Raw genomic sequence first — 57,671 nt, 5'->3', positions numbered from 1 at the left:
ACTGGCCTTCCTGAACAAGGGCATCAAACTGACGCTTACAGACGAGCGTGAGAAAAATGAAGATGGCGAGTTCCTCTCAGAAACCTTTTTCTCAGAGGGGGGACTGCGCGAGTTCGTTAAATTTCTTGACGGCACCCGTGTGCCCATCATTCCTGAGCCCATTTATGTAGAGGGAATGCGCCAGGGAATTCCGGTCGAGCTGGCCCTGCAATACAACGACAGTTACAGTGAGAACGTGCATTCGTATGTAAACAATATCAATACGCATGAGGGAGGTACCCATATTGCCGGTTTTCGCCGCGGACTAACACGTACACTGAAAACATATGCCGATAAATCTGGTCTGCTGAAAAACCTGAAGATAGAGATTACCGGTGATGACTTCCGTGAAGGATTGACCGCAGTTGTCTCTGTAAAGGTTGCCGAACCCCAATTTGAAGGCCAGACCAAGACCAAACTGGGCAACTCTGAGGTAATGGGTGCTGTAGATGTGGCCGTTGGCGAAGCATTGGGCGCATACCTGGAAGAAAATCCGAAAGAAGCGAAAATGATCGTGCAGAAAGTGGTGCTGGCTGCAACAGCCCGCGCAGCTGCCCGCAAGGCCCGCGAAATGGTACAGCGCAAGAGCGTCATGGGTGGTTCAGGTTTGCCCGGAAAACTTGCCGACTGTTCTGACAGCGACCCGCAGAAATGCGAGATCTTCCTGGTAGAAGGGGACTCGGCCGGTGGAACAGCCAAACAAGGCCGCGACCGGAATGTGCAGGCCATTCTGCCGCTTAAGGGTAAGATCCTGAACGTGGAGAAAGCGATGGAACATAAGATCTATGAAAATGATGAGATCAAGAACATGTTCACTGCCCTCGGTGTCAGCATCGGAACGCCTGAAGATGATAAAGCGCTGAACCTCGAGAAACTTCGTTATCACAAGATCATCATCATGACGGATGCCGATATTGACGGATCGCACATCACCACGCTGATCCTTACGTTCTTCTTCCGGTATATGAAACAACTGATCGAAGCCGGTTATGTATACATCGCTTCACCGCCGCTTTACCTGGTTAAGAAAGGAAAGGAACAGGAGTACTGCTGGAATGACGACCAGCGCGATGCTGCCGTACAGCGCCTTAAAGGTGCCGGCAAAGAAGACAGCGTACATATTCAACGGTATAAAGGTCTGGGCGAGATGAATGCAGAACAGCTGTGGGAAACCACCCTCAACCCTGCTACCCGCACCCTGATGCAGGCAACCATTGAAAGCGCTGCCGAGTGCGACCATACCTTTTCCATGCTGATGGGCGATGAGGTTGCCCCGCGCAGGGAATTTATTGAACGCAATGCGAAATATGCCAAGATCGACGCGTAGTTTAGAATTAAAATATGCAAAAGCCGCCCCAATGGGCGGCTTTTTTTGTGACAGGGGAATGCTGAAATGGTAAACAGTCCCGCCTTGACGATTTCCCGCCAACCGCCTAAAGAAAGGCACCGGGCACTACATTTTTACCGCTTCAGATTTTTCTTTCAGGGATTTAAGCCCGTTTTCGAAATCTTTGCCAACCATGCCGTCCATCATGAGCGACATCCATTTATCGAAAGTGCCGCGATTTTCTCCCGACATGGTCCAGGTAACCCGGGTGGCCTTGCCGGCAGGCGACAGGTCAAACCGCGTGTCAGAGCTGCTCTCAAAGGGTTTGATAAACCTGAGGTCGATGTCTGTCATTTTGTTGGGCACGGTTTCGGTGATCTTCATCTCGCCGCTGCCGGTCTTGTCGCCCTGCCAGGCATAAATGTGTCCGGGCTGGGCCGGCGTTCCGGTTACGGTAACCTTCGCGGTCGGTTCCATTTTGGCCCAGGGATTCCATTGCCTGAACTCATTAAAATCCGAAATGTTCCGGTAAATCACACTGTCTGGCGCATTGATTTCGGTGCTGCGGCTCAGGCTGTAAGTGGCAGGCAGAAAAAGGCCGCCAACGAAGAAGATGATTGCCAGGACAATAATGATCCCCACAATAATTTTTAGCGCTTTCATAACGTTTGTTTTGGTTGGTTGAAGTTAACCAATCGTTATGAATATCAAAATACCTGCAGGCCACCGGCCTGCAGGTATGCTATTATTCGCTCAGGGTACTCGGTTCCACTACCGGCTGCGGCAGTCCGAGGTTGGCGATTTCGGTGTAAACAGAAGCGTCTACCTGGAAGCCCCATTTTTTAAAAAAGTTGGTCAGGTTACGGCCCGAAACAGTGCAGGACTTAAGCATAAAGTAGCGCATTTTCTGTGCGTCTGTCGATACAGCCGGTTGTTCAACGCGTGTAACTTTATGCAGGTTTTTATAGAAGTTTTCTCCGAATGCCAGGCGCAGTTGCTCAAACATGCAAAGACGTGTCCAAACATCGCCTGCCATCGAACTGCTGTTAAAATCTTTGGTCGTAGACGGGTTCGCAATCCATGTCAGTGCTGCCGCCCACTTGTTCTCGCGTTTAAGCCGGGAAGGGGTAACACCCATGGCGCGCTCGACCGCCAGACTATAGATATTTACGGTAACTTCGCCCAATGTGCTCCATTTCCAAGGCTGCTGCTGGTGCATATGGCCCAGTTCATGCCATGGTCCCCAGCCATCCTGGCCGCCGATCATCGAAGTGAAGGCTGCCGGCGCAGCAGCCGTAACGTAAGCCGTCCGGTAATAGGTGGCAACCATCCAGTAGTCCGGATTGTCGGTTTCAGTTAACAGCAAGCGGCTGTTCACATTCCGCTGGTGCTGTGGTGCAGATCCATCTAGGCCGCTGAACGCTTCCTGCACATTCATGGTCTGGTCAGCTTTTGCCAATACATAGTTGTTGTCCTGGGTTTGGGTAGACTGCGCACGGCTGCGCGAATAGACCTGGTACACCCTGTCGCCGATCAGGATTACATCAGGCACATTGCTGTACGTGGCGATCTGGCTGGCCCAACTGGTTGCGGTTGTCGCATTTTTAATGTAGATCGGAACGCGCTGATGGCCGCTGTTAAAGGTAATGCGCACCTTGCTGTTCGGCGTCTGGTTGGTGCCAAAACGGACCCAGATCAATCCGCCGTTGCTGTCTGCGGTAATCGTGTTTGTGCCGGTATTCAGGTTAATGACCTGCGGGTTCCATTTATTGGTATACCGGGAATAGGTGCCGATCAGAATCTGCGGCCGGCGTGTGCCGAGCAGCTGCTGCACGGTTATTTGCATGGAGGCGTTCGGCGCCAGGTAAAAACCAGTAGGATCAAAGTCGGTCCAATAGGCGCCGAGCTGAAGTCGTGTGTTCTCTGAGCCTGCGTCTTTCAGTTCGTTGAATTCCTGGATATTGGTGCCCACCGTGGTGTACAGGTTGGGATTTGCTGCGCTCGTCTGGGCGGGTTGGGTAACCTGCTTTTCTGCTGTTTCGGCCGGATTAGCCGCTTTTTTACACGAGGCAATGGTTTGGAAAGCTGTGCATAGAATAGCCAGCCTTAAAAGGGTGATTTTCATGGTTTGATTTAATAGGTAATGATTTGGTTAGAAAGGTCTGTTCGACCTTTGGTGCAACACACGGTTGCCATGCTGAACAGCAATATTACAGATGCATATAACCTCCTTCTTTTTTAGCCTTTCGGCCGTTTAACAATACGATAAAGAATGGTTATAATGCTTAAAACGAATGTAATAAATAAAATCTTAAAATGGTAAAAAACCTTTCCGTTTTTCAGCCGTTCGGTCCGGCTGCTGAAGGTGCCGTTTCAAGAAACAGGCGGAGTTTCGGGTAATTGATCACAGCCCTGTATCTGGTCAGGATATCGCCGCCAATCACGGCAACAATGGCCGGAAAGCCGAATTGGCTGTAGGTGTCTGTAACGGTCTGCAGGTCGAGCACAATGACGGGCAGGTCTGTGACCTTCAACCGGCCAATTCCCAGCAGCGGAACCGTAGCCGATGCGGTAGCGGCGGTGCTGAACAGGGTGGTGGCGCTGAGCTCTTCATGGTCGGTTGCGGGGCTCAGGTGGGCGGCGATGAAGGTACGGTCGAATACCGTACGCGATGCGCCGGTATCGAGTACGGCAAAATGTTTACGGCCCAAAACGAAAACTTCCACCAGCAGGTGGAAGCCATCGTCAAGGTTAAGAAGTTTCAGGGCTGCTGAAGTACGCATTGGTTATACGAGGCTCATCTCGGCCAATACGTTGTTCATGTTGCGCACCGCCTCTGCACTTTTGTTGAAAGCCGCCTGTTCTTTTTCATTCAGCGGGAAGTCGATGATGCGTTCCCAGCCGTCTTTGCCAATGATTACCGGCACACCCAGGCAGATATCTGACTGGCCATATTCGCCTTCGAGCGATACGCAGCATGTAAACAGCTTTTTCTCATCGCGCAGAATGGCTTCAACAAGGGCGGCTCCCGCTGCACCAGGGGCATACCAGGCAGAGGTGCCGATCAACCCGGTCAGGGTGGCCCCGCCAACCATGGTGTCTGCAGCTATTTTTTCAAGCGTTGCTTCGTCGAGCAGGTTGCTTACCGGCAGGCTTTGGTAAGTTGCAAAACGCGTAAGCGGGATCATGGTCGTGTCGCCATGACCACCGATCACGAAACCCTGCAAATCGTTCGGACTACAGTTCAGCGCCTGGCTGAGGTAGTATTTGAAGCGCGAACTGTCTAAGGTTCCGCCCATGCCTATAATGCGTTTCTTTGGCAGGCCAAGCGATTTGAGCGCCAGGTAAGTCATCGTATCCATCGGGTTGCTGATCACGATGAAGATCGCATCGGGCGAGTATTTCAGAATGTTTTCTGCAACGCCTTTAACAATGCCTGCATTGATGCCGATGAGCTCCTCGCGCGTCATACCGGGTTTACGCGGCAGACCGGAGGTAATCACCACAACGCTAGAGCCGGCGGTTTTGCTGTAATCGCCTGTAACACCGGTTATCTTGGTGTCGAAGCCCAGGAGTGTCGCTGTCTGCATCATATCTATCGACTTGCCTTCGGCGAAGCCTTCCTTGATGTCGAGCAATACGACTTCTTCTGCAAGTTCTTTTCTCGCAATGTTGTCAGCGCAAGTTGCGCCGACTGCCCCGGCTCCTACAACAGTTACTTTCATATCAGGTGGTTTAATGGTGATCGATCATATTTGATTCCTGCCTAAGGTAGAAATAAGGCTTTGCTTTAAAAAATGCTTTTTAAAACTTTATATGGCCTGTGGCCGTTTCCATACAAAAGCAGAATTTCTAACAATCCCTTCATGGAAAATGCACCTGTTGACCGCGCTGATGTAGTCGCCTTCGCCGGCAAATGGTACAACCTTTATTCGATTCCTTCTTTCCTCGACTCGCACTGGCGCCAGACGGTTCACACGCATGTTATCCATCCTGACGGGTACTATGTGGTGTTCACCACCTACCAGGTTGTGGGCCAGGACAAAAGAAAGTACATGCGCAGCAAACTCCGTGTTGTACGCGGCAGCAACAATGCCAGGCTGAAGTCTACCTTTTTTTGGCCGCTCAGCACTGACTATTGGATCATTGACCGCGATGACGACTACAGCTATGTTGTGATCGGACATCCACGGCAAAAATACCTTTCCATCATGTCGCGCAAGCCCGGCCTGGATGCTGATGTGCTGGAACAAATCTTAACACGCTGTGCCAGCAAAGGGTATGATACATCAAGGCTCGTAAATCAGGGGTTTTAACGCCGCCACCAGCTGGCAGGACCGTGAAAAGCACGCTGTTGATAATTAACTGACAAAGCCTGGCGGCGGATTGCGTACTTTTGAGGTACCGCAGTTTTTCTTCGCGGTTCTGTTGATAGCCTATGTACCTTATTTTCGATACCGAAACGACCGGCTTGCCGCGTAACTGGAATGCGCCCATAACCGATACAGACAACTGGCCGCGCTGTATTCAGCTGGCCTGGCAGCTGCATGATGAAATGGGCAGGCTGATCGAACACCAGGATTACCTGGTCAGGCCCGATGGTTTCAATATTCCCTACGATGCCGAGCGCATTCACGGCATATCTACCGAACTGGCCGAGACAGAGGGCTTGCCCCTTGCAGAGGTCCTGGAAAAATTTACCGCGGCGGTTCGTAAAGCACGGTTCCTGGTCGGGCAGAACCTTAATTTCGATATCAACATCATGGGCTGCGAGTTTTACCGCATGGGCGTAGACAACGCCATGCAGGATATGCCTGTGCTGGATACCTGTACCGAAACCACGGCAGAATTGCTCAAGCTTCCGGGTGGCCGGGGCGGACGTTTCAAACTGCCCAACCTGACCGAGCTGCATCAGTATCTTTTCGGCGAGCCGTTTGCCGAAGCGCATAACGCAACCGCCGATGTGGAGGCAACGACACGTTGCTTTCTTGAACTGATCAAAAAAGGAGTCTTCAAACCCGAAGAACTGCTGGTCGATACGAATTATATCCAGGCTTTCCGGGAGTACAACCCCGGTGTGATCAAGCCGATCGGGCTGAAGGCTGTCAATCTCAAGGCGGCTTCAGAGGCCCTGCGCCGCAAACAGGCTGCGGCTTCGGGCGGTCCGGTAACTACCGCACCCCTTGTCAGCGCCGAAGCGCTTCAGGATGCGGCTTTCGTGCACCTTCACAACCATACGCAATTTTCTGTATTGCAGTCTACCATCAGTGTGCCTGACCTGGTCAAAGCTGCAGCAACACAAAAAATGCCGGCCGTGGCCATGACCGATCACGCCAACATGATGGGCGCTTTCCATTTCGTGAGCCATGTGCTGAACCACAACAAGGCTGCAGAGGCCAAAAATAAAGAAGCCATTGAACGCGGCGAGCCCGCAAGCGAAGTTATTCTTAAGCCGATCGTAGGCTGCCAGTTTTATGTTTGCGACAACCACCTCGACAAAACCCGCAAAGATGATGGCTATCAGATCGTATTTCTGGCTAAAAACAAAAAAGGCTACCATAACCTGGCTAAAATGTCGTCCATCGCCTATACCAAGGGCTTCTATTATGTTCCGCGCATTGACCGGGATGTGGTAGAAACGTACAAAGACGACTTGATTGTTTTGTCAGGCAACTTATACGGAGAGGTCTCGAACAAGCTCCTCAACACCGGCGAAAAGCAGGCCGAAGAAGCATTGCTCTGGTGGAAATCGCAATTTGGCGACGACTTTTATGTCGAAATACAGCGCCACGGCCAGGAAGATGAAGACCGGGTCAACGCAGCGCTGGTTAACCTGGCCCGCAGGCACGGGGTGAAACTGGTCGCTACCAATAATACCTATTACCTGCAAAAGAAAGATGCCAATGCGCACGATATTTTGTTGTGTGTAAAAGACGGCGAAAAACAGGCTACACCGATTGGCCGCGGTCGTGGTTACCGCTACGGGCTGCCCAATCAGGAATATTATTTCAAGTCGGAAGCAGAGATGAAAAAGATCTTCGCCGATATTCCGGAAGCCATTCTCAACATTCAGGAGGTGATCGACAAGATCGAGATCTATAAACTTGCCCGTGAAGTACTGCTTCCAAAATTCGGCATTCCCGAAGAGTTCCTGGTTCCGGAAGATGAACATGACGGCGGAAAAAGGGGGGAGAACAAATACTTGCGGTACCTGACCTATGAAGGGGCGAAACGCCGCTATCCCGAAATTACACCGGCCATTGCCGAGCGGCTCGATTTCGAGCTGCAGACGATTGAAAAGACCGGCTATCCGGGCTACTTTCTCATTGTGCAAGATTTTATCGCCGAGGCGCGAAAACTCGATGTTTCAGTGGGGCCGGGCAGGGGCTCGGCAGCCGGATCGGCAGTGGCCTATTGTTTGGGTATTACAAACATCGACCCCATCAAATATGACCTCCTTTTCGAGAGGTTCCTGAACCCTGACCGGGTATCCATGCCCGATATTGATATTGACTTTGACGATGAGGGCCGTGGCCGGGTTATGGATTACGTGATCAGGAAATACGGGTCTAACCAGGTGGCGCAGATCATTACCTATGGTACGATGGCTGCGAAATCGTCTATCCGCGATACCGCGAGGGTGCTTGACCTGCCTTTGTTCGAAGCTGACAAAATCGCCAAGCTCATTCCAAACATGAAGCTGGCCAAGATCTTCAACCTGGAAGAAAAAGCACTTCGCGAGGCGCTGCGCCCCGATGAATACGAACGTGTGGTCGAACTGAAAGCCCTGGCCGGTTCAGGCAACCTGGGCGGCGAAACCATTCAGCAGGCCAAAGTGCTCGAGGGCTCGGTACGGAATACCGGTATTCACGCCTGTGGTGTGATCATTACACCGGATGATATTACCAATTTCGTCCCTGTATCTACTGCCAAAGATTCCGATCTGTTTGTAACACAATTCGACAACTCCGTTGTGGAAAGTGCCGGCCTGCTGAAGATGGACTTTTTGGGTCTGAAAACACTGACCCTGATCAAAGACACGGTAAAGCTTGTTAAAAAACGCTTCAACATTGATCTGGATCCCGACCACTTTCCTATAGATGACGTAAAAACCTACGAGCTCTTTCAGCGAGGCGAAACCATTGGTATTTTCCAGTACGAGTCGCCCGGTATGCAGAAGTACATGAAAGAGCTGAAGCCTACCGTTTTCGACGACCTTATTGCGATGAACGCCCTGTACCGGCCAGGACCTATGGAGTACATTCCAAGTTTCGTGCGCCGTAAAAACGGCGAAGAAGAGATCAGTTATGACCTGGACGCGTGTGAAGAATACCTGAAAGAAACGTACGGTATTACGGTTTACCAGGAACAGGTGATGCTCCTCTCGCAAAAATTGGCGGGCTTTACCAAAGGCGAAGCCGACGTTCTGCGAAAGGCCATGGGGAAGAAGCAGAAAGACGTGCTCGATAAGATGAAGCCGAAGTTCGTGTCGCAGGCCGCAGAGAAAGGTCATTCGCCGGCGGTGCTGGAAAAGATCTGGAAGGATTGGGAGGCGTTTGCATCATATGCATTCAACAAGTCGCACTCGACCTGTTATGCGTGGATTGCCTACCAGACAGCTTACCTGAAAGCACACTACCCGGCAGAATACATGGCTGCGGTACTGTCGAACAACATGAGCGACATTAAGCAGGTGGCTTTCTTCATGGAAGAGTGCAAGCAAATGGGGGTGAAGGTACTTGGCCCGGACGTGAATGAATCAGACATCAAGTTCTCGGTAAACCCGCAGGGCGAAGTTCGCTTCGGCCTTTCGGGTGTAAAGGGCGTGGGTGAAAAAGCGGTAGAAAGTATTATCGAGGAGCGGGCTGCAAAAGGTGCATACAGCTCAATTTATGACTTTGCAAAGCGCTCAAATACCCGGATCGTTAACAAAAAAGCTTACGAAAGTTTTGTGTACAGTGGTGCGTTCGATGCCTTTGGTTTTCACCGGGCGCAATATTTCCATCTGGGACCGAACGACAAGATGAACGGCATTGAGAAACTGATCAAGTATGCCAATGATTTTATAAATAATGAGAGTACCTCCCAGGCTTCGCTTTTTGGCGGGTCAAAGGCAGATATGATTTTGGAACCGCCTTTGCCGGTAACCAATGAATGGAGCCTGATTGACCGCCTCAAATACGAGAAAGACGCCATCGGTATCTTTTTGTCGGGCCACCCGCTGGACAATTACCGCCTGGAGCTCGATAGCTTTTGCACGCATACCGTCAGGCAACTGGTGGTAGCTAACAAAGTGAAAATGGGCGATACGAATGAAGAGGTGCTGGCTGAATTTGATAAGATCAGGAACCGCGAGCTTTGCGTAGGCGGACTGGTCGCTTCTGCTTCGCAACGGGTAACAAAAACAGGTAAGCCATTTGGTACATTCATGTTCGAAGATTACAATGACAGCGCGGAACTGGCACTTTTTGGAGAGGATTTTATAAAGTTTAAGTCCTTCCTGACCGAGGGTTATTTTCTGCAGATCAGGGGCCGGATGACTGAGCGTTTCGGGAAAGCCGGCGACTGGGAATTCAAGGTTACGTCGATGAACCTGCTGTCTGACCTGCGCGACAAATTGGCCAAATCAATTACCCTCCAGATATCTATAGACCGTCTTACCGAAGAGCTGATGCAGCAGGTTGAAGGACTGATCGCCGATAATACCAAAACGACCGAACAACAGAACTGTAAGCTCAATTTCGCTGTTTTTGACGTAGAAAAGGGCGTTAAGGTAGAGCTGCCCTCTAAGTCTTTGCGTGTAAATCCAAACAATGAGTTCCTGGAAAGGGTTAAGTTGTTAGCTGAGTATACATTGAACTAATGTCATATTGACACATTACTTTGGCTGGCATTACTATTGAATACTATATTTGAAATAAAAACAGTTAGATTATGGCTTTAGAAATAACAGATGCAAACTTCGAGGAAGTTGTATTAAAATCAGATAAACCGGTATTGGTAGATTTTTGGGCTGAATGGTGCGGACCGTGCCGCATGGTCGGACCGGTTGTTGAAGAGATTTCGAAGGAGTATGCCGGTAAAGCAATCGTGGGTAAAGTGAATGTAGACAACAATCCGCAAATATCTACTCAGTTTGGTATCAGGAATATCCCTGCATTGTTGTACTTCAAAGACGGGCAGGTTGTAGACAAACAGATTGGTGCAGTGCCTAAATCTATCCTGGCAGACAAACTAAACAAACAACTTGTTTAACCGATAGCATCCCTTCCACGTGGAAGGAAAAAATAGAGAACCCGGCAATCAGACATTGCCGGGTTTTTTGTTTCAGTCCTTTTTAATGCATGCTTTTTTTACCTTTAAATTATGGACCAATCCTGGCTGAACGAAGAAGACGCGCATTTTCCCAACCTGGAGCTGCTGGCTCGGCAGGTTGTTGAGGGTTTTATCACGGGGCTTCATAAAAGTCCCTTTCATGGTTTTTCTGTAGAGTTTGCAGAACATCGCCTGTACAACTCGGGAGATAACATCAGGAATGTTGACTGGAAACTTTACGCACGTACCGGCAAGCTTTTCAGCAAGCGGTATGAAGAAGAAACCAACCTGCGCTGCCAGTTTGTACTGGATGTTTCGTCATCCATGTACTTCCCCTCGGGCAGGCAGAACAAACTGCGCTTTGCCGTACAGGCCATTGCATCGCTGATTTATCTGCTAAAGCGGCAGCGTGACGCATTTGGCCTCAGCTGTTTCAGCGAACAACTCGGAATCCATACGCCCGCACGTTCAACCGTGCAGCATCAGAAGATGCTTTTAAACGAACTGGAGAAGCTACTGATCCAACCTGATCTGCCGAATAAAACGGAACTCGCCACATCCTTACACCAATTATCTGAATCTGTACACAAACGTTCGCTGGTCATTGTTTTCAGCGACTTGCTGAATACCTTGCGCGATGCATCCAGAAAGGAAGCGTTTTTCTCGGCGCTTCAGCATCTGAAGTTTAACCGGCATGAGGTTGTCATTTTTCATGTGATGCAGCATAAACAGGAAATTGAATTTGACTTCGAAAACCGGCCATATGAATTTACAGACCTGGAAACCGGGCAGCGAACGAAAGTGCATGCCGGCAAGGTCCGCGAGAATTACCAGGCGCAAATGTCCAGTTGGATGCAGGAACTGGAACTAAAATGTGCGCAATACCGGATTGATCTCGTTTCAGCAGATATTGACGCCGGTTATTACCCCGTATTGCAGGCCTATTTGATTAAACGGCAACGACTCCAATAAGCCCTATAGTTTTTTAATGTTAAGTTATCTTAATATTTTTTTTAAAAAGTTTTGCATTGTTCAATAATAAATTGGTTATGTTTGTTTTAACCAAACGAACATGTCAGTTATTATTGAAAAGAGCCGGCAACTGCGGCGTGATTTGATCACGCATCTGTACCATCATTCTGCTTTGTCATTAAATGAGCTAAGTAAACTCAGTAACAAAAGTTTGCCTCTGGTTACTGCTGCAATCAATGAACTGATCGCGGACGGTTACGTCATTGACCAGGGCCTGGCGCCTTCAAGTGGCGGCCGCCGGCCCCTGATGTTTTTGCTGAACCGTAAAAAAGCCCGCTATATTGTTGCAGTTGCTATTGATCAGATGCTGAGCCGTCTGGTAATTTTCGACCTGATGAATGGGGTGAAAGTGCCGGAGCAGACAGCAGAGATCAATCTGGCGGGTAATGATCAAAGCTTACAGGAGCTCTACCAATTTATTAAAACGGGGATTGAACATTCCGGTATGTTACCCGAAGAGATACTGGGCGTAGGGATTGGCATGCCGGGATTTGTCGATATTGATAAGGGAATCAATTATTCTTTTTTCCCTACAGAAGATGGGCAGGACCTGCGCTCTTACCTGGAAAACCGGTTAAACCTGCCGGTGATGATCGACAATGACTCATCGCTTATTGCACTTGCCGAATTCAAATTTGGCCAGGGGCGCAACGAAAGTGATGTGCTGGTGGTCAACATTGGCTGGGGAACAGGTCTTGGCATGATCCTGAACGGAAGTATTTTTCGCGGGTCGACCGGTTTTGCGGGAGAGTTCAGCCACATACCGCTGTCAAACAGTAACAACCTGTGTTCCTGCGGCAAGCGCGGCTGCCTGGAGGTAGAAAGCTCGCTCCTGGTTATGGTGCAGAACGCCAGAGACAAGATTGCCGAAGGGGCAGAATCAAAGCTCGCGCAGGTACTTGGCAACGGTCACAAATCTGACGGCGACCATTTGCTGGAGGCTGCCCTTGAAGGTGATCCACTGGCAGTTTCAATCTTGTCTGATGCTGCTTTTTTAATCGGCAAGGGCATTTCTACCCTTATTCATATCCTGAACCCTAAAAAAATCATCCTGAGCGGTCGCGGCGCAACGGCGGGAAAAATTTTTCTGCCACCGATTCAGCAGGCGATCAATGAGTTTTGTATACCAAGGCTCGCCGAGCAAACGCAAATTTCGGTGTCGACCATTGCCCGGAATGCAGAGCTGCTTGGTGCCGCTAACCTCGTCATTGAAAACTGTGAATTCAATTAAAACAACATACATAACATCAGGAGTAATTATCGCACACTAACTAAACAAATCAATTATGAGTAAACACTTACTAAAAATAATGGCGGTATGCATGGTCGCCTTATTTTGTAGCCTGAACTTGCTGGCGCAAGACAGCCGGACACTCACCGGAAAGGTGACCGACGGGGAGGGGCAGGCAATTCCCGCAGCAAATATTGCCGTAAAGGGCAGGGGTGTCGGCACGGGAACCGATGCAAACGGCAACTTCTCGGTGAAAGCCAGAACGGGGGATGTTTTGGTGATCAGTTACATTGGTTATACAACAAAAGAAGTAACCGTTGGCAGCAGCAACACCATTAACGTAACACTGGCTGCGGCGAGCAACGAACTGTCTGAAATCGTGGTAACAGCGCTTGGCATTAAACGGGAGAAAAAGTCTTTGGGTTATGCTGTCCAGGAAATTTCGGGTACCACGCTCACACAGGCACGCGAGCCTAACGTGACGAACGCCCTGACGGGTAAAGTTGCCGGCTTACAAATTACGCGTTCAAGTAATGGTCCGGCGGGATCTTCGCGGATTACCCTGCGTGGCAATAACTCGCTGACTGGCAATAACCAGCCACTGATTGTTGTTGACGGGGTTCCTGTAAATAACTTTATTGGCGCGACCAATAACGATTTCTGGAATCCAAGCCAGGATATGGGCAATGGGCTCTCAGACATCAATCCGGAAGATATTGCCACGATGTCGGTACTGAAAGGGCCTTCTGCTGCGGCACTGTACGGGACCCGCGCCGGTAATGGCGTGATCCTCATTACTACCAAATCGGGATCAGCTCAAAAGGGGCTGGGTATCACTGTATCCTCATCGCTGGGCATAGAAAACATCTTTACTACCCCGGAGCTTCAGAGCAGTTACGGGCAAGGTACAAACAACATCTTCGACAACCGCTCTACTCAGAGCTGGGGACCGAAAATTGAAGGCCAGACGGTACAAAACTGGGACGGACGAAATGTGCCCCTGAGTGCGTACGACAATATCGGCAACTTCCTGGGGCAGGGTATTTCTTCTAATCAGAGTATTTCCCTTTCACAAGGATTTAACAATACGACGGTTTATACGTCGGTTAATCGCCTCGATGACAAGAGTATGATCCCTGGTGTTAAATACAACCGCACTAACCTGATGGCACGGGCCACAAGTAAGTTCGGAAAGGAAGAAAGATGGTCGACAGACACAAAAGTGCAGTACAGCAACGCAAATGCGATCAACAGGCCGATTTCAGGTAACCGTACGGATAACCCGTTCTTTGTTACCTATCTTCATCCGCGTTCACTTGATATTACCGAGTTCAGCGGTGCGGTTAATCCGGCCACCAACAACATGTTCTGGTACGGTGAGCCCGGGCCAACCAACCCGTACTGGACCCAACGTTACAACACCAACCAGGATATTCGCGACCGTTTCATCATGAACGGCTCGATCAAGTACCAATTTACCGATTGGTTGAATGCCGAGGTCAAAGGTGGCGCAGACCTGTATACTACCAATACAGAGGCTAAACTTTATGGTGGCAGCCCCATCTCAGCTACAGGCCGGTATTCAATGGGGAAACAGACATTCACTGAGACCAATTTCAGTACGTTGATCTCCGCGAGCAAAGATAATCTGGTTGGTAAATTTGGAGGTGCGCTCACCCTGGGCGGTAACCTGATGAGCCAGAAAAATTCTGGTCTGAACAGCTCTTCAGGAGAATTGAACGCCCGCGACCTCTTTTCGCTGAACAATGGCAAAAATAATCCTACAGTGGAGCAGATATTCAACCAGCGCCGCATCAATTCGGTTTACGGTTCTGCTCAGGTAAATTACGACGGCTATCTGTTCGTAGACGCAACTTTTCGTAATGACTGGAGCTCAACCTTCAGCACAGAAAACCGGTCATTTTTCTATCCTTCGGTAAGTTTGTCGTATGTATTCACCGATATGTTTACCAAAATGGGAGCTGCGCTCCCAGAATGGTTGAGCTATGGTAAACTCCGGGCTTCTTATGCAAGCGTTGGTAATGACCTGAATCCTTATGAATTGTACAACACTTATGTAATTGGTAAAGATCCGAATGGTAATACAACTGCCGGAAGAAATTCAACCTTGTTTAATCCTCAGTTGAAGAACGAACTGATCAAGTCATTTGAGGCCGGCACCGAACTTCGCTTTTTCAAAAGTCGATTTGGTGTGGATTTTTCGTGGTATAAATCTGACGCCACAAATCAGCTGATCAATTTGCCAATGGATCCGTTAAGCGGCTATAGCTTCCGCAAGATCAATGCCGGTAACATTCGGAACCAGGGCTTTGAAATCATGGCCGATGCCCGGATCTTTAACGATCCCCAAGGATTCACCTGGAATCTGTCGGGAAATTTCTCACGTAACCGCAACACCATTGAAAGCCTGTATGGCGATGTCAAAACCTACCGCCTGGGTGGTTACGACAACTTGCGTATAGAGGCTGTAGTTGGCGGCAACTACGGTGAGATTTACGGTTCGCGGTTCCTGCGCGTGCAGGATGCAAACAGCCCGTATTTCGGACAACTGATCTTAAATGCACAGGGTTTACCGCAGGCAGATGCTGAAGCAGTGAAGCTGGGTGACCAGCAGGCCTTTGGCTTGATGGGCATCACAAACAGCTTTGCTTACAAAGGCATTTCGCTTTCTTTCCAGGTTGATGCACGTTTCGGCGGCGAAATCTTCTCAGGTACTAATGTGAGCCTGCAACGGGCAGGTACGGCAGCCCTGACTGCACCAGACGGTGTTCGCGAAAACTTCGTGGTGCCAGGTGTAATTCGCAATACATCCACTCAGCAATTCCAACCAAACACAACGCCAGTTTCGCAGCAATTGTACTGGACCCAGGTAACGAACGCAAGTGGTAACCTTGGTATCAATGAAGCCAACATTTATGATGCATCGAATATCCGGCTGCGCAACGTACAGCTGGGTTATGATCTTCCTGCGAAGTATTTGGGCAACTCCCCGGTACGCAGGGCGCGTGTTGGAGTGTCCTGTAACAATGTGTGGCTGATCAAGAGTCATATGAACGGAATTGACCCTGAATCAATCTTCAATACCGGAACTAACGCAACAGGATTTGAAAACGCCAGCGCGCCTACAAACCGCAGCTTCCTGTTCAACTTAACTTTAGGTTTTTAATCTTTAAAATATAAAAAGATGAGAAATATTTATACAAAGTCGGCGGTCGTCATGCTGGCTGCCTCACTTTTCGTTTCGTCGTGCAAGAAGTTCGATGATATCAATACCAATCCGCTGGCTGCCAGCGAAGAACAGGTTCAGGTTGAATATTTTATAAATAATTCAATCATCGGGGCGCAAATGAATCCCGACGTGGCAGAACGGTCGTTTATCCTATACTGGAAAACAGCGGCCCACCAGCACAGTGTAACCGGCTTTTCAGGTGGCACAGTGAGTGATGACTGGTCTTCAGCCTACTATAATCAGGTATCGGAATGGCTGAATAATGCCAATACAGCTATTCAGATCGCGGAAAAACAAATGGCCTCGGGCGACACCCGTACTTACCTTAAAAACCTGGTTCAGGTGGCAAGGATCTGGCGTGCGTACCTGATGTCAGAAATGTCAGACAATTTCGGACCGATTCCGGTAAATGGCTTCAATGGCGAAAACCCGTCATTTAACGATGTGAAATCGGTCTACTATTTCATCCTTGATGAATTAAAAGATGCCTCCGGGAAACTGGATGTAGCCATATCAAATCCGGCCGGCCTGGACAAGCAGGACCCAGCTTATGGTTACAACTACACCAAGTGGCGCAAGTTTGCCAATTCGTTACGGATGCGCTTTGCCATGCGCCTTTCGGAGGTTGATGCGGTTAAAGCTAAGGGTGAGTTTGAAGCTGCCGTTTCAAGCATTGCAAACGTGATTACCACAAAAGAAGACATGTTCCAGGTGAAAGAGAAAGACGGCTGGGACCCGCTTACCGGTGTCATGAGCCGCAGCTGGAATACCCAGTTGATCTCTGCGTCATTTAACAATGCCTGTCTGGGACTGGGTGGGATCAAATCGGCCGATCAGTTGGGCGCTTCCTTCCAAGGTGCGATCAAGCCGGCCGATTACATCGGCCTGAAGTTTGAAAACCACTTTTCAACCAAAACCAACGACCCTTCGGCTGGATACTGGCTCGACGGACTTCCGAATGCGATTGATCCGAGGGCTTACAAAGCGTTCATTATTCCTGGCGATGTGAACAATCCGGCATTTACAGACAACGGAAACGATTCTAAAAACACGGTAAGAAAGCTGGTCGATGCTTCTGGTGCACTGGTTAAGGAAATTGATGCCAAAAACACATGGAATGCACGTGCCGCCGGCGATTGGGGAGCTAAAGGAACCATGAACCAGGTTGTTACCTATGAAGGAACCATGCCACGCATGAGCAAACGGTTCAGGCAAAGCAGAAGTTACCGGATTTTCTTTGCACCCTGGGAAACTTACTTCCTGCTGGCCGAAGCTGCCGAGCGTGGTTGGACCGTACCTATAGGCGGTAAAGCTGCCTACGAAGCAGGTATTGCACTTAGTTTCAAGTTCTGGGATAAAGACTGGGATGATGCGGCTTCGGTTTATGAAAGCGGCAATATTTCAGGGTTCACCGCTGCTTACCTGACATCAACAAGCTATAACAGGTTGGGCACATCCGTAAACTGGGACCATACGACTGAACCTGCAGCAACCCGCACCATGACTTTCAAGAATGGTTATACAGGCGCAGAGGGAACAGTAGCAGTCGCCTATCCAAAAAACGACCTGTATAAGAATGGAACGGTTCGCAATGACCATATGACAAAGATCCTTACCCAAAAATTCATTGCTTCCTTTCCATGGCAGCCTCTTGAAGTGTGGAATGACCAGCGTCGTTTGGGTTTGCCTTTCTTTGAAAACCCGGTTATCGAAAACCCACTGCCTAACCTTCCTGCACTGACTACTGCGAACTATATGACAAGCAGCGTAAGTTTCTTCCCGCAGCGGTTAAAATACCCTTCCGGCTTATCCAATTCAAACGTTGCTGGTTATAACCAGGCGAAGACTGCGTTGGGCGCTGGTGGCGATGCACCTTTGACCCCGCTCTGGTGGGCTAAAAAGCAATAATGCCTTATTAGTAGATATAGATGACAAGGCCACCTGGAAAGGTGGCCTTTGTTTTTAGCCGGAGGTTAGTCCAGATGTTTGAGAATGATCTTGCAGGCTTCCTGAATTTCCTCTTCCGTAATGATCAGCGGCGGTGCAATGCGCATGGAGTTGCTGCAATGTAAAAACCAGTCGGTGATCAGGCCATCCGCTATACACGCGTCGATGATGCGTTTGTTAGTTTCAAAGCTGTCAAATTCGACTGCCAGCATCAAACCGATGCCGCGTACTTCCCTGATTGCGGGATGCTGCAGCAGCGATTTAAACAACTGCCCTTTCGCGAAAACGCCCGCTACCAGCCGCTCCTGCTGCAGGGTTTGTAGCGTAGCCAGACCGGCGGCACAGCAAACCGGGTGACCGCCAAACGTGGTCAGGTGGCCGAGTATAGGCCTTTCAGTAAAAACATCCATGATGGCAGACGAGGAAATGAACGCGCCGATCGGCATGCCGCCCCCGATACCTTTTGCCAGCAAAAGCACGTCCGGTATCACATCAAAATGTTCAAAGGCGAACATTTTTCCTGTTCTGCCAAAGCCGCACTGAATTTCATCAAAGATCAGCAGCGTACCGGTTTCGGTACACCGGCTGCGCAGCGCCTGCAACCAGACCTCGTCGGGCAAACGGACTCCTGCCTCGCCCTGAATGGTTTCGACGAAGACAGCAGCTGTTTTAGGGCTGATGCGTGCCAGGTCGTCCATGTGGTTGAAGCGAATGGAACCGGTACAGGGTAACAGCGGCCGGTATGCCCGCTTGAATTCTTCGTCGCCGATCAGGCTCAGCGCACCCTGGGTACTGCCATGATACGCATTTTTGCAGGCAAGAATTTCACCTCGGCCGGTATACCGCTTGGCCAGTTTCATGGCACCTTCGGTAGCCTCGGCGCCCGAGTTTACGAAATAGGTGCAGTTCAGGCTTTGCGGAAGTATGGCAGCGAGCGCTGCAGCAAACTCCACTTGCGGTGTCTGTACGAACTCACCATACACCATCAGGTGCATATAGGTTTCGGCCTGCTTTTGAACCGCGGTCACCACTGCCGGATGACAATGGCCGACATTACTGACGCCGATGCCGGCAATGAGATCCATGTATTTCCGGCCCGATGAATCGTGCAGGTACATGCCTGAGGCCTTCTGAAATTCAAGCAGCAGGGGGGTGCGGCTCGTCTGGGCGTTGTGTTGTAGAAAAAGCTGTCTTTGCGTAAGCATGCAGCAAAAGTAGGCTTTTTAGCCTGGATGCAGAAGCGCCTGCACAGCTCTAGTTGTTCATCTTGCCTTCGCGGAAGCGGGTGAGCAGCTCCCGCTTGAACGTTTCCTGTGCGCGGTAAAACTTGCCGATCACACGGATTGGCAAGTTGGCCTTCAGCCTGGCATAGTACTTTTTTTCGAGGTTCAGTTCCCGCTGTTTAAGGGCAAACTCGCTGGTAATGAGCGACTGGATCTGTGCGTCACTCAGTTCATCAATGTCCGCAATTTTGCGAAAACTGATCATTTTCTGGAAACGCTCTTTACGCAGGGTTTCCTGCTCCTTTTGCCATTCATTGTATATAGGCCAGAATACCTTAGCATCTTCGGGCGAAAGGTCAAGTTTCTGTGTCAGGTAAGCAACTTTGAAAGATTCTATTTCCGCTCCCCGTTTGCCGCCTGGCCCCTGGGCAAAAAGCAAAACAGGGAAGAAAAGCGCTGCGAAGAAGATAAATGGTTTCATGTACTGTTATTTATAAAGCAGATATCAATTCGTTCTGCGAATAATGATTCAAAATATAACTCTCCACCTCATCCTGGCTCGGTGTTGCGTGAAGTGCCTCTGCCTCGCTCATCTGTACATGTTCTACAATGACCTGCTCGTCAATATCATATAAGTATTGATCGGCCAGTGGCGTAGTGGTGTGCACCATTGGGGCCTTTTCGCTGTGTTTTACCGGCGGTTCCTGGCTATAAAACATTGCAAGTCCCGCCAGAAGGACAACCGATGCTGCCGCGGCATATTTAGCGACCAAAGGCCACAACCTGCGTACCGGTGCTGACGGGCGGGTAGCTGCAAAGATGCGTGGACTGAGCGTCTCAAAATAACCTGGCGGTGTCGAGAAGGCCTGCTGCGCGGGAGCCTGAGTCTCCCTGATCAGCACACGTGCGCTGATCTGCTGCTGCAGGTGGTCGAAATAAGCCGGGGGTACATTAAAACCTGCTCCTGTACCAGAGGCTTCATCAATTTTCAGGCAGGCATTCAATTGCGCACTGAGTGCTTCAAAGTAACCTGCAGGTACTTCGAAGGGCGTGGCATTGCCCGTTTTCATCAGCTCTTTAGCCGTTTCCATCCATTCGCGATCTTCTATTTCTTCAAGCATGATACTTCATTGATGCAATTGCCGGCAAAAGGTTTAAAAGGTGATGTCGTCATTTAACAAAAAAGCTTCGATTTTCTTGACCGCAATGTGGAAAGAAGCCTTCAGCGCACCAACCGAGGTGCCCAGAACCTGCGAGATTTCCTCGTATTTCATTTCCTCGAAATATTTCATGTTAAAGATAAGCCGCTGTTTGTCTGGCAGGGTTAGCAGGGCTTTTTGCAGCTTAAGCTGGGCCTTGTCTCCGTTAAAATAAGAAGCTGCGGTCAGGTGCTCGGCCAGTTCGACCGAATTGTCTTCTATCGAGATGTTGTTTCGCTGTTTTTTTTTATTGAGAAACGTGATCGATTCGTTGCTCGCAATGCGGTAGATCCAGGTGTACAGCTGCGCATCGTTTCTGAATCCGGACAGGTTCTTCCAGACTTTTATAAAGACTTCCTGAACCAGGTCATCTGCGTCATCGTGGTCAATGACGATCCGGCGAATGTGCCAGTAAATTTTTTGCTGGTATTTTTGTAAAAGCAGGTTGAAGGCTTCATTTCGTGTTTGCGGCTGCGCAAACTTCTGCAGAATCTCCGCGTCTTCAACCTGCTTCATGCGATGTTATTTTCGTTCCAGTACGCGCTGTACTGCTTTTACGATGTCTTTGTCGGTCAGGCCATATTTCTCCATCAGCTGGTCGGGGGTGCCGCTTTCGCCAAAAGAATCGTTTACAGCAACAAACTCTTGTGGGGTGGGTTGGGTGGTAGCCAGGAGGCGTGCTACGCTTTCGCCCAGGCCGCCGTATTTGTTATGTTCTTCAGCAGTGACCACGCAGCCGGTCTTCTGAACCGATTTTAAAATGGCATCTTCATCAAGCGGTTTGATCGTGTGGATGTTGATGATCTCAGCATCAATACCCATTTCGGCCAGTTGTTCGCCCGCTTCAATTGCTTCCCAGACCAGGTGGCCGGTTGCAATGATGGTTACGTCTTTGCCTTCGTTGACCATCCAGGCCTTGCCGATCTCGAAGTTCTGATCAGGATCGGTGAATACCGGAACAGTCGGGCGGCCAAAACGCAGGTAGACAGGTCCTTCATAATCGGCAATTGCAAGTGTGGCGGCTTTTGTCTGGTTATAATCGCAGGGATTGATAACCACCATACCCGGCAGCATTTTCATGAGGCCGATGTCTTCCAGGATCTGATGCGTAGCACCATCTTCGCCCAGTGTCAGGCCAGCATGCGATGCGCAAATCTTTACGTTTTTATTTGAATAAGCTACAGATTGCCTGATCTGGTCATAAACCCTGCCGGTAGAAAAATTGGCAAAGGTGCCGGTATAAGGAATTTTCCCGCCAATGGTCATACCTGCGGCAATACCGATCATGTTAGCTTCTGCAATGCCTACCTGCGTAAACCGCTCCGGAAAATCTTTAATGAAAGCATCCATTTTGAGCGAGCCGACCAGGTCTGCACACAGTGCAACCACGTTTTCGTTCTTCTTACCTGCTTCATGCAGCCCGGCGCCAAAGCCGGAACGTGTATCTTTTTTCTCTGTATATGTGTATTTCTTCATGTCTGTAAGCTGAAGCCCGTGTTGTTGATTGAACAGGACTAGTAATCTCCCAAGGTTTCTTTTAGCTGGTCTAACGCAAGTTTCAACTGCTCATCGTTCGGTGCAACGCCATGCCACTTGTGCGAACCCATCATGAAATCAACACCGTAGCCCATTTGGGTACTCATGAGGTTCATGATTGGTCTTCCTTTGCCCGTGAGGGAAACGGCATATTGCAGTGTTTTCACGATCTCAGCCATGTCGTTCCCATTAGAAACGATCACATGCCAGCCAAACGCCTCAAACTTAGCCTGCAGACTTTCAAGCGAAAGTACTTTCTCTGTCGGGCCATCGATCTGCTGCCCGTTGTAATCAACCGTGCAGATCAGGTTATCGACTTTATTGAAAGGCGCAAACATGGCGGCCTCCCAGTTCTGACCTTCCTGAAGTTCACCGTCGCCGTGTAAGGTGAAAACAAGCGCTTTGTCATCATTCAGTTTTTTTGCAAGTGCCGCACCGATGGCTACCGACATGCCCTGACCAAGAGATCCTGAGGCAATGCGTATACCGGGAAGGTGTTCGTGGGTAGTAGGGTGGCCCTGCAGGCGACTGTCGAGCTTTCTGAAGGTAGCCAGTTCAGCAGCTTCGAAATAACCGGCCCGGGCAAGTGTACTGTACCATACAGGCGAAATGTGCCCGTTTGAGAGGAAAAAGAGGTCTTCGCCCTTCCCATCCATCGTGAAATCGGCAGCATGGTGCATCACTTCGAAATAGAGTGCAGTAAAAAAATCCGCACAGCCTAAAGAACCCCCGGGATGGCCGGATTGGCAGCCATGAACCATTCTGACAATATCTCTGCGTATCTGGGAGGCGATTTCTTCAAGCTCTTCTGTGGTATGTTTCATTTAAGTTTTTTTGGATTGTTTTCAGGAAAAAACAAATATAGTGTTTTAAAGGATTCTGAGGCAGCCAATTGCTATTTGGCTTCGAGCAGGTCCAGCACCTGGGCAGTAGCACTATCATTTTTTACCTTTCGGATGATATGAAGGATCCTGCCATCAGGGCCGATGATGAAAGTGGTCCGGTTCGTTCCCATGTAGGTCTTGCCATACATGTTTTTTTCGCCCCATACGCCGTAGCTGTTTACGATCGCCTGGTCGGTATCGACGATCAGGGGGAAAGGCAGGCTGTGTTTGGTGGCAAACTTCCGGTGCGATTTTTCGTCGTCAACGCTTACACCAACCACGGCAATTCCCTTTCCAAGCAGCGCCTGGTAATTGTCGCGGAAGTTACAGGCTTCTGCGGTGCAGCCGGGTGTGTCGTCTTTCGGATAGAAATAAAGTACGAGGGTTTTACCTGAATAATCGGCCAGGCTAACTGGCTTTCCGTCCTGGTCCTTGCCGCTGAATGCGGGGGCCTGCTGGCCTTCTTTAAGTTCACTCATGTTTGTATTTTTTATATCGTATTCAAATTCTACCTGGTAAAGCCTACCCGGTACCTGCGTACATTGTCTTTCATATCGGTTACAGCCAATTCAAGCGTATGTTTGCCCGGCGCTATATTTTCATCGAACCGGTACCAGAGCGAAGCGGTTTTTGCATCAAACTCGAAAAGCACCCATTTGCCGTCAATGTAACCGTTAAAGCTTTTAATGCCGGCCAGGTTGTCGCTGATGCGAAAACTGATCCGTGCCAGGCCGGCCATGTTCTTGCCTTCGGCAATATTAAGCGGAACAATGCGCGGAGCAACCGTATCGACGGCGATATAGAAACCGCCGAAACTTCTCGGGCTTGTTCTAACAAACCCATTTTCGAATATGCCGCCTTGCGATGCGCCACCTGTGCTGACAATAAGTGCTTTATCGCGCAGCGCATAAAGACTGCTGTCGGCCCGGATAGCCAGGTCAAAGCCGCTATGTAGGGGTGTAAGCCTGTTATGGACCTGGTGTATGGCAGAATAGGCACCTTTAGCCGGCTTGGGCAGGGTTTTATAAACAAAAGTAATATCGTCGTAAAGCGAGCCGCGGGGAATGCTGATGCGCACATCGCCGGTGTTCAGTTCATTTTTGGTATTCCACCTGAACTGCTGCCCCACAACTTCGGGCGGTTCCTCTACGAAATTTTTGGCCCCCGCCTGTACGCTGAATTCCAGCCTGGTCTGGTTGCCTTTTGCATCGGTTATCTCATACCTTACGCGGTGCAGACGGCCGTCGTCAAATACAATGCGTCCGTTGTTGACAACATTGCTGTATATTTTAAGCGGATTTCCCGGATCTATGAAACTTTTCTGGATGCTGCGGCGCTGGTTCAGAAAAACCGGGTAATCGATGTGGGAATTGATCCCCTTGCTGTTGGCGAAACTGAAGCGTTCCAGTGCAGAAGTATACACCGGTACATTGTCAACAAACAACTGTATCGAGTAAACACCATTGGTGCCCGAAGCGCCATTGTGTTTGTCGGTGGTGATGATGCCAAAGCCCACTTCGCCGCTTAACCGGATGGTGTTTACCTGGTGCAGCCGGTAGCTGCCTCCACCACCGCTTAACTGAAAGTACTGACGCGGGGTTGACTCGTTAAAAGGTTTTCCATTCAGCCTGTACACATACATTGCAGAAAGTACCGGGGGAATGTTGTCGGGAATATCAATGCCGAACAACTGCGGATTAATGGTCTCTTCAGTCCGGCTATCGCGCACTTCAAAGTGCAGGTGCGGTCCCCCAGAACCACCGGTATTGCCAGAATAGGCGATCACCTCTCCTTTTCTGACAGGCAAAAGGTCGGCCTTCGGGAACTCGTCGAGCTCATAACTCTTCTTGCTGTATTGCAGTGTTTTTACTTCACGGGCTATTTTGGGCGCGAATCGCTGCAGGTGCCCGTAAACAGTCGTAAAGCCATTGGGGTGTACCAGGTAAAGCGCCAGGCCAAAACCGCTGTTCTGTACCCTGAGGCGCGAGACGTAGCCATCTGCCACGGCATAAACGGGATAACCTTCACGTTGATTGGTGCGAAAATCGGCACCTGAATGAAAGTGGTTGGCCCGCAGTTCACCGAACGAGCCGGCAAGTGCAGGCGGACTGATGTCGAGGGGCATCCGGAAATCCGTTAAAGGATATTTGTTGTTGCTGAACACCTGCTGCGCGTACACCTTGAAGGGAGACTGGGTGAGCAGGGCAATAAGGAGAATACTGCTGAAAATATACTTCATTAAATTTGACTTGTTATTTAATAACGAAGTTCAGGAGTTCCTGGTTTTGAAGCCTGGCTTTTAACTGGTCCCCGGCCTGTACGCGGCCTACGCCGGCTGGTGTTCCGGTAAAGATCAGGTCGCCTTTTTTCAGGGTAATGTATTTCGAAACGAAGGCGATGATCTGCTCAAATGAAAACAGCAGGAGACTGGTATCGCCGCGTTGCCGGATATCGCCATTCACTTCCAGTTCAAACTGCAGCTGATAAAGATTAGCAAAGTCTGTTTTGGGAATAAACCGGCTAACCGGGGCAGAATTGTCAAAAGCTTTAGCCAGCTCCCAGGGCAAGCCTTTCTCCTTGTGCCTGCTTTGCAGGTCGCGGGCGGTAAAGTCAATGCCCAGCCCGATCTCATCATAATAGGATGCCGCGAATTTTTCGGCGATGTGTTTTCCTTCTTTACAGACTTTCAGCACGACCTCCAGTTCATAATGAATATCATCAGAAAACTCAGGCAGGTAGAAGGGCCGGTTGTCCTTTAAGACAGCCGTGTCAGGTTTAAGAAAAATAACCGGAACAGTTGGGATCGGGTTGTTCAGTTCGCGCGCATGTTCGGCATAATTGCGGCCTATGGCAATGATCTTCATGGATATATGAGGATTTTAAGTGGTCAAAGGATTTGAAATGCCCGTAAATTAGTGCTTTTAACCGACTTCTGGCTCTCCTGAAAGTAAAATCACCACCCTGAGCAATGCCGTCAGGCGGCGGGGCCGCAGACATACCGGATGTGAAAAGGCGACACGACCCGTACCCGAACGGCATCTTTGCCCGGCGCAGGGGACCGGCCATTGGCTACTGATGCGCCAATGACGTGCCTGGTAACTTACTAAGTGAACGGTATGGGTGTAGGGCGACAGCAACCAACGGGCGCTGCAGAAAGGCGGCCTGACTACAGTACAGAGATTCGTTTTACGACATTGTCAGTGCCTGCAACGATGCGCAGAAAATAAATGCCTGGGTTTAAGCGACTGGGAATGGTATAATTTTTTGTCTGTTCACCCGACGATACCCGTTCATTAGACAGGGTAACGATTTCGTTGCCGAGTACGTCCATGATCTTGACAGAGACAATGCTTTCTTTTTCGAGCCGGTAAACAAGGTTAACCTGTGCATCGACCGGATTGGGTGAAACCTTGATCACGGTAAGCAGTTTATCCTGTTTTTGGTTTTGCGTTTTAGAGGGCAGGGATCCGGTACCGAAAGAAATGCTGTTGCCTGTAAATGATTTGTAAGGGGTAATATTTGCCTTGATTTCAGGTGCTTTGACCGCTTTTTTTCCTTTGTTCCGGAGGGCAACCCGGATGCTGTCCTGTTGCGCGTAACCGCTGAACGACATAGCAAACACCAGGAGGAGTATTCCCGGCATAGCAATAGGGAGCGCTATTTTAAAGAGTCGTCTCATTATAGGTTCGTGCCATAAAAGTATAAATAAAAACAAAGAAATTAAAGTTTTTGTTCAAAGCCTGAATATTTAACACAATTTAACATGCGCCGTGACGTTGCAGGACCCCGCATGAAGGGCTACGCAATTGTCAGACAATTGTTTGTGGAAGTAATTAATTAGGCTAATTTTGTCGCGTCATATCAACGAAACGTGTCGAGTCACAAAAATTTAAACACACTCACCGCCGCCGGCCTCCTCATCAGTTTAGGAATTGTTTACGGCGACATCGGAACATCTCCGCTCTATACCCTGAAGGCCATCTTCAACAGCGTTAAAGGAAACGGGGGAGACATCACGCCTGATGTGGTTTTGGGCTCTCTTTCCTGTATTATTTGGACGCTTACACTGCAAACTACGATCAAATATGTTGTCGTAACGCTGCGTGCCGACAATAAAGGTGAAGGCGGCATCTTTTCTCTCTACTCACTTGTGCGGAAAAAAGCACGCTGGCTGGTCATTCCGGCCATCGTGGGTGGCTGCGCCATGCTTGCCGACGGAATCATTACGCCCAGTATCACGGTGACTTCTGCCGTAGAGGGGTTGCAGGTCAAGTTTCCGCAGGTTCAGGTCATCCCGATTGTGCTGGCCATCATTGTGCTGCTGTTCGTTATTCAGCAATTCGGTACCAACCTGGTCGGCAAGCTTTTTGGGCCGATCATGTTTCTCTGGTTTTCGGTGCTCGGTGTCCTGGGTGGCATTTTTGTGCTCCAGGACCTCAGTATTCTGAAGGCCCTGAGCCCTTATTATGCAGTACACCTGCTGGTTACCAACCCAATGGCGCTCGTTATCCTGGGCGGCGTTTTTTTATGTACAACGGGTGCCGAAGCGTTGTATTCAGACCTGGGCCACTGCGGCCGTAAAAATATTCGCATCAGCTGGATTTTTGTAAAAGCGACGCTGATCATCAATTACCTCGGGCAGGGCGTTTGGATGATGCACCACTCGGGCAATTATGACAAGGTAAACCCCTTCTTTGAGATCGTACCCGATAATTATGTGGTTGCCATTGTTATCCTGGCTACCATGGCTGCGGTCATCGCGAGCCAGGCCATGATTACCGGGTCGTTCACGCTTATTTCAGAAGCGGTCAGGCTCAACCTCTGGCCCAAGATCAAGATCAATTACCCGAGCGATCAGAAAGGACAGCTTTATGTGCCGTCCATTAACTGGCTGCTCTTTATAGGCTGTGTCATCATCGTGCTTACCCTGCGCGAGTCTGAAAAAATGGAAGGGGCGTATGGCCTGGCCATCAACCTGACTTTTCTCATGACCACGGTCCTGGTGGCCACCTACATGCGCCGGAAAAAGATACCAGTCTACATCATTGCCATTTTCGTTGTTGTTTACGGTGTCATTGAACTTACGTTCCTGGTTGGAAACGTGGCCAAATTCCTGCATGGCGGCTGGGTTACCGTGCTGATCGGCTCGCTGCTTTTCAGTGTCATGTGGACCTGGTATGCAGCCAGGAAAATCAAGAATCGCTTTGTAAAGTATGTGGAGATCGAAGACTATTTCCCCATCATCAGCGAGCTAAGCGAAGATATCAGCGTACCAAAATATTCTTCCCAGCTCGTTTACCTGACCAGCGCAAACTTTAAAACAGAGATCGAGTCAAAGATTATTTATTCAATTATCCAAAAGGAGCCAAAGCGGGCCGATATCTACTGGCTGGTTCACGTCGATGTGATGGACGAGCCCTATACAACCGACTATAAGGTCGAGTTCCTGATACCGGGCAAACTGATCCGTATTGACTTCAGGCTGGGCTTCAGGATTGAGCAACGTGTTAACCTTTTGTACCGCAAGGTGGTGGAGGAACTGGTTAAAAATGGTGAGGTCGACATTACCAGCCAATACACGTCGCTGAACCGGCACAAAATTGCAGGCGATTTCCGCTTTGTGTTACTTGAAAAACACCTGTCTAAATTTAATAAACTCGGTTTCTACGAGCGGTCTATTATGGATTATTACTTCGTGCTGAAACGCCTGAGTCTTTCTGAGGAACGCAGTTTCGGGTTGGACAGCAGTTACGTGGATGTGGAGAAGGTGCCGCTAATCTTTGTTACGCCAGATGATATTGAACTGAACCGGCTCCCGGTCTGACCGCTGTAAAACAATAAAGGCTCCGGGGGATGGAGCCTTTGTTTGTAAAACAAACTATAGGGATAACTAGGAGGGAACAACTTGTGGGGGCCTTTAAGACCCGTTCCGGAACCATACCCACGTTATCTATCTTTTTCCCGGAAGACTATATGTAAATATAACCTATTAATTTTGAAGGGCAAAAGTTTTTTTTAATTCTTTTGACTGTGTTAAAACAAAATTAAGGCTCCCGGTGTAGCGATTTTCAGGTTATGCCTCAGTTTGGCGCAGTTTGCTGTGACGGTATCCGTACATGAAGTAAATAACCAGGCCAATAACCAGCCAGATGCCGAAGCCGATCCAGTTTGATATACCCAGCTCGCACATCATATACAGGCAGCTGATCAGTCCCAGTACGGGAATCAGCGAGAGTTTGTGCGTAACACAGAAAACGGCAATGACCACAGAGATTGCCAAAAAGATCCACATGGGTATTTTATGCTTGAACAGTGCCCATCCTGATTCGTATTTTTTATCCTGAGTTATTTTGCTCTGGTTAATAAAGGCTGCATAGCGGTCGGCTTTCAGGTCTGTCAGGTACGCCACGGCATCGATATTGCCTTTGGGCAGGATAACCGGCGCCATAAACGTGCTGATCTCCCTGCGCACGGTAGCCAGTTCGACAGAGTCAAGCGAGGTTACAAAGGTAACGGGCTCATTCAATTTTGCTTCATTCGTTACGAAGGCAAGCGTTTCCTGCTTGTACCGCGTAAAGGCAAGGACAAGTAAGGCGGCAAATGCCAGCGGAATAATGTACCGGCTGTTCAGGTAAGGGATTCTAAACCTGCCCCGTTTTACGTCGGGCCGGTTCTGCAGCACCAGCACGCCAGCGCAGACCAGCACGAAGGCGAACAGCGTGCCGATAGAGCACAGATCGGTAACTATGGTCAGATTCATGAAAAGTGAGGGAACTGCCACCACAAAACCGACCACGATGGTGGCAAAAGAAGGCGTTTTGTGTACCGGGTGAATGCGTGAAAAAGCTTTGGGCAGCAGGCCGTCGCGGCTCATGCTCATCCAGATGCGGGGCTGGCCCAGCTGGAAAACCAGCAATACGCTGGCCATGGCAAAAATGGCACTGACGGCAATAATACCGCTCATGAGCTTCAGGTCTATTTTATCGAACACGTAAGCAAGCGGGTCGCCTACGGCCAGGCTTTTGTAATTGACAATTCCTGTCAGCACGAGCGCAATGGCAACATACAATACCGTACAGATAATGATGGCCCACATCATGCCCCTGGGCAGATCGCGCTGCGGGTCACGGCACTCTTCGGCAGTAGTCGAGATGGCGTCAAAACCAATGTATGCAAAGAAAACGGCAGAAACGCCTTTTAGTATGCCCGAGACCCCGTTTGGGGCAAAAGGATTCCAGTTGTTGGTATCCACATAAAAAATGCCGACCGAGATGACCAGCAGGATCACCGCCAGTTTAACAACGACCATGGCGTTGCTTGCATTTCTTGACTCTTTCATGCCGCGGTATACGAGCCAGGTAATGAAAATAATGATGCCCAATGCGGGAAGGTCTGCCACGAAATGAAAACTGCCAATGGTCGGCGCGGTATTCCAGGCATTACTGGCTACCGCAGTCGCCTCGTCCAGATTGAGGGCATTTGTTCCCGCTTTCTGAAGAGCCTCGGCCCGCAGGTGACCATTGTAGGCAGACAGGTAGTCCATGGTCATCCAGTCGGGCAAATGGATGCCTTTGATGTCCAGGGCCGGTATATTGATCGATGACAGGAGACCTGTAAAGTAGTCAGACCAGGAAATGGCGACTGTGATGTTCCCGACTGCATACTCCATGATCAGCGACCACCCGATAATCCAGGCCACAAGTTCGCCGAAGGCCACGTAAGAGTAGGTATAAGCACTTCCCGAAACGGGAACCATAGAGGCAAATTCAGCATACGCAAAAGCGGCGAAACTACAGGCTATTGCCGTAAAGATGAAAAGAAAAATGACTGCCGGACCGCCATCGGCGCTGGCCTTGCCTATGGTGCTGAAAATTCCGGCGCCGATAATGGCCGCAATGCCGAAGGCTGTCAGGTCACGTACGCCAAGCGTTTTACGGAGGCTATGGTCGTGTTCGCCATAACCCCGCTGCGCATCTAGCAAAATCTTTTCGATCGTTTTTTTTCTGAATAGTTTTTTGAACATATGCGCCCAATAAGTTTGTCGCCAAACTTAATTATAATTTAATAAATGTAAGCCTGCGCCCTGACTAACCCAGTTTATCCAGCTCTTCTTTCACAAACGCTGCAAGTTTTTGCACATAAGCTGCACTGAAATCGAACCTGATCCCTGCTGTTTCATAAATCTCGTTCATTGGGCGCGTGTACCCGAGCGAAAGCGCCGCAAGGTATTGTTCAAGTGCCCGTTCGGGGGCTTCTTTGTAATTTTTCCACACAGCAATGGCACCAAGCTGGGCAATTCCGTACTCAATATAATAAAACGGGACCTCAAACAGATGCAGCTGTTTCTGCCAGGCGTTGCCGAACGCAGCTTCCAGGCCGGTCCAGTCGGCGAAAGCTGCACCAAAACGGCTGTAAATCTGTTTGAAGGCTTCGTCACGGTCGGCGGGGTTGTGGTCTGGGTTGGTGTAGATCCAATGTTGAAACTGGTCAATAACAGCTACCCAGGGCAGGGTTTTCAGTACATCGATAAGCTGTTCCCGGCGCGCACGCAGCAGGTCTTCTTCTTTGTCGAAGTAAACATGCCAGCTATCCATAGAAAGCAGTTCCATGCTCATCGAGGCCAGTTCAGCCACTTCAGACGGGCAATGTTTAAAATCGTTCAGCTCCAGGTTTGCGGTCAGAAAGGTGTGCACAGCGTGGCCGCCTTCGTGCACCATGGTGGTCAGATCCCTGAACGAGTTGGCAGCATTCATGAAAATGAACGGAGCGCCTGTTTCTGCCAGAGGATAATTGTACCCGCCGGGCGCTTTGCCTTTCCTGCTTTCCACGTCGAACAGGTTGTTGGCCTTCATTGCAGCCAGTTTTTCGCCAAGTCGTTCATCGATGTTATTGAAGCAGGCAATACTTTTGTCGATCAGTTCGCTGCCGTTCTGGAAGGGTTTGAGCGCAGGTTTACCGCTGGTGCTGACATCCATATCCCAGGGCCGGAGCGGGGATAGACCCAGCGCCTGGCTGCGCTGCCCGGCCAGTTCCTGTAAAATCGGTACGATCTCTTTTTCTATGGCTTCGTGAAAATCGTAACAGTCTTTTGGGGTGTAGTCAAACCGGCCAAGCGCCTGAAACATGTAGTCACGGTAGTTTTCAAAGCCGGCATTCAGGGCCACCTGGTGGCGCAGGCTAACCAATTCATCAAACAGCAGGTTCAGCTCGTCTTTGTCTGTCATGCGCCGCTGCTGAATGGTTTCCCAGGCCAGCTGCCGCAGCTCGCGGTCCTGGTCTTTGAGAAAATTGGCGGCCTGTTCCAGGGTATATTCTTTGCCCCTGATCTCAACGCTCATGGCCCCTGTAATGGACTGGTATTTCTGCTGCGTAACCTGCAGTTTGGTAAACAGCGGGATGTTTTCTTCACGGTACAACTCGAGCGCTTTCCTGATGCCGCGCAGGTAGACAAAATACTTGTCCTGATCAAGCTCCTGTAAATATGGACTCTCAGTAAATTTGATATTTAACTGGTTGCCCAGGGGCGCGATTTTTGGCTCAATTTCGGTTGCGAAATACTGGAAATCCTGCACCAATTGTTCATTGGCTGTGTCGCAGGTCATCCTGATGTACCGCCAGGCAAAATCCTCTTCCAGTACCGCTTCGAGTTCGCTGCGGTTTTTCAGCCAGGTTTCGAGCGCTTCGGCATTGTCTACCGGACGCTCCAGAAGTTCGTTGAAAAGCGGCTCCAGGTTCTCCCATTTGATTTCAAGATCGGCGGGTACCCAGGTGCGGGGTTTTTTATGGATGCTCAGTGTGTTCATGTCAGGTATTGGGATAAGTTCTGATGAGTGTATCGATAAGGAAACAGGCGGCGAAAATTACCGAAGCCACGCCGTTCGTGGTGGCAAATGCCCGGTTAACTTTACTGATGTCGCCGGGTTTAACAAGCAGGTGCTGGTAGATCAACATGGCGCAGAAAAAAAGAAGACCGACGTAATATACAGGACCAAAGGTGCTGAAGAACAAAGGCGCGATTACACAGGCAGCCGACAGAACATGCAGCCAAACCGACACCTGTAGCGCCCGCCGCCGGCCCAGCAACGAGGGGATGGAATGTAGTTTTTCCTGTTTATCAAAGTCTTCGTCCTGCAGCGCATAAATGATATCAAAGCCCGCGGTCCAGAACAATACGGTAAACGAGTAGAGCAGTGGAACAAGATCAAAGTGACCGGTTACGGCAATGTATGCGCCGATCGGAGCAAGCGCCAGCCCCAGCCCGAGCACCAGGTGACAAAGTGCCGTGAAACGTTTTGTGTAGCTGTAAAACAAGACCACAAACAGCGCCACAGGCGAGAGGTAAAAGCACAGCGGATTGATGAACCAGGTTGCGGCCATGAATAAACCGCAGTTGATCACCACGAACAGCAGAGCCTCTCTGGCAGAAATGCGACCTGCAGGAATGTCGCGGTCGGCCGTACGCGGGTTGCGTGCGTCAATATCGCGGTCCAGGTAGCGGTTAAACGCCATGGCCGAATTTCTGGCAAAGACCATACACAGAACCACCAGCAACAATTTGAGCCAGGAAAATGGTGCATCAGCGCTGCTCACTCCCAGGAAAAAGCCGATCAGCGCAAATGGCATGGCAAATATAGAGTGGGCGAAGAGCACAAGTGAGAAGTATTTTTTCATTAAATCAGGTCTTCTGCGATTAAAAACTTACAAAAGTATCAGGAAAGCTTGGGTAACACAAAATCTTTGTTTACCTCTTCAATAAAGCCAAGCAGTTCTTCGCGCCCCTCACCTTTTTCGGCAGAGGTAACGAATACCGGAGGTATTTCCTCGAACCAGGCTGAAAGCGACTTTCGGAATTTGGCTACATTCTGGTCGGTTTTGCCGGCGCCCTGTTTGTCGGCCTTGGTAAACACAATGGCAAAGGGCAGGCCGCATTCGCCGAGCCAGTAACAGAAATCAAGATCGATCTGCTGCGGCTCGTGCCGACTGTCTATAAGTACCATTACGCACTGCAGGCTTTCCCGTTTTGTCAGGTAATTGCGAATAAATTTCTCCCATGCTTCCCGGCTTGACTTCGAAACCTTTGCGTAACCATAACCCGGAAGGTCGACGATGTACCAGCTTTCGTTGATCAGGAAATGGTTGATCAGTTGCGTTTTGCCCGGGCGCTGCGAGGTTTTCGCCAGTCCGTGCTGGTTAACGAGGCGGTTGATAAGCGAAGACTTACCTACGTTTGAGCGCCCGATGAACGCATATTCTGGCTTGTCTGGCGCGGGCAGCGCCGAGACCTTGGTGTTGCTGCAAACAAATACGGCCGTTTTAATGATCATGCAGCAAAGGTAGGCAAAAGTTAGGTGTTCGCATTCAGCGAAAGACGCCCAGACCCGTCGGGACCGAATCTGCTACTGCAATGTTGCCCGACGGGCGAGATGCCGGGTGCTACTAAGCTTCGAATTCACTATCTTTGCTGCCCAGCATGAGTCAGCAGATTACACCATACCAGACAGGAAGTACCAGCAAGAAAGAGCAGGTAGCCGATATGTTTAACAACATCTCAGGAACATATGATTTTCTAAACCATTTTCTTTCGCTGGGTATCGACATCATCTGGCGAAAAAAAGCGATCCGCGAGCTGCAGGCGCTGAAACCCAGGCTTATGCTCGACGTTGCCACCGGCACGGGCGACTTTGCGCTCGAGGCAATCCGCATACTCAGACCCGAAAAGATCATAGGCGTCGATATTTCTGAAGGGATGCTCGAGGTAGCGCGCAAAAAGATTGCAGAGAAGAACCTTTCTTCGGTATTTTCTGTGCAGCTTGGCGATTCTGAGGGGCTCCATTTTGAAGACAACCACTTCGATGCGATTACAGTGGCGTACGGTGTGCGTAATTTTGAGAACCTGGAACGGGGGCTTGCAGACATGTATCGGGTATTGAAACCGGGAGGCAAAATTGTCATTCTCGAATTTTCGAACCCTTCGGCATTCCCGGTCAAACAGCTATACAATTTTTATTTCAGGCGGGTTACGCCATTTTTCGGCCGCATGTTTTCAAAAGATGAACGTGCCTATTCTTACCTGCCCGAGTCGGTAGCCGCATTTCCTGACGGCACGCGGTTTACGGCCCTGATGGACAAGGTCGGTTTTGCGCAGAGTACACAACGCCCTTTAACCTTTGGTATCAGTTCAATTTATACCGGCATCAAATGAAACACATCGCAGTCCTGCTTTTGTTGATCTCCTGCAGCACGCTGGTCAGCGCACAGAAGTGGGGCGGAGGCGTCGATGAAGAGCCGGTACACTTCGGCTTCAATTTTCAGTACCTCAGCTCTGAATATAAGGTGCTGAAAAAAGCCGACTGGCGAAACCCCTATTATGACCGGGGCCTGAACGACAACATTACAGACTCGCTGAACGCGGTTTACGGCCGTTCTTCGCCAGGCTTCGGTATCGGGTTCGTAGTCAATTACCGCCTGGGCAGCAGGTTTGATGTACGCATGACGCCTTCACTCGTTTTCAATGACCGCTTGCTGAACTACGTTTATAAGGAGCCGGCCGTTAACAATACGAACTTTTCCAGCCTGCAGCAGCGGGTCCAGGCTACGGTTGTCGACTTGCCCGTTGGCATCAAACTTAAGTCTGACAAGGTGGGCAATTTTCGTGCGTATGTGTTGGGTGGCTTAAAATATTCGGTGGACATTACACCCGGTAAAAAGACAAACGACGAGGACAAGGCGCCGATCAATAAGTTGCTTAAAAACCAGCGCAGTTATCTTTCTTATGAGGCAGGCATCGGGTTTGATATCTACTTCGAGTATTTCAAAATGTCGCCTGAACTGAAGCTTTCTTACAGCATGAACGATGTGCTGAAGCACGAAGATCATCCATACGCGAACCCCATAGACCGGCTTACGCTGCGACATTTCACATTCAGTTTGTATTTCGAATAGCCCTGCCGAAGTAAAAAATTTTACATTTGCGGTGTAAAAAAACTAACTCATGCCTCAAATTGCCCTGATCACCGGTGCAACGTCCGGAATTGGCGAAGCCTGTGCCCATCAGTTCGCCAGCCAAGGATACCGGTTAATACTCCTGGCCCGCCGGGAAGAGCGGCTCCAGCAGATAGCCCGCGACCTTACTGAACAATACGGAGTTGCCACCAACATCCTGGTTGCAGACGTACGCCTGAAAGACCAGGTAGAAGAAGCGCTGGCTACCCTAAGCGGCGCAGACAGGGAGATCGATGTGCTTGTGAACAATGCCGGCCTGAGCCAGGGCCTGGATCCGATAGACAAGGGGAATACCGACGATTGGGACACGATGATCGATACCAACGTCAAAGGGCTTCTCTATGTAAGCCGTGTCGTTTCAGGCTGGATGGTAAACCGCGGAAAGGGCCATGTCATCAACATCGGTTCTATTGCCGCCAAAGAAGTTTACCCGAACGGGAATGTATATTGCGCTACGAAACACGCGGTCGACGCGCTGAGCAAGGGCATGCGCATCGACCTGCTGCCGCATGGCATTAAAGTTACGGCAATCCACCCCGGCATGGTCGAAACGGAGTTTTCCCTGGTGCGTTTTAAGGGCGATGCCGGTCGCGCCAAAAAAGTATACGAGGGGCTGGAACCGCTTGTAGCGCCTGATATTGCAGATGCGGTGTGGTATGCTGCCAGCCGCCCCGCCCATGTGAACATCAATGACCTGGTGATCATGCCTTCAGCCCAGGCCACCGGAACCATCGTGAACAGAAAGTAAGTGACAGCGGCCCTGCCGCAAAACAATAATTAACCCCGCGGCGTTTTTTTAAGCGCTGCCTATAAAGCCATTACCATGATTTCAGAAAACATAGACCAGGAGATCAAAAAAGCCATGCTCGCAAAAAACGATGCAGAACTGCGCGGGCTTCGTGCCATCAAGGCCGCATTGCTGCTGGCCAGGACCGAAAAAGGGGCTTCAGAACAGCCGGACGAAGATGCCGAACTGAAGATTCTTCAGCGTTTAATCAAGCAGCGCCGTGAATCTGCTGATATTTATCGCCAACAGGGCCGCGAAGATCTGTTTACCGTTGAAGAAGAGGAAATTGAAGTCATCAGCCGGTTTTTACCAAAACAGCTTGATGCCGCAGAAGTAGAGGCGGTGATCGCCTCGGTCATCCTGCAAAGCGGGGCGTCGTCTATGAAAGATATGGGGCGCGTTATGGGGCTGGCAAACAAGGAACTTGCCGGTAAAGCCGACGGAAAACTGATTGCCGAACTTGTCAAAAAGCAACTCTCTTAGTCAGTTGTTCTTTTTTTGTTTTCGGTATGTAATCTGCCTTTAATTACTTTCAAAGGCCATTTTTGTTTGCCGATTGAAAATTATTTGTTATTTTGCCCTTATATCAACATTACTCTGCTAACTTAGTAGCAGCTTACTCTAGCACCCATATATGAAATACGAAGTAATTGAAGCAGACGGTTTTAGATACATAGAAGCGGGAGCGGGCGAGACCCTTTTGTTACTTCATGGCCTGATGGGCGAATTGAGCAACTGGGAGTCGACAATCGATTATTTCAAAGGCCGATATCATGTAATTGTTCCGATCCTGCCGCTGTATGAATTGCCGATTCTGACGCTGGGTGTTAAAAGCATATCCAAATACGTTCACCGTTTCATTAAATATAAAAAGTTGGGGCAGGTTGTGCTGGTGGGCAATTCGCTTGGCGGCCATGTTGGTCTTGTCTTTACCGTGGCACACCAGGAAAAAGTAAAGGCCCTGGTCTTGACCGGCAGCTCCGGCCTGTACGAAAATTCTTTTGGCGGTTCTTTTCCGCGGCGCGAGAGTTATGATTACATCCGTGAAAAAGTCGAGTTTACCTTTCATGATCCGGCCATTGCAACAAAAGAACTCGTAGACGAGGTGTTCAAGACCATCAACGACCGTTCGCGGGTTTTGCGCATTTTGACCATTGCCAAATCGGCCATCAGGCATAATATGGCAAAAGAGCTGCCCAAAATTACCATTCCCGTATCGCTGATCTGGGGCAGGAACGATCGTGTAACGCCGCCCGATGTGGCCGAAGAATTTCATGAACTGCTGCCCAACTCAGAGTTGAACTGGATTGATGAATGCGGACATGCGCCCATGATGGAGCATCCTGAACAGTTCAATGTCTTGCTTGAGAAGTTTTTAGCGCGTATATTGCTTAAATAAAATGATTGCCTCAGAGATCATATCAGATGCCATCCCGCCGCTGAAGACTTCAGACACGGCGCAGAAGGCGCTTGACCGGATGACTGATTTTAAGGTGAGCCACATGCCTGTGGTGAACAGCGAGCAGTTTCTGGGCCTGGTTTCTGAAGATGATTTGTTTGAAGTGCAGGACCTGGATGTGCCGATCGGCGGACTGTCACTTTCGCTCATCAATCCGTTCGTTTATGAAGACGCGCATATTTATGATGTGGTGCGCATGTTTCACCAGCGCAGGCTGTCGGTGGTGCCGGTACTTGACATGCAAAAAAACTACCTGGGTGTGGTGTCTGTACATGCGGTGCTCGAATATGTATCACAGACGTATGCGGTCAGCGAGCCGGGCGGCATCATTGTGCTCAGCATCGGCAACCGCAACAATTCTCTTTCACACATGGCGCAGATCGTCGAGGCAGACAATGCCCAGATTCTCTCGTCTTATGTACAGGCATTCCCTGATTCAACGCGACTCGAAGTCACGCTGAAGATCAATAAAACGGAATTGACCACCATCGTTGCCTCATTTGAGCGGTACAATTATGAGGTGGTCAGCGTGCACAACAACAGCGATAACGAGAACGGCAGCCGCGACCGTTACGACTCGCTAATGAATTACCTCAATGTCTAGCTTTTAAGCCGAAAATCCTATTTTTGCTCGTCCGATTGCAGCTTAGTCCGTTCTCAACACCAGGCAGGGCCATGATCGATTTAATACATAATCTACAAACAGGCCAGGAATGACGATTGCCATATACGGAAGAGATTTTAACGAGAGCGTGCTCGCTTATGTACAGGAAGTCCTTGACGCACTGAATGAATTCGGGGTTAAACCGTTTATCTATACGAAATTTCACGCTTTTTTAGTTGGCAAGATCAGCTTTCCGGAAGGTACGGGCACTTTTCAGAACCACACCGAACTCAGGGACTGCGCAGAGGTCCTGCTCAGCCTGGGGGGCGACGGTACGCTGCTCGATACGCTTTCGCTGGTTCGCGACTCCGGTATCCCGGTTATCGGCATCAACTTTGGTCGGTTGGGTTTTCTGGCCAGTATTAACAAAACTGAGATCCGCAATGCCATCGGCGCGCTGGTCAACCGGCAGTACAGCATTGACCAGCGGGGACTGCTCTTACTTGAGTCGAAAGAACACCTTTTTGGCGACGAGAACTTTGCGCTGAACGATATTACCATTCACCGGCGGGACAATTCGGCCATGATGATCATTCATGCTTTCATGAACGAAGAGTTTGTCAATTCTTACTGGGCCGACGGACTGATCATTGCCACGCCCACCGGCTCAACCGCTTACTCGTTAAGCTGCGGTGGTCCGATCATTCACCCGAGTTCAGAAAGTATGGTCATTACGCCGATTGCACCTCATAACCTGAATGTGCGTCCGCTGATCCTGCCAGACCACTTCAACCTTTCTTTCGAGGTTGAACTGCGCAGCGCAAAGTTCCTGGTGTCGTGCGACTCGCGCACGGTCACTGTAGACCGGTCTGTCAAAGTGGGCATCAGCAAGGCCGGCTTTCACCTGAACCTGGTCAGGCTTAACAATGAAACCTACCTGTCTACGTTAAGGAACAAAATGCTTTGGGGAATTGATACGCGCAATTATTAGTATGACCGGCACCAGATCTGTTTTCGTTTTGCTTGTCCTCTGCCTTTTTCCAGGCGGGGTTGTCTGTGCGCAGCAGCCCTTTCCCGACACTGTATGGGAACTGGGACTCAGCGGCGGCGCTGCCGGATACATGGGCGACCTTAATCCCTCGAATCCCTTCCGAATCAGCGGGCCATCGGCAGCTGTGTACGGCAAGATCCATTTCGATGCACACTTCGGTCTGCGCGGGCAATACAGTTACGGCTCGATCAGCGCCAGGGATTCGCGGTCTTCGAATGCGCAGATCCGAAAACGTAATTTGAGTTTTAAATCACCGCTTCACGAAGCGGCGCTCCTGCTTGACTTCAATTTCATGGATTATTTCTCTGGTGGCGGGCGACAGTTCATGACTCCGTACCTTTTTGCCGGTGTGGCTGCGACAGCCTTTGAACCATCAGCCAAATACCAGGGAAGCACGTACCGCCTTGCAGAATACCGTACCGAAGGTCAGGATGTCCCTTATAATCGCATTGTTGTTTCAATTCCCTACGGCGCCGGGTTCAGGTACAATTTCAGGGGAAACTGGAGTGTGTTTTCAGAGATAGGCTACCGGACCAGCACCAGCGATTACCTGGATGATGTGAGCGGAACCTATACCCGTTTTCCGGATCAGGTGGCACCATTGCGCAGGGCCCTGGCCGACAGGTCGGCAGAGCTGGCAGGAGGCACCTGGAACGCTGCAGGCAGCCAGCGCGGCGATTTTAGAAAAAGAGATACATATATGTTTGTTGGTATTGGCATATCTTTTACCTTTGTGCCTCAAAATTGCTATCGCTTTTAAGCTGATTTTGATATAGATAGATGGGATTTAAAGAACAGATTAACCAGTCAAACGTACCACAGCACATCGCGATCATCATGGATGGAAACGGGCGTTGGGCTAAAAACCAGGGCAAGTTCAGGGCATTTGGCCACGAGAGCGGCGTATTGTCTGTTAAAGACATTGTTGAAGGCTGCGTAGAGGTCGGAGTAAAATACCTGACTTTGTATACTTTTTCGACCGAGAACTGGAACCGTCCGGCAGAGGAAGTGCAGGCCCTGATGGAGCTGCTTGTTTCTACCATCAGCAATGAAACACCTACCCTGAATAAAAATAACGTTCGCCTGAACGCAATCGGCGATATTGCCTCGCTTCCGCAGAAATGTATCGACGACCTGGAGGCAGCGCGTGCCGAAACAGCCGGTAATGATGCCTGTACCCTGAACCTGGCCCTGAGTTACAGCTCCAAATGGGAAATCCTTGAAGCGGTTAAACGGATCGCCACGCGCGTCAAAGAAGGTTCGCTTGAACTTGATGAGATCAATGACGGCTTTTTTTCGTCCTGCCTGGACACAGCAGGCATGCCGGATCCCGAACTCATGATCAGGACCGGCGGAGAACACCGCATCAGCAATTTCCTGCTGTGGCAAATGGCTTACACCGAACTTTATTTTACCGATATGCTGTGGCCAGACTTCAGAAAAAATGACCTGTTCGAGGCCATCGTTGACTACCAGAAACGCGAACGAAGGTTTGGAAAAATCAGTGAACAATTGAACTAATTTTTCTTTTAACACTTTTTAACAAGCCTTTAAGTTAACTTAGCAGCACTTTTTAAGATTAGAATAACAGTGCCCCGACCGGTGAGTATACCAGACAAACATCATCACGCAAGCTGCCAGTCGCCTAAAAAAAGAATGTATTCTTAATGAAAAAAATATATCAACTCGTATTTTTCCTGCTGATCAGTTCATCGGCCTTTGCCCAGTTCCCGAAACCGAATCCTGCGCCACCATCTTTGAAGATCAATGGCTCGGAGCTGGATTATTTCAGCCCAAAAGAATACATCATCGGCGGCACAACTGTTTCCGGTACGCAGTACCTGGATAAAGAGGTGCTGATCACGCTTTCCAAACTGAACAAAGGCGACCGCATTGTGCTGCCAGGCGAAGCCACGGCAAATGCCATCAAGAACCTCTGGGCACAAGGACTTTTTGATGATGTTCAGCTCAATATTGACCGCATTACCGGCGATTCAGTTTTTTTTGATATAGCTGTGGTCGAGCGGCCACGTCTGAGCTCGATCGAGCTGAAAGGTCTGAGAAAATCAGAACGTACGGCGATCAGCGAGAAACTGAACGAATCAGGAAAGATCATCAACGATAACCTGTACAATACCACCCGCAGAACGATCACGAATTACCTGCTTGAAAAAGGATTTTTCTTTACCAAAGTCGAATTCAAGACACGGAAAGATTCTGCGCAAGATAACTCGCAGATCCTAGAAGCCTGGGTGGATAAGGGAAACCGTGTAAAAGTACACGAGATCGTGTTTACAGGTAACAAAGACTTCAGTTCTGCTAAACTTAAAAAGTACCTGAAAAAAACCAAGCAACAAGCTTTTTACAAAGTTTTTGGTTCAGGTAAATTCAGCAAGGAAAAGTACCAGGAAGATAAACTGAAGATGATTGCTAAAATGCACGCCAAAGGATACCGCGATGCCGAAATCCTGAAAGACAGCGTGTACAAATACAATGACAAATCAGTAGGTATTAAGATAGACCTGCATGAAGGGCCGAAATACTATTTCGGCAACATCACCTTCGTGGGCAATGCGAAGTACCCGACTAAGTTCCTTCAGCAGGTGCTTGCCATTAAAAAGGGCGAGGTGTTCAGCGAGGAAAAACTGGAGAAGAAGCTGAACAATGACCCCAACAACGGCGACATCAACAGCCTGTACACTGATGATGGGTACCTGACATTTAATGCAGAGCCAGTGCAGACCAAGGTATACGGCGATACCGTAGATCTGGAAATCAGGCTGGTTGAGGGGCAGCAGTTCACCAATAACCGGATTATCCTGAAAGGTAACACCATTACCAACGACCGCGTGGTGATGCGCCAGATCAGGACCAAGCCAGGCGAGAAATTCAAGAAAAATGACCTGATCCGTACGGTACGTGAAATCGATGCGCTGGGTAACTTTGATGAGGCCAAAACCTCGCCGCTACCAAAACCGAACCCGGCAGATGGAACAGTCGATATCGAATACACGGTTGAAGAAAAACCATCTGACCAGATCGAGCTTTCAGGCGGTTTCGGGGCCGGGAGGATTATCGGTACGCTCGGCTTGACGTTCAATAACTTCTCGCTTCGCAACCTGTTTAACATCAATGCCTACAAGCCGCTGCCGAAGGGCGATGGCCAGAAACTGAGTATCCGCGGTCAGACAAACGGTAAATTTTACCAGTCTTACAGTTTCTCCTTCTCTGAACCCTGGTTGGGCGGTGACAAGCCTGTAAGTTTCGGTATCAGCGGCTTTACTTCGTTGTCTAACTATAGCTACGGATTAAATACCAGCGCAGATGCGCAGCAGCGCATTCGCCTGAACGGTATTACGGTAAGCATTGGTAAAGTGCTGAACTGGCCGGATAACTTTTTCCAGATCACGCATGCACTCAACCTGCAGCAGTTTATCCTGAACAATTACCCTGGCTACAAATTCAGCACGGGAACTTCTTATAACCTGAACTTACAGGAGGTACTGAGCCGCGACTCGCGCGATTCGCCGATCTTCCCCAAGTCGGGTAGTTACCTGCGTTTTACGTTGCAGCTGACGCCGCCGTATTCATTGATGAACAAAGTGAATTACGCAACGGCATCAGATAAGGAGCGTTACAAATTCTCTGAATACCACAAATGGAAATTTGAGGCGCAATGGTTCCAGCGCGTGGTTGGCAACCTGGTTATCAAAGCGCAGGCGCAGTTTGGTTTCCTCGGCCAGTACAACAGTGCAGTCGGGCAGTCTCCGTTTGAGCGTTTCAAACTTGGTGGCGACGGAATGATGGGCTTTGACTTCCTGCAGGGCTCTGAGATCATTGCCATGCGCGGTTACGCAAACAATGCGGTTATTCCGCTTGGCGCGAACGTTGCGCAGGCACAGCAGTCGGGCAGCCCGATCTTTAATAAGTACGTGCTCGAACTCCGCTACCCGGTTATCGATACAGAGCAAGCCAAGGCGTTTATTGTAGCCTTTGCTGAAGGCGGTAATACCTGGGACCGGTTCCGCGACTTTAATCCGTTCAATGTCAGAAGATCTGCAGGTGTTGGTGCTAAAATATTTTTACCGATATTTGGCTTACTGGGAATTGATTATGGTTACGGCTTCGACAAGATCCCGGGCATCTCAGCTGCGAACAATTACGGAAGGCAGGGTTTCACCTTCAGTATCGCACAGCAGCTGGGTGGTTTTTAACACTTAACACAAATGAAAATGAAAAGATATCTTTTAGGCTTATTCCTGCTCGTGCTGGCGCATACGGCGTCTGCGCAGCGCTTTGCCTATGTAGATACGGAATATATTCTTGGCCATATGCCTGAATACAAATCGGCGCTGAGCCAGATGGAAACCGTGTCTAAAGAGTGGCAGAAACAGGTGGATGCAAATTTTTCAGAGATCGACAAAATGTACAAGGCCTACCAGGCCGACCAGGTGCTTTTGACAGATGAGATGCGCAAACGCCGTGAAAATGAAATTATAGAAAAAGAAAAACAGGCGAAGGAATACCAGCGCCTCAAGTTCGGCCCGGAGGGCGACCTTTTCCAGCTTCGCAGCAAACTGCTGAAACCCGTTCAGGAAAAAGTGTCTACCACCGTCCGCACGCTGGCCAGGGCGAAAAATCTTGACTTCGTTTTCGACAAGGGAAACGATGCAACCATGATCTATGCCAGCAGCAGTTTTGACATCAGCAATGAGGTGATCACGAAACTGGGATATAAACCCGGACAAAGACAATAAACTATAAACAACGTAACTAGAAAACAATTAAGTAAAATAAAAGTGATGAGAAAGTTGATTAACGTATTTTTTGTAGCAGGAGGATTGGTGCTTGCAGGCAACGTGGCTAGCGCTCAACAAAAAATCGCGCATTTGAATTCTGAGGAGATCTTTGCAACGCTTCCGGAAGCCAAAACAGCTCAAACCACCCTTGAAACATTGGGTAAACAGAAGCAGGACGAGATCACCAAAATGACCACAGAGTTTCAAACTAAACTCAAAGCTGCTCAGGACAAAGAAAGAACGCTTAGCGAGGCAAATAAAGAAGCCGTAACCAAAGAGTTGCAGGCAGCCAATGTTGAATTGCAGGAGCTTCAGAAACGCATTACCGACGCCAACCAGAAGGCTGACCAGGAACTGCGCCAGAAACAGGCAGACCTGCTGAACCCCATGCGTGTTAAAATTGACAACGCCATCAAGGCAGTAGCCAGGGAAAAAGGATTGTCTTATGTTTTTGATACATCAGACCAGGGTGCAGGCAACAATGTCGTGTTCTGGGATGGTGGTGATGACATTACCGGAGCGGTGAAAACCAAACTGGGCATTTCTCCAAACGCAAAACCTGTAGCAGCAGCGCCTGCGGCAACAAAAAAATAGTAAGAACTGATGTTCAATATAAAAAGGCGGAAGTAGTTCCGCCTTTTTTTTGTCTGAAAAATGAAGGGACCCATCGGGATATTTGATTCAGGTTATGGCGGTCTGACTGTTTTTAAGTCGATCGCCGCCAGGCTGCCAGGCTACAGTTACCTGTACTTCGGCGACAATGGCCGCGCACCCTATGGTGACCGATCGTTTGAAACGGTATACCTCTACACCTGGGAATGCGTACAGTGGATGTTTGCCCAGGGCTGCCCCCTGGTTATCCTTGCCTGCAACACCGCCTCTGCGAAAGCGCTGCGCAGCATTCAGCAGAACGAGCTTCAGACATATTATCCGGAAAACAGGGTGCTCGGCGTGATCAGGCCAACGGCCGAAACAATTGGCAACTTTACCCAGACTGGCAGCGTTGGCGTGCTGGGGACGCGGGGTACGGTGCGCTCGGCATCTTATCCCATAGAGATTGCCAAATTTTTCCCCGATGTGGCGGTAAGCCAACAGAGCTGCCCGCTATGGGTGCCGCTTATTGAGAACAACGAACACGAGTCTGCAGGAGCGGATTATTTCGTTAAAAAATACCTGGACGAACTGCTGGACGGCCGTCCCGAAATTGATACGTTGCTGCTGGCCTGCACGCATTACCCGCTGCTGATTCCAAAAATAGACCAGTACCTGCCCGCCGGAATCAGGCTCGTCTCGCAGGGTGCCATCGTTGCCTCTAGCCTGGAAGACTACCTGCTGCGACACCCTGAAATTGCCAGCCGCATTGACTGCAGCATGCAGCAGCAGTTTTTCACCACCGGCGATGCACCTTCATTCGAAGAGCATGCCTCTGCATTCTTCGGCCAGGCTATTCACGCCATCGCCGTAAACGGTTTCAAAAAGTAATTTTCCGGGCAAACTTTACATTATTCTGTTGGCTGAACGCCTGTAAAAACCCTACATTTGCGCCTTGAAACTTCTTTCATGAGCGATCAGATCAAACACGAATGCGGAATTGCTTTCATCCGCCTGTTAAAACCTCTCTCATTCTACCGCGAAAAATACGGCACAGCACTTTACGGATTGAACAAACTGTATCTTCTGATGGAGAAACAGCACAACCGCGGCCAGGACGGAGCAGGGATAGCAACCATTAAGCTGGATGTAAAGCCGGGAAACCGTTACATCAGCAGGTACCGTTCTATGGCTTCGAACGCCGTGGCCGATATTTTTGAATATGTGCAGAACAAATTTGTAGATATCCAGAACAACACGCCCGAGCTGATGCAGGACACCGAGTGGCTGAAAAATAATGTCAGCTTTATCGGCGAAGTGCTTATGGGACACCTGCGTTACGGTACGCATGGTAAAAACAGCATTGAGAACTGTCACCCTTTCCTGCGCCAGAACAATTGGATGACGCGAAACCTCGTCATTGCCGGGAACTTCAACATGACCAATGTAGATGAACTGCTCGAGCAGCTTTATGAACTGGGGCAGCATCCAAAAGAAAAAGCAGATACAGTTACCGTGCTGGAAAAGATCGGTCATTTTCTTGACGATGAAAACCAGGACCTGTTTGACCAGTATAAGCAGGAGGGTTTGAGTAATGTAGACATTACGCATAAAATATCCGACAACCTGAATATCGGCAATATTTTACGGCGTTCGGCAAAAACCTGGGATGGGGGGTATACGATCTGCGGAATCGTTGGTAATGGCGATGCCTTCATTATGCGCGACCCCGCGGGTATTCGCCCGGCCTATTATTACGCCGATGACGAGATCGTTGTGGCAGCATCGGAGCGTCCGGCGCTGCAGACTGCGTTTAACATCCAGTATAAAAACGTACGTGAAATACAGCCAGGCCATGCGCTTATTGTCAAAAAAGACGGGTCTGTTGCCGAAGAGATGTTTCGCGAGCCGACAGAAAAACTGTCCTGCTCATTCGAGCGCATTTATTTCTCGCGCGGCAGCGACGCAGAAATTTACCGGGAGCGTAAACACCTGGGCAAATTGCTTGTAGATGAGATCCTGAAAACTGTCAAACACGACATTGACAACACTGTATTTTCTTTTATACCCAATACCGCTGAAGTTGCATTTTTCGGAATGGTCGAAGGGGTACACCAATACATCAGGGACCTGCAGAAAAAACATCTGCTTGAAAATAAGGACCAGCTGAATGATGAGCAGTTAGACAGACTCCTGTCGCTCAGTCCGCGGGTGGAAAAACTGGCCATTAAAGACGTGAAACTGCGCACGTTCATTACCCAGGATGCAGACCGGCAGGACATGGTGGCCCACGTATATGACTCAACGTATGGCATTATCCGCAACCATGTCGATACGCTGGTGGCCATAGACGATTCAATTGTTCGTGGAACCACACTGAAACAGAGCATCATTAAGATCATGGACCGATTGCATCCGAAAAAGATTATCATCGTATCATCGGCGCCGCAGATCCGTTACCCCGATTGTTACGGCATAGATATGTCGCGTATGGGACAGTTTGTGGCATTCGAGGCAGCGATTCAATTGCTCCGGGAACGAGGCATGGAACAGGTCATTGAAGATGTTTACGATAAATGTAAAGCATCGGTGCTGTTGCCCAAGGAAGAGATCGTGAATCATGTTAAAGATATCTACCGGCCGTTCAGCCGTGAAGAGATCTCGGCACAGATTGCGAAAATCATCACCCCGAAAGATACCGTAGCAGAAGTAGAAGTGATTTATCAATCGCTCGAAAGCCTCCATGTTGCGTGTCCTAATCACCGCGGCGACTGGTATTTCTCGGGCAATTACCCAACGCCGGGTGGCAATAAAGTGGTGAACAAAGCTTTCATCAACTGGCGTGAGGGGATTAACCAGCGTGCCTACTAGCTATACCGGCTTCTAAAACGAACAGGACCTGTTGCAAAGCAACAGGTTTTTTTTTGCTAGTCTTCGGTTTCGATGCGGGTATGTCTGCGGGTGTCAGCCATGTTGAGGTACACCAAAAGCGAAATAAAAATACAGGCGGTAATGTACCAGAAAAAATAATGCTCATTACCAGCGTGTTTGAAATACAGGGCCAGGTACTCGGCAGATCCGCCAAAAATGGCGACCGTGAGCGCATATGGCAGACCCACACCCAGGGCACGGATCCTGGCAGGAAAAAGTTCAGCTTTGACGACTGCGTTGATGCTCGTGTAGCCGCTCACAATAACCAGTGCGATCATGAGCATACAGAAGGCCTCCAGTTGTGACGTGGCGCGGCTTAATCCCGTAAGCAATGGGACGGTGAACAGGGTGCCGGCTACACCAAAGCCGATAAGCAGGGGCTTGCGCCCGATGCGGTCTGAAAGAGCGCCGAAGACCGGCTGCAGCAGTGCAAAAGCCAGGAGGCTGATAAATGACAAAAGCGTCGCATCGCCCTTGGTCATGCCAACCGTATTGACCAAAAATTTTTGCATATAGGTCGTGTAGGTATAAAAGGCGAGCGTACCGCCCAGCGTGAGACCGACCACAGTCAGCACCTCGCGCGGGTGCCCCAGCAGGGCTTTCATGCTGCCGCGTTGTGACGGGTTGTATTCGGCTGAGGCTTGGAAAGCACGTGTTTCATCAAGCAGGCTGCGCAACCGGAGGGCGACGAGCGAAAGCACCGCGCCGATGAAAAAGGGAATCCGCCAGCCCCATTCCTGCAATTGTGTTTCGCTCAGGATCATCTTCTGCAGCAGCAACTGGATGCCCAGGGCGATCAGCTGGCCGCCGATCAGTGTTACGTACTGAAAACTGGAATAAAACCCGCGGTTCTTGGCATTGGCCATTTCACTCAGGTAAGTCGCAGAAACCCCATATTCGCCGCCTACGCTCAGGCCCTGCAGCAAGCGGGCCAGCAGCAGCAGAACCGGTGCTGCAAGGCCTATGCTGTTGTAGGTCGGGGTAAAACAAATGAGCAGGGAACCGAAAGACATCAGGAGCACAGAAGCCGTCATCGACTTTTTCCGGCCGAGGCGGTCGGCCATGGTGCCGAAGATCCAGCTCCCCAGCGGGCGCATCAGAAAACCCAGGGCAAAAACCCCTGCACTGTTCAGTAACTGAACAGTCTGGTCGGCAGCCGGGAAAAATGCAGCCGAGAAATAAATGGCGAACGCGGAATAGGCGTACCAATCATACCATTCAACAAGGTTGCCTATCGAGCCGCCAAGGATGGCCCGTATGCGGCGGTGTTCGTTCTGGCTGGGCTGCGGTTGGACACTCATAGGCAGGGATGGGAAGGGTTTAGTAGTATTTCATCATGACCTGTGCCAGCAGCCTGACCGCGAACAGCAGGATGACAACACCGGCAATCTTATTCAGGTTCTGAATGGTTTTTTCCTTGATCCGGTAGCGCAATTTAGAGGCGTAATACGTTTTAATGGTATCGACGCTGAGCTGCGTCACCATGGCAATAACGAAAAAAAGAATTTTCTCATTCATTTCATAATGCAGCTGGGCCGACACGATGCCGCCAACCATGAGCCAGAACATCAGGGTGGTGGGCGATAACAGGCACATCAGAAAGCCCTTTAAAATGTAGCCCCGTTTGCGTACTTTGATCAGTTCAGAAAGTTCATAGTTTACTTTAACTTTTTTGAACACGTAATACAGGCCAATGCCCAGGAGGAATGTGCCGCCCACCAGGCCAAGGTATTTGTTATAGCTTGATTTATAGTCTACAAAGGTCGAACTGAAAATGGTCAGTGAAATAAAAATGATATCGCTCAGCACCACGCCCATGGCCAGTGAAACGCCTGCCTTGAAGCCTTTCTCTATACTCGTTTTGATCATGGAGAAAAAAACGGGTCCCGTCAGGAAGGAGAATAGAATTCCCGCCCCTATGCCTTGCAATGCCGCTTCGAACATGCTGCAATTATATTAAAATTAAACCAAAATACCAGCTTGAATCGAACCGGGAAAATGCCGCCAGCGCCGTTTGCAATGCAGATAATACTTCAATAAGTCTTTATTTTTATTTATGTTTAGCCCGCAAAAAAAACATCAAAAAACCGATAATGGAAAAAACGTCACAAAAGAATTATGGAACTGCATTGTACACCATCATTACCGTATTCTTCTTCTGGGGGTTTGTAGCGGCGTCTAATGGGATCTTTATACCTTTCTGTAAAACACACTTTGACTTAACACAATTTGAGTCGCAATTGATTGATTTTACATTTTATGGCGGCTACTTTATCGGGTCTCTCATCCTGTATTTTGCATCGCAGGCCAGCCGCGTTGACATTCTCAATAAGGTTGGCTACAAAAAGGGGATCATTTTTGGACTGGTACTTTCAGCAGTCGGTGCATTGCTGATGATCCCTGCAGTAGGGTCAGGATCATTCCTGTTTATCCTGTTTGCATTTTTCGTTATTGCACTGGGTTTCTCACTGCAGCAAACAGCAGCCAATCCATTTGTGGTGGCACTGGGTGATCCTTCGGGCGGTTCGCACCGTCTGAACCTGGCGGGCGGGATCAACAACTTCGGCGGCCTGATGGGCCCCGTCATTGTCAGCGTGGTCCTGTTCGGAACAGCAAGCGATGCCGTGCCGAAAGTGGTCGAGATCTCTTCGATCAATACATTGTATTACATTCTGGCGGGTTTGTTCCTGGCTGTTGCCATCTTTTATTCGGTTACCAAGCTGCCCAGCGTAACCAGCAACGAGACCATGGAGAACAGCCCTAAACCAAACGGGCCGCTGGTTGTTATGATCGCCGGCTTCCTGATGGTCGCTGCTGCAGGTCCCCTTGCAGAACTAACCGGCATCAGCGCATCTGTCTTCGTTTATTCATCGCTGGTCATTACCCTTGGCGCACTGCTGTTCGCTTATTTTGTGAAGAAAGACAGCGCGAGCTTGCCGAAATGGGGCGCCATGCGTTATCCCCAGCTTATTCTGGGTATGCTGGCCATCTTTACCTACGTGGGTACAGAGGTGACCATTCAAAGTAATCTTGGTGCTTTGCTTGCCGAACCAAATTTCGGGGCCATGAGTAATTCTGATATCAAACCTTATATTTCGTTGTATTGGGGCAGTATGATGATTGGCCGGTGGACAGGTGCGGTCAGTGCGTTTAACCTGAGCAGGTCTACAAGGACCATTCTGACCATTGTGGTACCGTTCATTGCTTTCGCTGTCATTTTATTTGTAAACCATGCAACAGGCACCGATGTAGGTAACCTGTATGCCTATGCCATCAGCATTGCTGTGATGATCGCTGCTTTTCTTATCGGTCAGGAAAAACCGGCAAAGACGCTGGCTATCTTTGGTACATTGGGTGCAGTAGCTATGCTTGTCGGTCTTTTTACAGAAGGTCAGGTTTCTATTTTTGCATTTGTAAGCGGCGGCCTATGCTGTTCGATCATGTGGCCCTCTATTTTTGCCCTGTCTATTACCGGCCTGGGCAAATACACCAGTCAGGGCTCGGCATTCTTGATCATGATGATCCTGGGTGGCTCAATCATTCCACCGATCCAGGGCGAGCTGGCCGATAGCATCGGGATCCATAGCTCTTACATTGTGCCGGTGCTTGGTTTCCTTTACCTGATCTATTTTGCCTGGAAGGTGAGTGCAGAACTTCGCAAACAGGGCATAGACATCGAGAAAATAGAAGCCGAAGGCGGACACTAAAGTTTTATCGAACCCGGGGAGATTTTCCCGGGTTTTTTTTCAATACCATTAACACCAATCAAACCACTAACCAACCACTACCAACTATGGAGAGTAAACCTCAAAACAATTATGTCAGGCAGATGGTCATCATCTGCGCTCTATTTTTCGTTTTTGGCTTCGTAACCTGGCTTAACGGGACCCTGATCCCTTTTTTGCAGATTGCATGCGACCTGCACGAAAAACAAGCGCTTTTTGTTACGTTCGCCTTTTACATGGCTTATTTTTTCCTGGCCATTCCATCTTCGGCCATTCTTAAAAAGACGGGTTTTAAGAACGGCATGGCGCTGGGGCTGTTCGTCATGGCCCTTGGGTCGCTGATCTTCATCCCGGCCGCCCAGCAGCGCGCGTTCGGGCTGTTTCTGACCGGGCTTTTTGTGCAAGGCGCCGGACTGGCGCTTTTGCAGACCGCTTCAAACCCCTATGCAGCCATTATCGGACCCAATGAAAGTGCGGCGCAGCGAATCAGCATCATGGGAATCTGTAACAAGATTGCCGGGGCAATCAGCCCGCTGGTGCTCAGCGCCATCGTGCTGAACAACGCTACGGCTATCGAAGAAAAGATCAAAGTTGCAGCCGGCGAAGCACAAAGAACCGCATTGCTCGACGAGCTCGCATCAAAAGTGATCATGCCGTATATCGTCATGGCCGTCATTCTTATTATCCTGGCTTTCCTGATTAAACAATCCTCCTTGCCCGAGATTGATACCGATGGGGCCGAAGCTGCAGACGGCACAGAGGCTGCTCCTAAAAGCAGTGTCTTTGGCCATCCGCACCTGCTGCTTGGCGTGATCTGCCTGTTTCTGTATGTTGGCGTAGAAGTGATGGCCGGAGACGTCATCGGTAACTACGGCCGGGCAATGGGCATGAGCCTGGACACCACAAAGTATTTCACCACGTTTACGCTGGTCTCCATGCTGGTGGGTTATGTGATCGGGATCTTTACCATTCCGCGTTTCATTAGCCAGCAAACCAGCCTCAGGGTGGCGGCGATCCTTGGTATGCTCTTCACAGCCGGTGCATTCCTGACAGAAGGTTATACTGCCGTAACCTTTATCGCGCTGCTGGGTCTTGCGAATGCGCCCATGTGGCCTGCTATTTTTCCGCTGGCGATCAACAAACTTGGCAAGTTTACGAAAATCGGTTCCGCCATGCTGGTTATGGGCATTGCCGGCGGCGCCATTATGCCGCAGATCTATGCAGAGCTGAAGTCGACCTTTGGCATGGCCAACAATACGGCTTTCCTGGTTACCATGCTGCCGTGCTACCTGTACATCCTGTATTACTCCATTGCTGGCTACAAAGTCGGACTGAAAAAATGAGCAAACCCAGCTTTAACCATATTTTTATGAACCTGGCTACCGACCTGGCCGCCCGCTCACATTGTGTGCGGGCGCACGTCGGCGCCGTTTTAACAAAAGATACCCGCATCATTTCGATCGGTTATAACGGCCCGCCCGCCGGAACGCACAATTGCGACGAAGAGTGGCCCGCCGAGGGCTGCCAACGGGATTCGAAAGGCAGCTGCTCGCTTGCCCTGCATGCAGAGGAGAACGCCATTCTGTATGCTGCCAAAAATGGTGCAAAGATTGAAGGCTCCACGCTGTACACCACGCTTTCGCCCTGTATTGCCTGCGCCCGGCTCATTCTGTCATCAGGGATCGGGACCGTGTTTTACAAATATTCTTACGCTGCCTATAAAGGCCTGCCGAGCGATGAGGGCGTTGATTTTCTAAAGAAATTCGGCGTAGAGGTCATTTTGCTCGAACCGTAAGTCGCCTGGCAGTCTTCCCTTGCCCAATCAAAATTCTTGCTACGAAAGTACTTGTAGCGTTCAGCCTTTCGGCTTAAATACCTATCTTTGCCCATGCACGAAAAAATCATTATTCTCGATTTTGGTTCGCAGTACACACAATTGATTGCACGCCGCGTACGCGAACTGAATGTTTACTGTGAAATCCACCCTTTCAACCACCTTCCTGAGTTTACCGGCGACGTAAAAGGCATCATTTTGTCGGGCAGTCCGTATTCCGTACGGCAGGCAGATGCCCCGCAGCTTGATTTGACGCTGTTTCATGAAAAATACCCGGTACTGGGCGTCTGTTATGGAGCGCAATACCTGGCGCAGCAGGCAGGAGGGGAGGTACAGCCATCGACCATTCGTGAGTATGGCCGGGCCAACCTGGGTTTCATTCAGCATGAGGATAAACTTTTCAAAGACATACCGGCGCACTCGCAGGTATGGATGTCGCACGGCGATACCATCGTTACAACGCCGGCTAATTTTGAGATCACCGCAAGTACCGATACCGTACGCGTGGCCGCTTACCGTGTAACCGGCACCGACACGTATGGCATTCAGTTCCACCCCGAGGTTACACACAGTACTGACGGTAAACAATTGCTTAAAAACTTCCTGGTAGATATTTGTGGCTGCAGCCAGGAGTGGACACCAGATTCTTTTATCGAAGAAACGGTAAGTGAACTGCAGCAGCAGCTCGGAAATGACAAGGTCGTGCTTGGTCTTTCGGGCGGTGTAGATTCAAGTGTAGCCGCCATGCTGCTGCACCGTGCAATCGGTAAAAACCTGCACTGTATTTTTGTAGACAACGGGCTGCTCCGGAAAGATGAGTACGCTTCTGTGTTGGAGCAGTACAAACACCTGGGGCTGAATATCAGAGGTATAGATGCCAAAGATCGTTTTCTGAGCCAGCTGGCAGGTATAAAAGACCCTGAATTAAAACGAAAAGCGATTGGCCGTGTTTTCATAGAAGTATTCGACGATGCGGCGCATGAAGTGCAGGATGTAGTATGGCTGGGCCAGGGAACCATTTACCCCGACGTAATCGAATCGGTATCAGTTAAAGGACCCTCAGCGACCATCAAATCACACCACAATGTCGGCGGCTTGCCCGATTTCATGAAACTGAAGATTGTTGAGCCGCTGAAGACCTTGTTTAAAGATGAGGTACGCCGCGTTGGCAGGAGCCTTGGCCTGGAAGATTTTATCCTGGGACGACATCCTTTCCCCGGCCCGGGCCTGGCCATTCGTATTCTGGGCGAGGTAACGGCAGAGAAGGTGGCTATTTTGCAGGAAGCTGATTCGATTTACATCAATAACCTGAAAGAAGCCGGTTTATACGACCAGGTCTGGCAGGCCGGAGCAATTTTCCTGCCGGTACAGTCGGTCGGTGTGATGGGTGATGAGCGCACCTACGAAAACGTGATCTGCCTCCGTGCGGTTGAGTCGCTCGACGGGATGACGGCAGACTGGTGCCATCTGCCTTACCAGGTGCTTGCCAAGATCTCGAACGAAATTATAAATAAAGTGAAAGGCATTAACCGGGTTGTTTATGATATTAGCTCGAAACCACCTGCAACGATTGAGTGGGAATAGATTTTCTTTTTTGCTTCTGCTGCTGGTCTTAGCCGGTTGTTCGCCTAAAATACGCAAGACAACCGATACGCCGGTCAGGGAGCAGGAAAAAGCGATTGAGAAAAAAGAAGTCAGAAGATTTTCGGAAGCAAGGATTTCGTTGCTGCTTCCGTTTGACATTAGCCGGGCGAAGCTTGCCGCAGTGACCAAACAGGACCTTGAAAAATCCTCGCTTGCGATTGATTTTTACCAGGGGTTCAAACTTGGTCTGGATTCTGCTGCGCAATCCGGTCTTAATTTTCAGCTGCATGTCTTTGACACCCGCGATGAAAACAGCCAGATCGCAACACTGTATAAAAATGAGGATTTTCAGACCAGCCACCTGCTGGTTGGTCCCATATTTCCGCAGGGCCAGAAATTTATCGCATCGTATGCGCATGAACACCAAATCCCTGTCGTTTCGCCCTTGGCTGCTTCGAACCCACGCGAGTTCAACAATCCAAATCTGGTCTCGGTCGTCAACAACATCGAGCTGCATGCCGGTAAAATTGTCGACTACATCTCGGATCATTATGATCCTGCTAAAACGATCGTTGTGCTGATCAATCCGAAAACGACAGACGACGAAATCTTCGCTGCGCCCCTTCGCAGCCAGCTCCGGCAAAACAAACGCAAATTTGTGGTTCAGGAGTTTGCTTCGGTATATGCCCTAGAACGCCGGCTGGTGAAGGGTAAAAACTATGCTGTACTGATTACTTCAGATGACCGCAAATTCGTTACGCCCAGCATCGATAAACTGTATAAATTGAAATTCCTCAAAACAGGCGGCTACCCGATCAACCTGTTTGGCCACCCCAACTGGATGAAACAAAGCTACAGCACCGATAAACTGCAAAAGCTGAATACAAGTATTACCAGTTCTTATAAAGTTGACTACAAGTCGGCAGTTACCAAATCCTTTATCAGGAAATACCGCAGTACATTTGGTTTCGAGCCGGGCGAGTATGCATTTAAGGGATTCGACAATGGCCTTTATTTTGGCAGGCTTCTTTCAAAGTATGGCCCCGCTTATGCCAGACATCTGCCAGACGAGCCCTACAAGGGCTTGCATAACAATTTCAGGTTCGTTTACGACCGTGAACTGGGGTATATCAATACCGAACTGATGTTGCTGCGCTACAGCAATTACGCTTTGCAGGTGATCGATTAATGATGAAGGCCGTACACCAACTCAGAACATTTGAGCAGCTTCTGGCCGCTTATGACGGCAGCATGCCGCTACACCGTTTTTTGCCCGGTTTTTTTAAGAAAAACAGGCAGATGGGCTCTACCGACCGGCGCTGGGCTTCGCGGTACATTTACAGTTATTTCAGGCTGGGCGGCATGCTCACCGAACTGAATGTTGCCAAACGGCTGGCCATAGCCGACTTTTTATGTCATGAAGACATGAGCCCTGTTGCAGCACAGCAACTGCCCGAACTGGCAGGATTGGAACAGCGGCCGGCCGATGAAAAACTTGGTGCGCTGCGGCATGCAGGGTTCAATGCCGATGAAACACAGGTGTTTCCTTTTGGTGGTTTGCTGTCTGAAGCGATCGACGAGGCTGCATTCTGCAAATCTATGTTTGTGCAGCCAGAACTGTACATCCGCATAAGGGATGAACAGGTGCCGCAATTGCTTGAAAATGCGGGGCAAACGTTTGAACAGCTCTCAGACCATTGTCTGGCCCTCCCCAATGGAGCCAAACTCGAAACGCTGCTGCCCGAGCACAGTTATTATGTACAGGACCTTTCCTCGCAGCATACGGCTGGTTTTTTTCAGCCTGAAAAATATGGCAAGTGGTGGGATGCATGTGCAGCTTCAGGCGGCAAATCACTGCTCATTCATAGCCTTGAACCCAGCATCGAGCTGGTGGTGAGCGATATCCGCGAAAATATTCTTGATAACCTGGAGGAACGTTTTGCGCAGGCCGGCATCAGGAAATACCAGCGAAAGCAGCTCGATCTGTTGCAGAACAACGACCAGTTGCTGAAACATTATGCTTTTGACGGTATCATTCTCGATGCACCCTGTTCAGGTTCGGGCACGTGGGGCCGTACGCCTGAACTCGCGCAATTTTTTGACAAGCGTAAGATTGCACAGTTTTCCTACCTGCAAAAATCGATCGCTAAAAATGTGGTTACGTACCTAAAACCGGGCAAACCATTGATCTACATTACCTGTTCAGCCTTTCGGGCCGAGAACGAAGAAGTGGTGGAATTCATGCTCGACACCCTGCCGCTTGAACTTGAACGCATGGAGTTGATTGACGGTTACCGCCGCAAAGCCGACACCATGTTTGC

General features: G+C 49.7%; 49 protein-coding genes (2 of these 49 cut by a window edge). 29 read left to right on the top strand and 20 right to left on the bottom strand.

All coding sequences use genetic code 11. From position 1 onward, the window contains the following. A protein-coding gene (gyrB, locus tag C7T94_RS16005) for a DNA topoisomerase (ATP-hydrolyzing) subunit B (protein ID WP_107216476.1) crosses the window boundary here: on the top strand, nt 1-1,366 show its 3' portion. Its footprint begins 593 nt before the window's first position; only the last 1,366 of its 1,959 coding nucleotides appear in the window; the start codon falls outside the window, past its left edge; the stop codon is at nt 1,364-1,366. A 126-nt stretch (nt 1,367-1,492) separates the two neighbouring features. Here the strand turns inward: gyrB and C7T94_RS16000 are convergent, their stop codons facing one another. From C7T94_RS16000 to mdh, 4 genes are all read right to left on the bottom strand, one after another. Continuing rightward, on the bottom strand, nt 1,493-2,029 hold the full coding sequence (locus C7T94_RS16000; RefSeq protein ID WP_107216474.1) for an SRPBCC family protein: 537 nt from the start codon (nt 2,027-2,029) through the stop codon (nt 1,493-1,495). A gap of 82 nt (nt 2,030-2,111) precedes the next feature. Further along, the gene (locus tag C7T94_RS15995) at nt 2,112-3,491 is read right to left on the bottom strand and encodes a M60 family metallopeptidase (RefSeq protein ID WP_107216473.1); all 1,380 of its coding nucleotides are present in this window, start codon (nt 3,489-3,491) and stop codon (nt 2,112-2,114) included. A 214-nt stretch (nt 3,492-3,705) separates the two neighbouring features. Next, the gene (locus C7T94_RS15990) at nt 3,706-4,149 is read right to left on the bottom strand and encodes an aspartyl protease family protein (RefSeq protein ID WP_107216471.1); all 444 of its coding nucleotides are present in this window, start codon (nt 4,147-4,149) and stop codon (nt 3,706-3,708) included. Between the two features lie 3 nt (nt 4,150-4,152). Further along, complete coding sequence (gene mdh, locus C7T94_RS15985; protein ID WP_107216469.1) at nt 4,153-5,091, bottom strand: malate dehydrogenase; 939 nt, start codon at nt 5,089-5,091, stop codon at nt 4,153-4,155. A 141-nt stretch (nt 5,092-5,232) separates the two neighbouring features. Between mdh and C7T94_RS15980 the strand changes: the two genes are divergently transcribed. The 7 genes from C7T94_RS15980 (at nt 5,233) to C7T94_RS15950 (ending at nt 18,102) form a co-directional block, all read left to right on the top strand. Beyond that, entirely contained in the window at nt 5,233-5,682 is a 450-nt protein-coding gene (locus C7T94_RS15980; protein ID WP_107216792.1) for a lipocalin family protein, read from the top strand. Nucleotides 5,683-5,804: 122 nt separating this feature from the next. Further along, nucleotides 5,805-10,229, top strand: coding sequence for a DNA polymerase III subunit alpha (gene dnaE / locus C7T94_RS15975; protein WP_107216467.1), 4,425 nt, complete (start codon nt 5,805-5,807; stop codon nt 10,227-10,229). A gap of 71 nt (nt 10,230-10,300) precedes the next feature. Further along, nucleotides 10,301-10,621, top strand: coding sequence for a thioredoxin (trxA, locus tag C7T94_RS15970; RefSeq protein WP_107216465.1), 321 nt, complete (start codon nt 10,301-10,303; stop codon nt 10,619-10,621). Between the two features lie 111 nt (nt 10,622-10,732). Further along, nucleotides 10,733-11,653, top strand: coding sequence for a DUF58 domain-containing protein (locus C7T94_RS15965; RefSeq protein WP_107216463.1), 921 nt, complete (start codon nt 10,733-10,735; stop codon nt 11,651-11,653). A 100-nt stretch (nt 11,654-11,753) separates the two neighbouring features. Further along, nucleotides 11,754-12,944, top strand: coding sequence for an ROK family transcriptional regulator (locus tag C7T94_RS15960; RefSeq protein ID WP_107216461.1), 1,191 nt, complete (start codon nt 11,754-11,756; stop codon nt 12,942-12,944). 55 nt (nt 12,945-12,999) lie between these two features. Continuing rightward, nucleotides 13,000-16,131: a SusC/RagA family TonB-linked outer membrane protein gene (locus tag C7T94_RS15955; RefSeq protein WP_107216459.1), complete on the top strand. Its 3,132-nt coding sequence runs from the start codon at nt 13,000-13,002 to the stop codon at nt 16,129-16,131. An 18-nt stretch (nt 16,132-16,149) separates the two neighbouring features. After that, nucleotides 16,150-18,102 carry a SusD/RagB family nutrient-binding outer membrane lipoprotein gene (locus tag C7T94_RS15950; RefSeq protein ID WP_107216457.1) on the top strand — a complete coding sequence of 651 codons (1,953 nt, stop codon included), beginning with the start codon at nt 16,150-16,152 and terminating at the stop codon, nt 18,100-18,102. A 65-nt stretch (nt 18,103-18,167) separates the two neighbouring features. Here C7T94_RS15950 and C7T94_RS15945 read toward each other — a convergent pair whose 3' ends face one another. The 10 genes from C7T94_RS15945 to C7T94_RS15900 form a co-directional block, all read right to left on the bottom strand. Next, entirely contained in the window at nt 18,168-19,346 is a 1,179-nt protein-coding gene (locus tag C7T94_RS15945; protein WP_107216455.1) for an aspartate aminotransferase family protein, read from the bottom strand. Nucleotides 19,347-19,395: 49 nt separating this feature from the next. After that, nucleotides 19,396-19,845 (bottom strand): hypothetical protein, encoded by a 450-nt coding sequence (locus C7T94_RS15940; RefSeq protein ID WP_107216453.1) that lies wholly within the window; start codon nt 19,843-19,845, stop codon nt 19,396-19,398. 10 nt (nt 19,846-19,855) lie between these two features. Continuing rightward, nucleotides 19,856-20,485, bottom strand: a complete 630-nt coding sequence (locus tag C7T94_RS15935; protein ID WP_107216452.1) for a hypothetical protein — start codon at nt 20,483-20,485, stop codon at nt 19,856-19,858. A gap of 33 nt (nt 20,486-20,518) precedes the next feature. Further along, nucleotides 20,519-21,079, bottom strand: coding sequence for an RNA polymerase sigma factor (locus C7T94_RS15930; protein ID WP_107216450.1), 561 nt, complete (start codon nt 21,077-21,079; stop codon nt 20,519-20,521). Nucleotides 21,080-21,085: 6 nt separating this feature from the next. Continuing rightward, complete coding sequence (locus tag C7T94_RS15925) at nt 21,086-22,039, bottom strand: transketolase family protein (protein ID WP_107216448.1); 954 nt, start codon at nt 22,037-22,039, stop codon at nt 21,086-21,088. Between the two features lie 38 nt (nt 22,040-22,077). Then, the gene (locus tag C7T94_RS15920; protein WP_107216446.1) at nt 22,078-22,923 is read right to left on the bottom strand and encodes a transketolase; all 846 of its coding nucleotides are present in this window, start codon (nt 22,921-22,923) and stop codon (nt 22,078-22,080) included. A 71-nt stretch (nt 22,924-22,994) separates the two neighbouring features. Next, a complete protein-coding gene (bcp, locus tag C7T94_RS15915; protein WP_107216444.1) occupies nt 22,995-23,462 on the bottom strand; it encodes a thioredoxin-dependent thiol peroxidase in 468 nt (155 codons plus the stop codon). 29 nt (nt 23,463-23,491) lie between these two features. Beyond that, nucleotides 23,492-25,222 carry a M23 family metallopeptidase gene (locus C7T94_RS15910; RefSeq protein WP_239495045.1) on the bottom strand — a complete coding sequence of 577 codons (1,731 nt, stop codon included), beginning with the start codon at nt 25,220-25,222 and terminating at the stop codon, nt 23,492-23,494. A gap of 13 nt (nt 25,223-25,235) precedes the next feature. Next, on the bottom strand, nt 25,236-25,847 hold the full coding sequence (locus tag C7T94_RS15905; RefSeq protein ID WP_107216442.1) for a fumarylacetoacetate hydrolase family protein: 612 nt from the start codon (nt 25,845-25,847) through the stop codon (nt 25,236-25,238). A gap of 302 nt (nt 25,848-26,149) precedes the next feature. Beyond that, nucleotides 26,150-26,662, bottom strand: coding sequence for a T9SS type A sorting domain-containing protein (locus tag C7T94_RS15900; RefSeq protein WP_239495044.1), 513 nt, complete (start codon nt 26,660-26,662; stop codon nt 26,150-26,152). A 192-nt stretch (nt 26,663-26,854) separates the two neighbouring features. Here C7T94_RS15900 and C7T94_RS15895 point away from each other — a divergent pair, with 192 nt between their 5' ends. After that, on the top strand, nt 26,855-28,807 hold the full coding sequence (locus C7T94_RS15895) for a KUP/HAK/KT family potassium transporter (protein ID WP_107216438.1): 1,953 nt from the start codon (nt 26,855-26,857) through the stop codon (nt 28,805-28,807). A gap of 249 nt (nt 28,808-29,056) precedes the next feature. Here the strand turns inward: C7T94_RS15895 and C7T94_RS15890 are convergent, their stop codons facing one another. The 4 genes from C7T94_RS15890 to yihA all read right to left on the bottom strand — a co-directional run bounded on the left by C7T94_RS15890 (nt 29,057) and on the right by yihA (nt 34,307). Further along, a complete protein-coding gene (locus tag C7T94_RS15890; RefSeq protein ID WP_107216436.1) occupies nt 29,057-31,006 on the bottom strand; it encodes an amino acid permease in 1,950 nt (649 codons plus the stop codon). Between the two features lie 64 nt (nt 31,007-31,070). After that, complete coding sequence (locus tag C7T94_RS15885) at nt 31,071-32,786, bottom strand: M3 family oligoendopeptidase (RefSeq protein ID WP_107216434.1); 1,716 nt, start codon at nt 32,784-32,786, stop codon at nt 31,071-31,073. Between the two features lies 1 nt (nt 32,787). Continuing rightward, on the bottom strand, nt 32,788-33,654 hold the full coding sequence (locus C7T94_RS15880; protein WP_107216433.1) for a UbiA-like polyprenyltransferase: 867 nt from the start codon (nt 33,652-33,654) through the stop codon (nt 32,788-32,790). 38 nt (nt 33,655-33,692) lie between these two features. Further along, nucleotides 33,693-34,307 carry a ribosome biogenesis GTP-binding protein YihA/YsxC gene (gene yihA, locus C7T94_RS15875; RefSeq protein WP_107216431.1) on the bottom strand — a complete coding sequence of 205 codons (615 nt, stop codon included), beginning with the start codon at nt 34,305-34,307 and terminating at the stop codon, nt 33,693-33,695. A 146-nt stretch (nt 34,308-34,453) separates the two neighbouring features. Between yihA and ubiE the strand changes: the two genes are divergently transcribed. The 14 genes from ubiE to C7T94_RS15805 all read left to right on the top strand — a co-directional run bounded on the left by ubiE (nt 34,454) and on the right by C7T94_RS15805 (nt 48,147). After that, the gene (gene ubiE / locus C7T94_RS15870) at nt 34,454-35,185 is read left to right on the top strand and encodes a bifunctional demethylmenaquinone methyltransferase/2-methoxy-6-polyprenyl-1,4-benzoquinol methylase UbiE (RefSeq protein WP_107216429.1); all 732 of its coding nucleotides are present in this window, start codon (nt 34,454-34,456) and stop codon (nt 35,183-35,185) included. Beyond that, nucleotides 35,182-35,925: a type IX secretion/gliding motility protein PorT/SprT gene (porT, locus tag C7T94_RS15865; protein WP_107216427.1), complete on the top strand. Its 744-nt coding sequence runs from the start codon at nt 35,182-35,184 to the stop codon at nt 35,923-35,925. The genes ubiE and porT overlap by 4 nt, the downstream gene beginning before the upstream one ends. A gap of 49 nt (nt 35,926-35,974) precedes the next feature. Beyond that, nucleotides 35,975-36,733 (top strand): SDR family NAD(P)-dependent oxidoreductase, encoded by a 759-nt coding sequence (locus tag C7T94_RS15860; RefSeq protein ID WP_107216425.1) that lies wholly within the window; start codon nt 35,975-35,977, stop codon nt 36,731-36,733. Between the two features lie 75 nt (nt 36,734-36,808). Further along, nucleotides 36,809-37,255 (top strand): GatB/YqeY domain-containing protein, encoded by a 447-nt coding sequence (locus C7T94_RS15855; RefSeq protein WP_107216423.1) that lies wholly within the window; start codon nt 36,809-36,811, stop codon nt 37,253-37,255. 151 nt (nt 37,256-37,406) lie between these two features. Beyond that, nucleotides 37,407-38,171: an alpha/beta fold hydrolase gene (locus C7T94_RS15850; RefSeq protein WP_107216421.1), complete on the top strand. Its 765-nt coding sequence runs from the start codon at nt 37,407-37,409 to the stop codon at nt 38,169-38,171. A gap of 1 nt (nt 38,172) precedes the next feature. After that, complete coding sequence (locus C7T94_RS15845) at nt 38,173-38,835, top strand: CBS domain-containing protein (protein WP_107216419.1); 663 nt, start codon at nt 38,173-38,175, stop codon at nt 38,833-38,835. A gap of 109 nt (nt 38,836-38,944) precedes the next feature. After that, a complete protein-coding gene (locus C7T94_RS15840) occupies nt 38,945-39,826 on the top strand; it encodes an NAD kinase (protein WP_107216416.1) in 882 nt (293 codons plus the stop codon). 1 nt (nt 39,827) lies between these two features. After that, nucleotides 39,828-40,646 (top strand): type IX secretion system protein PorG, encoded by an 819-nt coding sequence (gene porG, locus C7T94_RS15835; protein ID WP_107216414.1) that lies wholly within the window; start codon nt 39,828-39,830, stop codon nt 40,644-40,646. A 20-nt stretch (nt 40,647-40,666) separates the two neighbouring features. After that, nucleotides 40,667-41,407 (top strand): isoprenyl transferase, encoded by a 741-nt coding sequence (locus C7T94_RS15830; RefSeq protein ID WP_107216412.1) that lies wholly within the window; start codon nt 40,667-40,669, stop codon nt 41,405-41,407. Between the two features lie 146 nt (nt 41,408-41,553). Continuing rightward, a complete protein-coding gene (locus C7T94_RS15825; RefSeq protein WP_107216410.1) occupies nt 41,554-44,100 on the top strand; it encodes a BamA/OMP85 family outer membrane protein in 2,547 nt (848 codons plus the stop codon). Nucleotides 44,101-44,118: 18 nt separating this feature from the next. Further along, complete coding sequence (locus C7T94_RS15820) at nt 44,119-44,643, top strand: OmpH/Skp family outer membrane protein (RefSeq protein ID WP_107216788.1); 525 nt, start codon at nt 44,119-44,121, stop codon at nt 44,641-44,643. Nucleotides 44,644-44,688: 45 nt separating this feature from the next. After that, nucleotides 44,689-45,279, top strand: coding sequence for an OmpH/Skp family outer membrane protein (locus C7T94_RS15815; RefSeq protein ID WP_107216408.1), 591 nt, complete (start codon nt 44,689-44,691; stop codon nt 45,277-45,279). 60 nt (nt 45,280-45,339) lie between these two features. Next, the gene (gene murI / locus C7T94_RS15810; RefSeq protein WP_107216406.1) at nt 45,340-46,167 is read left to right on the top strand and encodes a glutamate racemase; all 828 of its coding nucleotides are present in this window, start codon (nt 45,340-45,342) and stop codon (nt 46,165-46,167) included. Nucleotides 46,168-46,245: 78 nt separating this feature from the next. Continuing rightward, nucleotides 46,246-48,147, top strand: coding sequence for an amidophosphoribosyltransferase (locus C7T94_RS15805; protein WP_107216404.1), 1,902 nt, complete (start codon nt 46,246-46,248; stop codon nt 48,145-48,147). A gap of 56 nt (nt 48,148-48,203) precedes the next feature. Here the strand turns inward: C7T94_RS15805 and C7T94_RS15800 are convergent, their stop codons facing one another. Continuing rightward, the gene (locus C7T94_RS15800; RefSeq protein ID WP_107216402.1) at nt 48,204-49,508 is read right to left on the bottom strand and encodes an MFS transporter; all 1,305 of its coding nucleotides are present in this window, start codon (nt 49,506-49,508) and stop codon (nt 48,204-48,206) included. Between the two features lie 19 nt (nt 49,509-49,527). Next, entirely contained in the window at nt 49,528-50,151 is a 624-nt protein-coding gene (locus C7T94_RS15795) for a LysE family translocator (RefSeq protein WP_107216400.1), read from the bottom strand. 149 nt (nt 50,152-50,300) lie between these two features. On the opposite strand from C7T94_RS15795, the gene C7T94_RS15790 reads away from it, so the two are divergent. From C7T94_RS15790 to C7T94_RS15765, 6 genes are all read left to right on the top strand, one after another. Next, nucleotides 50,301-51,914, top strand: a complete 1,614-nt coding sequence (locus C7T94_RS15790; protein WP_107216398.1) for an MFS transporter — start codon at nt 50,301-50,303, stop codon at nt 51,912-51,914. 86 nt (nt 51,915-52,000) lie between these two features. Then, the gene (locus C7T94_RS15785) at nt 52,001-53,275 is read left to right on the top strand and encodes a sugar MFS transporter (protein WP_239495043.1); all 1,275 of its coding nucleotides are present in this window, start codon (nt 52,001-52,003) and stop codon (nt 53,273-53,275) included. Then, complete coding sequence (locus C7T94_RS15780) at nt 53,272-53,727, top strand: deoxycytidylate deaminase (protein WP_107216396.1); 456 nt, start codon at nt 53,272-53,274, stop codon at nt 53,725-53,727. The genes C7T94_RS15785 and C7T94_RS15780 overlap by 4 nt, the downstream gene beginning before the upstream one ends. Nucleotides 53,728-53,820: 93 nt before the next feature. Next, on the top strand, nt 53,821-55,350 hold the full coding sequence (guaA, locus tag C7T94_RS15775) for a glutamine-hydrolyzing GMP synthase (RefSeq protein WP_107216394.1): 1,530 nt from the start codon (nt 53,821-53,823) through the stop codon (nt 55,348-55,350). Beyond that, nucleotides 55,337-56,539 (top strand): ABC transporter substrate-binding protein, encoded by a 1,203-nt coding sequence (locus tag C7T94_RS15770; RefSeq protein ID WP_107216392.1) that lies wholly within the window; start codon nt 55,337-55,339, stop codon nt 56,537-56,539. The genes guaA and C7T94_RS15770 overlap by 14 nt, the downstream gene beginning before the upstream one ends. Then, nucleotides 56,539-57,671 carry the 5' portion of an RsmB/NOP family class I SAM-dependent RNA methyltransferase gene (locus C7T94_RS15765; protein WP_317046926.1) on the top strand. Its footprint extends 22 nt past the window's final position, so the window shows 1,133 of its 1,155 coding nt (coding positions 1-1,133); the start codon lies at nt 56,539-56,541; its stop codon lies beyond the right edge, outside the window. Before C7T94_RS15770 ends, C7T94_RS15765 begins: the two co-directional genes overlap by 1 nt.

The organism is Pedobacter yulinensis (genome assembly GCF_003029735.1).
Lineage (GTDB): Bacteria > Bacteroidota > Bacteroidia > Sphingobacteriales > Sphingobacteriaceae > Pedobacter > Pedobacter yulinensis.
This window is presented reverse-complemented; position numbering and strand designations above follow the sequence as displayed.

Excerpts from the sequence above, each read along its gene's own strand:
- C7T94_RS16000 (WP_107216474.1), bottom strand. The coding sequence starts at position 2,029 with ATGAAAGCGCTAAAAATTATTGTGGGGATCATTATTGTCCTGGCAATC.
- C7T94_RS15995 (WP_107216473.1), bottom strand. The coding sequence starts at position 3,491 with ATGAAAATCACCCTTTTAAGGCTGGCTATTCTATGCACAGCTTTCCAA.
- C7T94_RS15990 (WP_107216471.1), bottom strand. The coding sequence starts at position 4,149 with ATGCGTACTTCAGCAGCCCTGAAACTTCTTAACCTTGACGATGGCTTC.
- mdh (WP_107216469.1), bottom strand. The coding sequence starts at position 5,091 with ATGAAAGTAACTGTTGTAGGAGCCGGGGCAGTCGGCGCAACTTGCGCT.
- C7T94_RS15980 (WP_107216792.1), top strand. The coding sequence starts at position 5,233 with ATGGAAAATGCACCTGTTGACCGCGCTGATGTAGTCGCCTTCGCCGGC.
- dnaE (WP_107216467.1), top strand. The coding sequence starts at position 5,805 with ATGTACCTTATTTTCGATACCGAAACGACCGGCTTGCCGCGTAACTGG.
- trxA (WP_107216465.1), top strand. The coding sequence starts at position 10,301 with ATGGCTTTAGAAATAACAGATGCAAACTTCGAGGAAGTTGTATTAAAA.
- C7T94_RS15965 (WP_107216463.1), top strand. The coding sequence starts at position 10,733 with ATGGACCAATCCTGGCTGAACGAAGAAGACGCGCATTTTCCCAACCTG.
- C7T94_RS15960 (WP_107216461.1), top strand. The coding sequence starts at position 11,754 with ATGTCAGTTATTATTGAAAAGAGCCGGCAACTGCGGCGTGATTTGATC.
- C7T94_RS15955 (WP_107216459.1), top strand. The coding sequence starts at position 13,000 with ATGAGTAAACACTTACTAAAAATAATGGCGGTATGCATGGTCGCCTTA.
- C7T94_RS15950 (WP_107216457.1), top strand. The coding sequence starts at position 16,150 with ATGAGAAATATTTATACAAAGTCGGCGGTCGTCATGCTGGCTGCCTCA.
- C7T94_RS15945 (WP_107216455.1), bottom strand. The coding sequence starts at position 19,346 with ATGCTTACGCAAAGACAGCTTTTTCTACAACACAACGCCCAGACGAGC.
- C7T94_RS15940 (WP_107216453.1), bottom strand. The coding sequence starts at position 19,845 with ATGAAACCATTTATCTTCTTCGCAGCGCTTTTCTTCCCTGTTTTGCTT.
- C7T94_RS15935 (WP_107216452.1), bottom strand. The coding sequence starts at position 20,485 with ATGCTTGAAGAAATAGAAGATCGCGAATGGATGGAAACGGCTAAAGAG.
- C7T94_RS15930 (WP_107216450.1), bottom strand. The coding sequence starts at position 21,079 with ATGAAGCAGGTTGAAGACGCGGAGATTCTGCAGAAGTTTGCGCAGCCG.
- C7T94_RS15925 (WP_107216448.1), bottom strand. The coding sequence starts at position 22,039 with ATGAAGAAATACACATATACAGAGAAAAAAGATACACGTTCCGGCTTT.
- C7T94_RS15920 (WP_107216446.1), bottom strand. The coding sequence starts at position 22,923 with ATGAAACATACCACAGAAGAGCTTGAAGAAATCGCCTCCCAGATACGC.
- bcp (WP_107216444.1), bottom strand. The coding sequence starts at position 23,462 with ATGAGTGAACTTAAAGAAGGCCAGCAGGCCCCCGCATTCAGCGGCAAG.
- C7T94_RS15910 (WP_239495045.1), bottom strand. The coding sequence starts at position 25,222 with ATGAAGTATATTTTCAGCAGTATTCTCCTTATTGCCCTGCTCACCCAG.
- C7T94_RS15905 (WP_107216442.1), bottom strand. The coding sequence starts at position 25,847 with ATGAAGATCATTGCCATAGGCCGCAATTATGCCGAACATGCGCGCGAA.
- C7T94_RS15900 (WP_239495044.1), bottom strand. The coding sequence starts at position 26,662 with ATGAGACGACTCTTTAAAATAGCGCTCCCTATTGCTATGCCGGGAATA.
- C7T94_RS15890 (WP_107216436.1), bottom strand. The coding sequence starts at position 31,006 with ATGTTCAAAAAACTATTCAGAAAAAAAACGATCGAAAAGATTTTGCTA.
- C7T94_RS15885 (WP_107216434.1), bottom strand. The coding sequence starts at position 32,786 with ATGAACACACTGAGCATCCATAAAAAACCCCGCACCTGGGTACCCGCC.
- C7T94_RS15880 (WP_107216433.1), bottom strand. The coding sequence starts at position 33,654 with ATGAAAAAATACTTCTCACTTGTGCTCTTCGCCCACTCTATATTTGCC.
- yihA (WP_107216431.1), bottom strand. The coding sequence starts at position 34,307 with ATGATCATTAAAACGGCCGTATTTGTTTGCAGCAACACCAAGGTCTCG.
- ubiE (WP_107216429.1), top strand. The coding sequence starts at position 34,454 with ATGAGTCAGCAGATTACACCATACCAGACAGGAAGTACCAGCAAGAAA.
- porT (WP_107216427.1), top strand. The coding sequence starts at position 35,182 with ATGAAACACATCGCAGTCCTGCTTTTGTTGATCTCCTGCAGCACGCTG.
- C7T94_RS15860 (WP_107216425.1), top strand. The coding sequence starts at position 35,975 with ATGCCTCAAATTGCCCTGATCACCGGTGCAACGTCCGGAATTGGCGAA.
- C7T94_RS15855 (WP_107216423.1), top strand. The coding sequence starts at position 36,809 with ATGATTTCAGAAAACATAGACCAGGAGATCAAAAAAGCCATGCTCGCA.
- C7T94_RS15850 (WP_107216421.1), top strand. The coding sequence starts at position 37,407 with ATGAAATACGAAGTAATTGAAGCAGACGGTTTTAGATACATAGAAGCG.
- C7T94_RS15845 (WP_107216419.1), top strand. The coding sequence starts at position 38,173 with ATGATTGCCTCAGAGATCATATCAGATGCCATCCCGCCGCTGAAGACT.
- C7T94_RS15840 (WP_107216416.1), top strand. The coding sequence starts at position 38,945 with ATGACGATTGCCATATACGGAAGAGATTTTAACGAGAGCGTGCTCGCT.
- porG (WP_107216414.1), top strand. The coding sequence starts at position 39,828 with ATGACCGGCACCAGATCTGTTTTCGTTTTGCTTGTCCTCTGCCTTTTT.
- C7T94_RS15830 (WP_107216412.1), top strand. The coding sequence starts at position 40,667 with ATGGGATTTAAAGAACAGATTAACCAGTCAAACGTACCACAGCACATC.
- C7T94_RS15825 (WP_107216410.1), top strand. The coding sequence starts at position 41,554 with ATGAAAAAAATATATCAACTCGTATTTTTCCTGCTGATCAGTTCATCG.
- C7T94_RS15820 (WP_107216788.1), top strand. The coding sequence starts at position 44,119 with ATGAAAAGATATCTTTTAGGCTTATTCCTGCTCGTGCTGGCGCATACG.
- C7T94_RS15815 (WP_107216408.1), top strand. The coding sequence starts at position 44,689 with ATGAGAAAGTTGATTAACGTATTTTTTGTAGCAGGAGGATTGGTGCTT.
- murI (WP_107216406.1), top strand. The coding sequence starts at position 45,340 with ATGAAGGGACCCATCGGGATATTTGATTCAGGTTATGGCGGTCTGACT.
- C7T94_RS15805 (WP_107216404.1), top strand. The coding sequence starts at position 46,246 with ATGAGCGATCAGATCAAACACGAATGCGGAATTGCTTTCATCCGCCTG.
- C7T94_RS15800 (WP_107216402.1), bottom strand. The coding sequence starts at position 49,508 with ATGAGTGTCCAACCGCAGCCCAGCCAGAACGAACACCGCCGCATACGG.
- C7T94_RS15795 (WP_107216400.1), bottom strand. The coding sequence starts at position 50,151 with ATGTTCGAAGCGGCATTGCAAGGCATAGGGGCGGGAATTCTATTCTCC.
- C7T94_RS15790 (WP_107216398.1), top strand. The coding sequence starts at position 50,301 with ATGGAAAAAACGTCACAAAAGAATTATGGAACTGCATTGTACACCATC.
- C7T94_RS15785 (WP_239495043.1), top strand. The coding sequence starts at position 52,001 with ATGGAGAGTAAACCTCAAAACAATTATGTCAGGCAGATGGTCATCATC.
- C7T94_RS15780 (WP_107216396.1), top strand. The coding sequence starts at position 53,272 with ATGAGCAAACCCAGCTTTAACCATATTTTTATGAACCTGGCTACCGAC.
- guaA (WP_107216394.1), top strand. The coding sequence starts at position 53,821 with ATGCACGAAAAAATCATTATTCTCGATTTTGGTTCGCAGTACACACAA.